45 protein-coding genes and 5 pseudogenes (1 of these 50 only partly in view) are annotated in these 57671 nt (G+C 40.6%); 37 read left to right on the forward strand and 13 right to left on the reverse strand.

Going from position 1 to position 57671, the window contains the following annotated elements:
• Positions 1-35 precede the first annotated feature (35 nt).
• Positions 36-794 (reverse strand): sulfite exporter TauE/SafE family protein, encoded by a 759-nt coding sequence (locus JEU79_RS07310; protein ID WP_198263572.1) that lies wholly within the window; start codon positions 792-794, stop codon positions 36-38.
• Positions 795-978: 184 nt separating this feature from the next.
• Here JEU79_RS07310 and JEU79_RS07315 point away from each other — a divergent pair, with 184 nt between their 5' ends.
• A complete protein-coding gene (locus JEU79_RS07315; RefSeq protein WP_198265903.1) occupies positions 979-1923 on the forward strand; it encodes a PDC sensor domain-containing protein in 945 nt (314 codons plus the stop codon).
• Positions 1924-1966: 43 nt separating this feature from the next.
• Positions 1967-2305, forward strand: a complete 339-nt coding sequence (locus JEU79_RS07320; protein WP_246540089.1) for a DUF4870 family protein — start codon at positions 1967-1969, stop codon at positions 2303-2305.
• A gap of 101 nt (positions 2306-2406) precedes the next feature.
• On the opposite strand, the gene JEU79_RS07325 is transcribed toward JEU79_RS07320, so the two are convergent.
• A complete protein-coding gene (locus tag JEU79_RS07325; protein WP_198263573.1) occupies positions 2407-3789 on the reverse strand; it encodes a HipA domain-containing protein in 1383 nt (460 codons plus the stop codon).
• Positions 3786-4031 (reverse strand): helix-turn-helix domain-containing protein, encoded by a 246-nt coding sequence (locus tag JEU79_RS07330; RefSeq protein WP_198263574.1) that lies wholly within the window; start codon positions 4029-4031, stop codon positions 3786-3788. The genes JEU79_RS07325 and JEU79_RS07330 overlap by 4 nt, the downstream gene beginning before the upstream one ends.
• A 277-nt stretch (positions 4032-4308) precedes the next feature.
• Between JEU79_RS07330 and JEU79_RS07335 the strand changes: the two genes are divergently transcribed.
• Together JEU79_RS07335 and JEU79_RS07340 are read left to right on the forward strand one after the other, a co-directional pair.
• A complete protein-coding gene (locus JEU79_RS07335; RefSeq protein WP_198263575.1) occupies positions 4309-5070 on the forward strand; it encodes a hypothetical protein in 762 nt (253 codons plus the stop codon).
• On the forward strand, positions 5058-5447 hold the full coding sequence (locus JEU79_RS07340; RefSeq protein ID WP_198263576.1) for a hypothetical protein: 390 nt from the start codon (positions 5058-5060) through the stop codon (positions 5445-5447). The genes JEU79_RS07335 and JEU79_RS07340 overlap by 13 nt, the downstream gene beginning before the upstream one ends.
• A gap of 17 nt (positions 5448-5464) precedes the next feature.
• Here JEU79_RS07340 and JEU79_RS07345 read toward each other — a convergent pair whose 3' ends face one another.
• Positions 5465-5695 (reverse strand): hypothetical protein, encoded by a 231-nt coding sequence (locus JEU79_RS07345; protein ID WP_198263577.1) that lies wholly within the window; start codon positions 5693-5695, stop codon positions 5465-5467.
• A 266-nt stretch (positions 5696-5961) separates the two neighbouring features.
• Between JEU79_RS07345 and JEU79_RS07350 the strand changes: the two genes are divergently transcribed.
• From JEU79_RS07350 to JEU79_RS26240, 4 genes are read left to right on the forward strand one after another with little or no spacing between them, the layout of a single operon-like run.
• Positions 5962-6138 carry a hypothetical protein gene (locus tag JEU79_RS07350; RefSeq protein WP_198263331.1) on the forward strand — a complete coding sequence of 59 codons (177 nt, stop codon included), beginning with the start codon at positions 5962-5964 and terminating at the stop codon, positions 6136-6138.
• An 11-nt stretch (positions 6139-6149) separates the two neighbouring features.
• Positions 6150-6620: a hypothetical protein gene (locus tag JEU79_RS26230; protein ID WP_246540091.1), complete on the forward strand. Its 471-nt coding sequence runs from the start codon at positions 6150-6152 to the stop codon at positions 6618-6620.
• On the forward strand, positions 6614-6988 hold the full coding sequence (locus JEU79_RS26235; RefSeq protein WP_246540093.1) for a hypothetical protein: 375 nt from the start codon (positions 6614-6616) through the stop codon (positions 6986-6988). The genes JEU79_RS26230 and JEU79_RS26235 overlap by 7 nt, the downstream gene beginning before the upstream one ends.
• A 32-nt stretch (positions 6989-7020) precedes the next feature.
• Positions 7021-7578 (forward strand): IS66 family transposase, encoded by a 558-nt coding sequence (locus JEU79_RS26240; RefSeq protein ID WP_198264499.1) that lies wholly within the window; start codon positions 7021-7023, stop codon positions 7576-7578.
• Here the strand turns inward: JEU79_RS26240 and JEU79_RS07360 are convergent.
• Positions 7575-7979 (reverse strand): hypothetical protein, encoded by a 405-nt coding sequence (locus JEU79_RS07360; protein WP_198263578.1) that lies wholly within the window; start codon positions 7977-7979, stop codon positions 7575-7577. The two genes, JEU79_RS26240 and JEU79_RS07360, sit on opposite strands and share 4 nt — an antisense overlap.
• Positions 7980-8059: 80 nt before the next feature.
• Complete coding sequence (locus tag JEU79_RS07365; RefSeq protein WP_198263579.1) at positions 8060-10393, reverse strand: methyl-accepting chemotaxis protein; 2334 nt, start codon at positions 10391-10393, stop codon at positions 8060-8062.
• A 224-nt stretch (positions 10394-10617) separates the two neighbouring features.
• Here JEU79_RS07365 and mutL point away from each other — a divergent pair, with 224 nt between their 5' ends.
• The 16 genes and pseudogenes from mutL to JEU79_RS07445 all read left to right on the forward strand — a co-directional run bounded on the left by mutL (position 10618) and on the right by JEU79_RS07445 (position 27780).
• Complete coding sequence (gene mutL, locus JEU79_RS07370) at positions 10618-12510, forward strand: DNA mismatch repair endonuclease MutL (protein ID WP_281401054.1); 1893 nt, start codon at positions 10618-10620, stop codon at positions 12508-12510.
• A 20-nt stretch (positions 12511-12530) separates the two neighbouring features.
• Entirely contained in the window at positions 12531-13466 is a 936-nt protein-coding gene (gene miaA, locus JEU79_RS07375) for a tRNA (adenosine(37)-N6)-dimethylallyltransferase MiaA (protein ID WP_198263581.1), read from the forward strand.
• 475 nt (positions 13467-13941) lie between these two features.
• Positions 13942-14190 carry an RNA chaperone Hfq gene (hfq, locus tag JEU79_RS07380; protein ID WP_198263582.1) on the forward strand — a complete coding sequence of 83 codons (249 nt, stop codon included), beginning with the start codon at positions 13942-13944 and terminating at the stop codon, positions 14188-14190.
• 163 nt (positions 14191-14353) lie between these two features.
• Positions 14354-15688 carry a ribosome rescue GTPase HflX gene (gene hflX / locus JEU79_RS07385; protein WP_246540095.1) on the forward strand — a complete coding sequence of 445 codons (1335 nt, stop codon included), beginning with the start codon at positions 14354-14356 and terminating at the stop codon, positions 15686-15688.
• A gap of 279 nt (positions 15689-15967) precedes the next feature.
• Entirely contained in the window at positions 15968-17209 is a 1242-nt protein-coding gene (hflK, locus tag JEU79_RS07390; RefSeq protein ID WP_198263583.1) for an FtsH protease activity modulator HflK, read from the forward strand.
• Complete coding sequence (gene hflC, locus JEU79_RS07395; RefSeq protein ID WP_198263584.1) at positions 17209-18072, forward strand: protease modulator HflC; 864 nt, start codon at positions 17209-17211, stop codon at positions 18070-18072. Before hflK ends, hflC begins: the two co-directional genes overlap by 1 nt.
• 94 nt (positions 18073-18166) lie before the next feature.
• Positions 18167-18355, forward strand: coding sequence for a DUF2065 domain-containing protein (locus tag JEU79_RS07400; protein ID WP_198263585.1), 189 nt, complete (start codon positions 18167-18169; stop codon positions 18353-18355).
• A gap of 82 nt (positions 18356-18437) precedes the next feature.
• On the forward strand, positions 18438-19631 hold the full coding sequence (locus JEU79_RS07405; protein WP_198263586.1) for an ATP phosphoribosyltransferase regulatory subunit: 1194 nt from the start codon (positions 18438-18440) through the stop codon (positions 19629-19631).
• Between the two features lie 130 nt (positions 19632-19761).
• Complete coding sequence (locus JEU79_RS07410) at positions 19762-21066, forward strand: adenylosuccinate synthase (RefSeq protein ID WP_198263587.1); 1305 nt, start codon at positions 19762-19764, stop codon at positions 21064-21066.
• Between the two features lie 54 nt (positions 21067-21120).
• Entirely contained in the window at positions 21121-23631 is a 2511-nt protein-coding gene (gene rnr, locus JEU79_RS07415; RefSeq protein ID WP_198263588.1) for a ribonuclease R, read from the forward strand.
• Complete coding sequence (gene rlmB / locus JEU79_RS07420) at positions 23619-24401, forward strand: 23S rRNA (guanosine(2251)-2'-O)-methyltransferase RlmB (protein ID WP_198263589.1); 783 nt, start codon at positions 23619-23621, stop codon at positions 24399-24401. Before rnr ends, rlmB begins: the two co-directional genes overlap by 13 nt.
• Positions 24402-24459: 58 nt before the next feature.
• Positions 24460-24789: a hypothetical protein gene (locus JEU79_RS07425; RefSeq protein ID WP_198263590.1), complete on the forward strand. Its 330-nt coding sequence runs from the start codon at positions 24460-24462 to the stop codon at positions 24787-24789.
• 168 nt (positions 24790-24957) lie between these two features.
• Positions 24958-25365, forward strand: a complete 408-nt coding sequence (gene rpsF, locus JEU79_RS07430) for a 30S ribosomal protein S6 (protein ID WP_198263591.1) — start codon at positions 24958-24960, stop codon at positions 25363-25365.
• Between the two features lie 101 nt (positions 25366-25466).
• Entirely contained in the window at positions 25467-25694 is a 228-nt protein-coding gene (gene rpsR / locus JEU79_RS07435) for a 30S ribosomal protein S18 (RefSeq protein ID WP_198263592.1), read from the forward strand.
• A gap of 36 nt (positions 25695-25730) precedes the next feature.
• Entirely contained in the window at positions 25731-26177 is a 447-nt protein-coding gene (gene rplI, locus JEU79_RS07440; protein ID WP_198263593.1) for a 50S ribosomal protein L9, read from the forward strand.
• 444 nt (positions 26178-26621) lie between these two features.
• Positions 26622-27780: pseudogene (locus JEU79_RS07445) on the forward strand (IS3 family transposase).
• 257 nt (positions 27781-28037) lie between these two features.
• Here the strand turns inward: JEU79_RS07445 and JEU79_RS07450 are convergent.
• The 4 genes and pseudogenes from JEU79_RS07450 to JEU79_RS07465 all read right to left on the reverse strand — a co-directional run bounded on the left by JEU79_RS07450 (position 28038) and on the right by JEU79_RS07465 (position 33272).
• Positions 28038-29519, reverse strand: a complete 1482-nt coding sequence (locus JEU79_RS07450) for a tetratricopeptide repeat-containing response regulator (protein WP_198263594.1) — start codon at positions 29517-29519, stop codon at positions 28038-28040.
• Between the two features lie 106 nt (positions 29520-29625).
• A complete protein-coding gene (locus tag JEU79_RS07455; RefSeq protein WP_198263595.1) occupies positions 29626-30057 on the reverse strand; it encodes a DUF6524 family protein in 432 nt (143 codons plus the stop codon).
• Between the two features lie 40 nt (positions 30058-30097).
• On the reverse strand, positions 30098-31837 hold the full coding sequence (locus JEU79_RS07460) for a bifunctional protein-serine/threonine kinase/phosphatase (RefSeq protein WP_198263596.1): 1740 nt from the start codon (positions 31835-31837) through the stop codon (positions 30098-30100).
• A gap of 280 nt (positions 31838-32117) precedes the next feature.
• Positions 32118-33272: pseudogene (locus JEU79_RS07465) on the reverse strand (IS3 family transposase).
• A 710-nt stretch (positions 33273-33982) separates the two neighbouring features.
• Between JEU79_RS07465 and JEU79_RS07470 the strand changes: the two are divergent.
• From JEU79_RS07470 to JEU79_RS07490, 5 genes and pseudogenes are all read left to right on the forward strand, one after another.
• Positions 33983-35350 carry a TolC family protein gene (locus JEU79_RS07470; protein ID WP_246540098.1) on the forward strand — a complete coding sequence of 456 codons (1368 nt, stop codon included), beginning with the start codon at positions 33983-33985 and terminating at the stop codon, positions 35348-35350.
• Complete coding sequence (locus tag JEU79_RS07475; protein WP_198263597.1) at positions 35343-36698, forward strand: efflux RND transporter periplasmic adaptor subunit; 1356 nt, start codon at positions 35343-35345, stop codon at positions 36696-36698. The genes JEU79_RS07470 and JEU79_RS07475 overlap by 8 nt, the downstream gene beginning before the upstream one ends.
• Entirely contained in the window at positions 36691-37479 is a 789-nt protein-coding gene (locus JEU79_RS07480; RefSeq protein ID WP_425511141.1) for an efflux RND transporter permease subunit, read from the forward strand. Before JEU79_RS07475 ends, JEU79_RS07480 begins: the two co-directional genes overlap by 8 nt.
• 82 nt (positions 37480-37561) lie before the next feature.
• Positions 37562-39051, forward strand: a pseudogene (locus JEU79_RS07485) (ISKra4 family transposase).
• Entirely contained in the window at positions 39044-41497 is a 2454-nt protein-coding gene (locus tag JEU79_RS07490; RefSeq protein ID WP_198263598.1) for an efflux RND transporter permease subunit, read from the forward strand. Before JEU79_RS07485 ends, JEU79_RS07490 begins: the two are co-directional and overlap by 8 nt.
• A gap of 62 nt (positions 41498-41559) precedes the next feature.
• On the opposite strand, the gene JEU79_RS07495 is transcribed toward JEU79_RS07490, so the two are convergent.
• Both JEU79_RS07495 and JEU79_RS07500 read right to left on the reverse strand, forming a co-directional pair.
• Entirely contained in the window at positions 41560-42855 is a 1296-nt protein-coding gene (locus tag JEU79_RS07495) for an APC family permease (RefSeq protein ID WP_198263599.1), read from the reverse strand.
• Between the two features lie 42 nt (positions 42856-42897).
• Positions 42898-44376 (reverse strand): NarK family nitrate/nitrite MFS transporter, encoded by a 1479-nt coding sequence (locus JEU79_RS07500; RefSeq protein ID WP_198263600.1) that lies wholly within the window; start codon positions 44374-44376, stop codon positions 42898-42900.
• A gap of 275 nt (positions 44377-44651) precedes the next feature.
• Between JEU79_RS07500 and JEU79_RS07505 the strand changes: the two genes are divergently transcribed.
• Complete coding sequence (locus JEU79_RS07505; RefSeq protein ID WP_198263601.1) at positions 44652-47405, forward strand: nitrate reductase; 2754 nt, start codon at positions 44652-44654, stop codon at positions 47403-47405.
• A 165-nt stretch (positions 47406-47570) separates the two neighbouring features.
• Here JEU79_RS07505 and JEU79_RS07510 read toward each other — a convergent pair whose 3' ends face one another.
• Entirely contained in the window at positions 47571-51053 is a 3483-nt protein-coding gene (locus JEU79_RS07510; RefSeq protein WP_198263602.1) for a PPi-type phosphoenolpyruvate carboxykinase family protein, read from the reverse strand.
• Positions 51054-51435: 382 nt separating this feature from the next.
• Between JEU79_RS07510 and pyk the strand changes: the two genes are divergently transcribed.
• From pyk to JEU79_RS07545, 7 genes and pseudogenes are all read left to right on the forward strand, one after another.
• Entirely contained in the window at positions 51436-52848 is a 1413-nt protein-coding gene (gene pyk, locus JEU79_RS07515) for a pyruvate kinase (protein WP_198263603.1), read from the forward strand.
• Positions 52849-53024: 176 nt separating this feature from the next.
• Positions 53025-53439 (forward strand): annotated as a pseudogene (locus JEU79_RS07520) (c-type cytochrome); the annotation flags it as partial.
• Between the two features lie 29 nt (positions 53440-53468).
• Positions 53469-54847, forward strand: a pseudogene (locus tag JEU79_RS07525) (cbb3-type cytochrome c oxidase subunit I).
• Between the two features lie 113 nt (positions 54848-54960).
• Positions 54961-55560, forward strand: a complete 600-nt coding sequence (locus JEU79_RS07530) for a cytochrome c oxidase subunit 3 family protein (protein ID WP_198263604.1) — start codon at positions 54961-54963, stop codon at positions 55558-55560.
• Positions 55561-55565: 5 nt separating this feature from the next.
• Positions 55566-55853, forward strand: a complete 288-nt coding sequence (locus JEU79_RS07535; protein ID WP_198263605.1) for a cytochrome C oxidase subunit IV family protein — start codon at positions 55566-55568, stop codon at positions 55851-55853.
• 61 nt (positions 55854-55914) lie between these two features.
• The gene (locus JEU79_RS07540; protein WP_198263606.1) at positions 55915-56715 is read left to right on the forward strand and encodes a CbbQ/NirQ/NorQ/GpvN family protein; all 801 of its coding nucleotides are present in this window, start codon (positions 55915-55917) and stop codon (positions 56713-56715) included.
• Between the two features lie 86 nt (positions 56716-56801).
• Positions 56802-57671: the beginning of a nitric oxide reductase activation protein NorD gene (locus JEU79_RS07545; protein ID WP_198263607.1), read on the forward strand. It continues 1014 nt past the right edge of the window; 870 of the gene's 1884 nt are visible here — the first part of the coding sequence; the start codon lies at positions 56802-56804; its stop codon lies off the right edge, out of view.

Below are 57671 nucleotides of genomic sequence, written 5' to 3' on the forward strand. Positions count from 1 at the left end.
CGAACGAAATAAAAAATCTGATAGATAGTTTCAGTTTAGCTAAAAAATAAGAGTTTAATAATAAAACCAGTCAGGGCAACATAGAGGACAATTTTAATCCACTTCTCGCCCTTGTTTATGGTGGTGTGCGCACCATACCAACCGCCGATTGAATTACCCAAGGCGAGTCCCAATCCTGTCCACCAGAGTAGTTGTAATTGTGAGGCATAGATAAATAAGGCCACGATGGTGTAGTTGAGGATGATGAAGACCTTGTACATATTCACCCGGACTAAATCAAAGCCCATGACGCGATGTAGAATCGGCATGAAAATAAAGCCTACACCAATTTGAATAAAGCCACCCCAGAAACCCGCCAGTATCATTAAGAAATGCCCAAGGGCTAAATTTTTTACTTTTAACGGGGTATTATTATCGGTTTGCTCAAGAGGCTTCTTTTTCTCAGTGGCCATGACGATCATGACTAAAATCATGACCATAGCCAACATACGATCAAACCAGACACCATCCAGACTTACACCAAACCAGGCGCCCCCGACAGCGCCTATGGAGGCAAAGGCTGATAGACTGAGGCTGAGTTTTATGTCAGAAAATCCCTTGCGAAAAAAGGTGTAAACAGCAGTGATATTTTGTGCCAGAATGGCAATACGATTAGTACCATTGGCAACGGGGGCAGGAATGTCCATTAAGAGCATGGTTGGAATGGTGAGTAATGAACCACCGCCAGCCATAACATTGAGCCAGCCAGCAAAAAGGCCGACGAAAAAAAGAATTAAAATTTGCCAGATTTCCATTAGACGATAGGTGCTCTATTCATTTAACTGATTATTTAAGGTTTTAAGTCATCGATTGAAATATTAATTGAATTGTGACTTGAATCATAACATTAAAATGAAATATTTCTTTGCTAAGCTTCACCGCATCACTATAATATTGTCATGTTTTTAAACCTTCCCCGGTAGAGGATGTTTTCACTTGATTGAGAGTAATTGGAAAAACAGTATTAGCAAACAACGGAAATTGCTAGCAAAATCACTGTCTATACCCTTGCATGCTATTGCTGAAAAATGTGCTGCAATAGAATTTGAACGTGATAAAATTAATGCTGTGCTGAGCTCTGAGTTTGCACAGATACCCAACTGTACTTACCTTTATCTAACGGATCTCAATGGTGTCCAGTTGAGTGACAACATGAGTAAGCAGGGCTTAATCACTAAGCATTTTGGCCGTGATCGTTCTGATCGTCCGTATATGAAAGAAGTCGTTCCTTCGGAAGGTTTTTTGTTGTCCGATGCCTATATTAGTATAAATCTCACGCGCCCCTCATTAACTGCTCTGCAAGTGATCAAAAAGAATAATGAAGCCGTCGGTTTTTTAGGTGCTGATTTCGATTTGCGGGATCTACCGGTGACGACAAAATTGTATCAGGAATCCAATGACTGGCGACAAATCAAAGGTGATCCGTCTATTCGTAGTTTGGTGTTTCAACAAAGTCGTGTAGAAAGTGTACTGGATCAAAATATTGATCAGATCTTTGCGATTCTGGAGGAGTTATTGACCCAGAGGGGCATGTTTCAGGGCGTCTTTCACTTTTCCAGCAGTCGAGCCACGGTTTGGGTCATGGATGATCCCTATCGCTATCGTATTTTAGATCAGGAAGCCTTGTTGGATACGGATATTTGTATGGCCTATCCAAAACGACCTTACCCTGAAGATGCATTAATACCCATGGATAAGATTAAGCCCATTTTTTCCACTATGAAAAATTTGCGTATTGCGGATGACACGATTTATTTGCGCTCAGCGTCGATTAATATTTTTAATGGTTTGATCAGTTTGACTTTTTCCTGTGATGGCAGTCATTATATGCCTTACCATGAATTTCTGGAAAAAAATGCTGCTTTTTGGGGCGCGGATGAATAGCTATTTAGCCTGTCATTGAAATTTTTATTAGGAAAGCTACCTTTTGAATTTGAATACCTTTACCAACCAAGATAATAAAACTATCGCTTATGTTGTGTATGCCTTACAGGCATTGGCAGTTTTTACTGCCTTGCCTTTGTTTGCAGCCATCATTCTTAACTATCTTAAAAAAGACAGTGTGCAGGGGACTTTAGCCGAATCTCATTTTCGCTGGCAAATTAGAACCTTTTGGTTCAGCCTATTGTGGGGAATTGTCGGCAGTGTTTTTGCTTTTTTAATTTTTGGCTATGGCATCTTGCTTATAAATTATCTTTGGTTTATTTACCGCATTCTTAAAGGTTGGCTCAGACTTAATGATGGCATGACCATGTATTCTGATTAAGTCTCTGCCAATTAAAGCTTAGTTAATTAAACATCTGATAATTAAACATCTGATAATTAAACATCTGATAATTAAACATCTGATAATTAAACATCTGATAATTAAATCTCTGCCAACTGATTTCTAATCTGTGTATGGATTTGAATTAAATTCGTTTTGTTTTCTGCGGGCAAGCGTTCAAGCGCTGTCACGCGCGCGCTGAAATCTTCTGTTATTGCTAATAGTTCTGCAATGAGTTTTACTAATGAATCCTGATCGAATCCCAGCGCCTGATTTAAACGTTTGACAGCGCTAGTGAAGTTGATTGCTTGTTCATGACCGTCAACAATGTCAACAACGTCACCATAATCACCAAAGGGCATAACACTTAATAAGTTATGAATACGATAGGCCCGCATCGGCACGGGATCATAGACGGGTGAAAAATCACTGATCCCCTCTCGGATTTGAATGCTTAAGTTTTCCAGATGTAGATCACCATTGCCACTTAAAAAAGATAATAGCAGACGTTTTAATAGGTGCTGTTTGGCTGCTTTACGATCGGCAATAATAGTGACACGTGGGTTATCAAACATACGGCCAATTTGATCATAAGTGGCATCATAATGATTCTGTAAGCCTTTATTACCTGAGGCAAGGATAGAAAATAAGCTTTCCTGAAATACGGGAATACACCGCTGGTCACGATCAAAGCGTTCGATGGCAATGGCATGGATACCATTAAATTGGCTCAGCCAATAACGCGGTGTTTCAAAACCGGCTTTTTTATGTAAATCCAAGCCGAGTGCTTCTAGTTCGGATATTCCCGGATAGGCAGTGTCTTTTTCCAGTTTTAAAATAATATCAGTAAACTGGGTATTGCCAAAACGTGTGGGCAAGCCGACCATGCCATTCCAGCCTGCTTTAGGGATGGATAATAATAGCTTGGGAATAGCACCGCCAACACTGGGTGTCGGCCCCATAAATTCCAGTAAATGACCACTTTCATCATCAAACCAGGTAAGCATATTTTTTAATGAAAACCCCAAAGTGGATTCTTTGCCCAATGCGGCTATTTGTGGCAAAGCAGGTGATGAATACCAAGTGATGGCTTTTTCATCTGAACTGAAGGTATCCAAATGGCCGATACCACCATGACCGCTCAGGGTTAGAATGTTCCAGTCATTGTCAAAGGCATTGCCCCTTTTTATGCCGGATGTTTCCAGATAGTTCATAATTAGATGGCGTTGAAAATTGTGTTCATCAGCGGGGGGAATTAAAGATTGTAGTGGCGGAGGAAAGTCAAAGCGCTCTGTTCGTGTCCATTTTATGGTGCTGTGAGAAAAAAACTCTGGTGATAAAATTATGCCCAAGCCCGGTAAGTTCATACTTAGGAAAGCATCATCATAAACAAAGCGGGATTCCAACTCAGTGGTATAGAGTTCGCCCATTTTAATTGGTACCCCTGAGAGTCTAGTCCAGACAACCGCATGACGATCTTTCATTGAAATAACTCACCATCATTAATCAAGTTTGATAAGGGAATATCGGCAATCGTAGTGATTTTCAGACCAACACTTTGTAATAATTTATCCAGTGTGGAAAAGCGAATATCACTTTGTTTACGTGCTCTTGATAGTGCAACTTCAGATACTCCGGCTTTTTGGCAAATTTGTTTTTGAGTATAGCCTAGGTGTTTACCTTCGGTAATAATGGCATCAAGGATTGATAGCAATGATTTACTCATAATTAGCCTTATTTGATAATTTAATTTATAATTGTGATTATAGTAGCAATTAGGGTTTAAATCAATTTATCGTAATTGATAATTTTATTTTTTAAATTGCCGATTGTTATCGAATTCGATAGCTTAATGTTATTTGTGCTAATAGTCAGTGATTAGTCTGTCTGATCTTTGATGCTATTCGCAGTTTATAGTCGTAAAAGCAGTTTAAAATGAATGAATTACTCGATTAAATAGGAATAAGTGGATGCAAGGTTTGATAAAACGATTAAGTATTGCTTTGATTCTGAGTCAATGGTTTTTAATCCATCCTGTTTTTGCCCTGCAATCTCAATATGCCAGTAATGCCAATAAGATTATTATTTTGTCCAAATCTGCTATGTCGTCAGCTGTGCCAGTTGATATTCCAGCCATTTTTAATACTCGCATAAGCCAAACGAGTGCGGAAGAGATTTTAACGATAACGGGGGAAGGCTTTAAGCAGGGGCCAACTGTTATCTTATATGATAATTTTTCTAATGGCAGTGACGGCGAGATTATTCCTTTGGACTCTCCGCATATAGGTCAATGGTCGTCTAATTTGGGTTCGACTCACTTTGAACAATATAATTCGAATGAAATGGGTTTGGCTGCCAATAATTTTAAAGATTGGAGTTCTCGGCCCACCCTTGTCACTATTTTTCCACAACGTACTGCAAATTTATTTTTATCCTATTCGGTTTATATGCCCCCGGGCGCTACTTTTTCCGGTGCATCGACACCGAATACTTTTCCCTCAATAAGCTCCTGGAAATTTACCTGGCTGACTGATGGTGAAAATGGTTATTATGATCGTGAGGGTAAAGCGGACTTATGTGTTCCCTCCCATGCTGGGAGAGGTTCTATGATTATTGGCGGTAATGATGGCACGCTAAGTTATGTTTCAGGAGGGCCTGTTTGGTGGGACTTTAAGCAGACCAACTTCATTTCGTTTTATACCAAAACGGATGCGGATGCACCGCAAACTGAAAATGGCACACTTTTTTTCAAGTGGCTAATGTAGATAAAGGCTTGTATCAGTTTCTAAAGACTGATAGACCCGCCGCACTCGCACCGCCAAAGACTTATGAATATGATCGTCTTAGAATTCCAGGCTGGTGGGGAAATGGTGATAGTAAAAACTTTCAGGCAATTTATGACAATGTGTATATGGCAATGGGTGATAATTATATTGCCCGCATAGAATTGACAGACAGCCAAGTTTATAGCGAATCAACTGAAATTTTTGTGATTCCGGCAGAGCAATGGCAAGATGACAAAATCACCATTAATTTACAAAAACTATCGTTGCCTGGCATTAAAAAGCGTTTTATTTATATTATTGATAGATTGGGTGTACGCAGTAAAAAAGGCTATGCTGTTTGTGAAAATTGCTTGTAATTTATGCAATGATGACGTTAATCTTCGTGGTTTTTATCCAGTTTAAAAATAACCGTTGTGACATTACTTTTTTTAATAGCGACGACTTTGTCCTTCATTACTAATACAAAATAATCACCGGGCACATCGAGGCCATAACCGTATACTGTTTTTATTGAGCTGTCGGCTTCTTTGTATTGAACCTTTAGTTTAGGCACTTCAAAATCTTCAACTGCTTTGTTTTTATAAATCAAAGCAATATCATTCATTTCTGTAACTTCTCAATAAGTCTGTGCAAAACTTGAAATAAAAACAAAAAAAGTCTTGACAGCATTTTAGAGGACAAAAATTGCATTTTCACTGCCCCATGTAATTTATCCCTATAAATGATCCTGTCGATCTGTCTCAGATCGAAATAGAATATTTTTGAATATTATCTTAACTGAGAGGGAGTTTGATCAACACAGGGCAAACTAAAGAGCCTTAAAAAGCCATGATACAATTGTTTTATTGAAAACAACCTGTATTGATTATAGTGAAAAAATTACCTCCAATTCCAGAGATACCTGAAGAAGAAAAGACACCGGTAGTCCGATTACTCCTTGCTTTCATGGAGCAACAACAGGAAATCATTCAAAACCAACAGGTTGAAATCGATGCCCTTAAAACAGAAGTTGCTAAGCTTAAAAGCTACCTCCAAAGCCTAAAATAAGAGCCAGTAAATTGCCAAAGGATGATGACAATGATAATCCGACAGGTCATTCAGGAAGCAAGAAAAACAACTCAGGAAATGGGACTAGTAAAAGTCGTAAACGAAAGAAGAAATTGGCTATTCATAAAACCACCGTTATCAAACCAGATAACCTGCCAGAACATTCACGTTTTTTAGGGTATCAGGATTATTTTGTTCAGGAGCTGCTGATTAAGCCTTTCAATACTCGTTATCGATTGGCTCGCTATAAAACACCCGATGGTGATACCTGTATAGGAAAATTGAGCTTTGATACACATATAGGACATTTTGGCCATACATTACAGAGTTATATCGTTTATCAATATTATCACCAGAGAGTGACTCAGCCATTGATAATACAACAATTAACAGAATTAGGTTTTGATATTTCAACGGGTCAGATCAATGAGATTTTAATCCATGACAAAGACCATTTTCATACTGAAAAAATACATTGCTAACTGCCGGTATCAACAATAGTACTTATATCCATGTTGATGATACGGGTAGTCGTCATGATGGAAAGAATGGTTATTGTACTCACGTTGGCAATGAAACCTTTGCCTGGTTTTCAAGTACTCGATATAAGAGCCGGATTAATTTTCTACAATTGTTACGAGGTGCTGCTGTTGATTATACGCTCAACGATGCAGCACTTGATTATATGAGAGCAGAAAAATTACCTCACAAGCCATTGAGCGTTATTGAACAAAGTCATCAGACTTGCTTTGATAATGAAGAAGCCTGGAAATACTATCTGCAGAACAATAGTATCATAACACAACGGCATGTTCGCATTGCCACAGAAGGCGCTTTACTGGGGCATTAATTAACAGTGGCTTTCCAAGTGATTTGGTGATTGTGAGTGATGATGCAGGACAATTTGATATTTTGTTGCACGCATTATGTTGGATACATGCAGACAGAGTGTTTCAGCGGATACTACCACTCAATGAGCGACATGATAAAGAACTGAACTGGGTACATACTCAGATTTGGGAACTATTTTATGATCTCAAACAATATAAACTTGAGCCAGATGATCCGTTGAAGTCAGCGATTGCTGAACATTTTGATGAATTGTGCCGGACTAAAACAAGCTTTGAAACGTTGAATCAGGCACTGAAACGATTGGCAAGAAATAAAACAGAATTACTGCTGGTATTGGAACGGCCTGATATTCCTCTTCATAATAATTTGAGTGAAAATGATATTCGAGAATATGTTATTAAGCGTAAAATTAGTGGTAGTACACGCTCAAAGGATGGGCAACTTTGCAGAGATACCTTTGTCAGTTTAAAGAAAACTTGTTTGAAACAAGGAATTTCATTCTGGGATTTTATTAATGACCGGATCAGCAAGAGAAATTTGATCCCATATCTGCCTGAGTTGCTGAAAGGTAAAGTTTGTGCTGTTTAAATGCACAGACTTATTGAGAAGTTACTCATTTCTTCTTTGGCCATTCCCTCTCCAGTGTCATAACTAGCACCTACCTGAAAACGAAAGAAAAACAGCATACCCGCAGAGATAACAATGGCGGGCACGTCGGAGGAATATTTTTTTAAAATCAGCGGGAGTAGTCCTAGCAACGAAAATAACCAAATTTGGGTGCTATAAAAAGGGGTGATCATTAATGCCAAAAAACCATAGAGGATGGCATCTCTAAACTCAACTTTAACAAAGTCATTACTTAAGCCATAGCCCGTCATGTTGGCCTCAATAAAAATGAGGCCAAAGAAATATAATAGGGCAGAGATCAGGGCAAAAAGTGAAGCCAGATCGAAAAAAATTCTCTCTGCAATTGTTTTTGATGGGAGCAATATAGTGTCCTTTTTAATTGAGCAATTCCGTTGAAACGCACCATCTGCTGATAAAAACCTAATAGGTTTAGACTGAATCCTTATGAGACTTTAAACTTATCCACGAGGCTTTGCAATTGCTTGGCTAATTGCGATAATTGATTACTGGCAATAGCGGATTCGTTGGAACTATGGCTAATATCTTCTGAGACAGTATTGATATTAGTGATATTATTATTAATGTCATTGGCAACAGTGGATTGTTGCTCAACAGAAGATGCGATATTGGATGCCATGGTATCGATTTCTGCAATCGCAGTTGATAAACTGGATAAGGTTTGACCGATATTTTCAATATGGGTCACGGTTTGATCCATATTCTCTTTGCTTTTGAGCATCACATTGGATGCTTTTGAGGCATTGCCCTGTAGTTCTTCAATGATATTCTGAATTTCCAGTGTGGATTCCTGGGTTTTTTGTGCCAGCATACGTACTTCATCTGCAACTACGGCAAAGCCACGACCTTGCTCGCCTGCCCGAGCGGCTTCAATGGCGGCATTGAGTGCCAATAGATTCGTTTGTTCTGCAATCCCTTTGATGACATCTAATACGGTACCAATGATTTGGCTATTGGACTCCAGAGACAGGATGACCTTTTCTGTATTTCCCACATCGCTTGAAAGATGCTCAATGGATGTGGTGGCTGTATTGACGTGGCTGACACATTCCTTCGCTTGTTGATCAGCATTCCGCGCAGCCTGGGCTGCAATTTTAGCACTCTCAGAAACGTCGAGTGCTTCTTGACTCATGTTATGCATGGAGTCTGCTGCTTGTGAAGTATTATTTTTTTGTTCTTCCAGTGCGAGTTTTGATTGTTCTGTTGAAGATGATAATTCTTCGGCTGATTTAGCTAATTTTAAGGAGCCATTGGAAATATTTTTTATCACGGTTTCAATTTTAATCACAAATAAATTAAAGCCAATTGCCAATCGTCCTAGTTCATCTTTACGTGTTTCATCAAGGCGTTGAGTTAAGTCGCCGTCGCCTTTAGCAATGTTTTCCATGGAGTCAGCAATTTTGTTGATAGGTGCTGTAATAGTGATGGAAAATAAGTAGCCGATGATAATGACACAAATAATGATAATCAGTGCGATGATCAGTGTTGAGCTTAGAATTTTTTTGACCAGTTGAGTGACTGGTCTAAAGGCTTCTTCCTTATCTATTTCACTCATAATCGCCCATTTTAAGCCAAGGATATTAATGGGGGCATAGGCAGATAAGACGGAAATGTCACGATAGTCTGGGAAAATTTTAAAATCGGTATTGCCTGCTAGGGCATCGTTAACACCCAATGTTTGCACTGGTTGTAGACCAATGGTGGTGTTTTTTGAAGCGATGGATTTTATTGTTTCAGAATCAAGATCTCCAGATTTAATGGCCGCCAGATAACCCTCTCTGTCATCAACCAAAAAACGCCCGACACTGCGCATTGTTTGATCGGCACCCACCAGATAGGTTTCACCCGATTCACCTAGTCCCACCTCTGCCCATTTTTTATCATGCGTCATGACGCCATTAATTGCATCAATGGGCATTTGAAAAATTAAAATACCTATTTTTTTACCCTGGTCAAAAATGGGTGTGGCAATAAAGGATGCTGGATCCTGATAAGATGGAAAATAAGGCGCAAAATCAGTTAATTTAGCGGTGTTAGGTGTGGTGATTTTATTGGCTTGGGCAAAAGCAATACCGATGCCTGTTTTCGCATAGGGGCCATCAATCAAAGAGGTAGAATAATCAAGCTCTTTAAACACAGAATAAACAATATCGCCGGTTTCATGATTGACTAAAAAAATATCATAGTAGCCAAATTCTTGTAAATAATGACGAATATGTGGGTGATATTTTTTGTGTAGCTTATCGTATTGCGAATTATCATCAATACTAATGAGCGTATCCTTACTACCTAAAGGATGCTTATTGGTCATAATAAACTTGTTTTGCAGGATTAAAGAATCATCATCCAATGATGAAATAATTGCTGAAATATCAGGTAATTGATTGGCATTACGTTTTTTGTATTCAGCTGAAAAAGGTTTTTGATAATAGCTAGCGACATTTGTCTTTATTTCTGCGGTGACCTGAGCGCCGGTTTCTTCACGATAATCGTGAAAGGCGGTGTTAAATAATCCCATAGCATCAATGATCATTTGATCATCTGAAAAAGTAATGACTTGCTTATTAATAATATCAAAATAATGTTCAATTTGACTTTTTTTGGTATCACGTATACTGGTCAGCTGGTTTTGAATTTGTTGCTTCAATGCCGTTTGACTGGAATCAACGCTCAGCCAGCCGACAACAGAACCGACTAATACGACAGGAATAATGGCTAGGGTAATGGCACCGATGAGCAGTTTATTTTTAATCAACATTATGAAAGTTCCTGATTTTTACAACAAGCTTGTCAATATAAACGACATGAAATCTGAGTATAGTACAGTTTCCGTTATTTTAACTATAGGCAAGAAATAACAAGACTTGAGGAATAAATAGCATGGATTAAAGTTGCCAATCTGTTTTCAGTAACATAAAATCTTAGTCTGTCTGCCGTTATTATTCGCCCTGAATTTTAGGAGTTGTTACCATTAGCTCTCGTATTAAATCCCTTAGCCTACAATTGGCAAATCAAATCGCAGCAGGTGAGGTTGTTGAACGACCAGCCTCAGTGGTCAAAGAATTGTTAGAGAATGCCATTGATGCCCATAGTCAACAAATCCATGTCGAGATTGAGCGTGGAGGAAGCGCCTTAGTGCGTGTCACTGATGATGGTTCCGGCATTAATAAAGATGATCTGTCGTTGGCTGTCACGCGTCATGCCACCAGTAAAATACACAGCCTTAAAGAATTAGAGCAGATTGTAAGCCTAGGCTTTCGTGGTGAAGCATTGGCGAGTATCAGTGCGGTGTCAAAATTAGTCATTAAAAGCAAACAAGCTGAGCAACAGGCATGGCAGATCGATACCGGCACTGATAGTGACTTTGCTAACTATAATGCTGAGCCTGAGCCTGTTGCACAGCCACAGGGTACGACAATTGAAGTTCGGGATTTATTTTTTAATACCCCAGCACGGCGCAAATTCATGCGCACCATCAAGACTGAATTTAAGCATATTGATGATATCGTAAAGCGTATTGCACTGAGCCAGTTTGATATTGCCTTTAAATTGACGCATAACAAAAAATTAGTGAGAAATTTGCCCGTTGCAGTCACTGAAAAAGCCATCATTCAACGCATTGGCAAATTATTCTCCCCTGACTTTATAGAACATGCCAATAAAGTGGACTTTAGTGCCGATCATTTTAGCAATATGGGCTCGCTACGTCTTTGGGGCTGGGTGAGTGCGCCACAATGGCATAAAAAACAGGCGGATTGGCAGTATTTTTATGTCAATGGTCGTTATATTAAAGATAAGCTGGTTAATCATGCCTTACGGCAGGCGTATCAGGAATTATTACCAGAAGATACTTTTTCCGCCTATATTCTCTATCTTGAAATTGATCCGCAACAGGTCGATGTTAATGTGCATCCCACTAAGCACGAAGTGCGTTTCAGGCAGTCACGATTAGTTCATGATTTTATTTATAGTGCTCTAAAACAGGCACTTTTTCCAGAACCGCTCAATCCACAAGCACAAACTGATCTGCTTATTACTAAATCACAGTCGGATACTGCACTTAAAAGCGTGCCTAGTAAAGATGTGAGCAGTGAATATGAACACGCTAAAGCGTATGTCAATCCTTATAGTCAGGGCGGCCAATACCAACAAAAACAATACCCAGCCAAGCAGTACCAGCCAAGTACTCAGTCGTCAATAAATGAACATCAAGTCGCTGAGCAATTAAGTGGTTTACAGCAATTATATCAACAGAATGATGTGGCGAATACTGGAAATAAAACACCACTGGACAGAGCAAAAAAAGCGAATTGCTTGGGTACTTCTTTGGGAGCCTTGATTGAAAATTACCTCTTGAGTCAGCATATAAACTCTGCCGGACAGGCAGAAATTTATATTGTGCATATTGGCAGAGCACAGCAGTATTTATGGCAACAATTGTTTACTGCAGAACAAGCTACACCCTTATTAATTCCTGAAACAATTACCCTAAAAAATACTGCTATAGAGGTATTGTTAGCACATCAAAAAGCACTGAAATACCTTGGCATTGAGCTTGGTCAATTGGCTGATGACACGCTGATGATCAGAAGCTTACCCGCTCTTTATGGGATTCCAGGCTGTCAGATCAATCTTGAATTATTGTTTCAAGCGTTACTGAAAGAAATTAAAAACAGCTCTAATAATGATGAAGAAAAATATCAAGACTGTCTGATTCAATCTTTAGAAGTGCAAGCATTGAGTCTGAATGAGCAGAATGACTTGTTGAAATTGCTTGCAGAGTACAGCAGTAAAAACGACGCTGAAAGAATATTGTTTAAGCAGCAAGCTATCTGGACAACATTGGATCAAACTAAACTGAAACACTTATTTTGAGATCCTCAACTGAGATTAAAATGACACAACGACCTGCTGCAGTATTTATTATGGGCCCAACAGCCTCTGGAAAAACTGACCTCGCTATCGAGTTGGTAAAAAAATACCCTTTTGAAATTATCAGTGTGGATTCAGCCTTAATTTATAAGGGCATGAACATTGGAACGGCGAAACCAACAGCAGAAGAGCTAGTCCTTGCTCCCCATCATCTCATTGACTTTTTAGATCCAGCGCAATCCTATTCAACGGCTAATTTTAGAAATGATGCTTTGGCGCTTATGTCTGACATTCATGCCCGGGATAAAATTCCCTTGTTGGTCGGTGGGACAATGCTCTATCATCGCAGTTTGTTGTATGGCCTGTCTGAATTGCCCCCAGCAAATGAGACTATTCGACAACAATTAGATGCTGAAACCGCACTCAAGGGGGGCGCGTTTATGCATGAAAAATTAGCAGCAATTGACCCCGTTGCGGCAAAGCGAATTCATCCCAATGATCCACAAAGAGTACAACGTGCTTTGGAAGTGTATGAGATTTCAGGCAAGTCAATGACTCAATTACAGCAGGAAAACCAGGCACAGGCATTGGATTGTGAGGCCTATAAAATAATCGTCGCACCAAAATCCAGAGAGCTCTTAAGAGAACGAATCGCTATTCGTTTTAATAAGATGCTTGAACAGGGCTTTATTGAAGAAGTGCAGCAACTTTATGCGCGGGATGATCTGGACTTGTCTTTGCCATCTATGAGAGCGGTAGGTTATCGACAGGTATGGGAGTATCTGGAAGGCAAAATGGACAAACAACAAATGATAGAGCGGGGGATAACCATTACTCGGCAATTTGCCAAACGTCAGATGACCTGGTTACGCCGCGAAGAAGATGCGCTATGGCTTGAGATAGAGAATAACAATAAGTTTGCTCAGGCTGTTCAAAACCTGGAAGCTATTTTAACTTGATCAATGAACGCTCACAGTATTTATTGTTTTCTGTATATATTAATATAGTTATATGTTAAAGTTTGGTAGAACCCTTAGTATTAGTTGGAAAGTTTTATGGAAAACCCTAGGGTTTTCCATTATAAAGTCGCATTATAAGTCTATGTTATTTTGTTATAAATCAATATAGAATATTTTTAATTACCTTTATTTTATGATTTTTTTTCATAGTGTTGCGATTTGTTAGGGGTATAAATTGCCTTTTTTATGGACTGACTTTACACTTTTTCAGTATCCAGGGTGATTTTAGGAGGAGAATGCTAGCCTTTGCCTTTCTATTGGAATTTACTTATATATTTAATATAACGATTACTATAGAATATTATTTTTGCAAAACTTAGGCTGTTGCAAAACTTAAGCTGCTGCAAAGAAATGATGCTTGAGGGGTGGTTGGCATGAAAATAAATACTAAAAATTATAATTAGGAGAAGTTAAAATGAGTAAAGGGCAAGCACTACAAGACCCTTATTTGAACGTTTTGAGAAAAGAGCGGGTTCCCGTCTCAATTTATCTCGTTAATGGTATCAAACTTCAGGGACAGGTTGAATCTTTTGACCAATTTGTAATTTTGTTAAAAAATGCTGTCAGCCAAATGGTTTACAAGCATGCTATTTCTACGATTGTGCCGTCAAGAAACATTAAATTAGTGACTGACGAAACACCATCCTCAGGTAATAACTCATAAGTAACTCTCTATCCGATCTAGACCTTTGCATGGCAAATGGCATTAGCTGTTTGCCAGCTAAATCCTTTGTTATCAATTGCTCGAAAAATCAATTTATGTTGCCTTTAGAAGAGTCTCTTTTAAAGAAGCTATTGTGTAATGTGTATTAAAAGGAATCCCGTCATTGTTTGATCGCCCTGTTGGAACTGGAGAACGTGCTTTACTGGTTCATATCGATTTTCCTACTGTTATGAATCACTATTCAGAAACGATGAATAGCGAAACCAGTCTACAAAAATCAGCAAGTTTGCGTGAAGAAGCGCAAAGTGAATTCTATGATCTGGCCTTGTCGGCTGGTGCTGAACCACTCGCCTTCATCAAAGGCAAACGGGTTAAACCGGAGCCTAAATATTTTATTGGTACCGGCAAGGCTCAGGAAGTCAAAGATGCAGTTGATTTACATCAGGCCGATCTGGTACTGGTCAATCATCAATTATCACCCGCTCAAGAACGTAACCTAGAAATTATGCTGCAATGCCGTGTTTTAGATAGAACCGGCCTAATTCTTGATATTTTTGCTCAAAGAGCACGCTCTCATGAAGGCAAATTGCAGGTAGAACTGGCTCAATTGAGCCACATGACGACGCGCCTTGTTCGAGGTTGGACGCATTTGGAACGCCAAAAAGGCGGTATCGGTTTACGTGGGCCAGGGGAAACTCAGCTAGAAACTGACCGTCGCTTATTGGGTATGCGCATCAAACAACTCAATAAGCGTCTAGGAAAAGTCCGTAAGCAACGGGAACAAAGCCGTCGCTCTCGTCAACGTGCTGAATTGCCGACGGTCTCCTTAGTGGGCTATACCAATGCTGGCAAGTCCTCGTTGTTTAATCAACTGACTGAATCCAGTGTTTATGTTGAAAACAAGCTCTTTGCGACCCTCGATCCTACCTTGCGAAGAGTGGAGTTACCAAAAAATTTATCCATGGTTTTGGCTGATACGGTTGGTTTTATCAGTAATCTCCCCCATGATCTAGTAGATGCCTTTCATGCAACCTTGTTAGAAACCCGTGAAGCCGATTTGTTATTGCATGTAATCGATGCTCATACGGACAATCGTGACATGCACATTGCTGAGGTTAACTCAGTTTTGAAGCAGGTGGGAGCGGAAAATACGCCACAAATATTAGTTTATAACAAAGTGGATTTGCTCAGTGAGCAACAAGCGCGTATTGAACGTGATAATTCCGGTAATGTATTACGGGTTTGGCTGTCTGCGGTGGAAAACACCGGCATGGATTTGTTACTGGAAAGTGTTGCTGAGTTTTTCAGTAAAGAAAGGGTGCAAAAACAACTGAAAGTGCCTGCTAAAGCAGGTCAGTGGCGCGCTATTTTGTATTCTTATGTGGATATTCTTGATGAGCAATACAATGAGCAGGGTGACTGGTTGGTGACAATTGAAACCACCTCAAGAGATTTTGATAATTTATTGAAAAAAGAAGGTTTCAGTGAGCTATTATAGTGAACGAAAAATGTACTACATAGTCTTATCTACCTGTAGTTAAACTTCATTGATGTCTGACACACTATAGATACAATGAAGTTTAACCATAGATAGTATTTATAATAAACTATAGACTCTTTGGAGCGGGTTAGATAAGATTCGAGTTTATTTCGCGTAAGACATCATTAGCTATTTTTTAAATATTTTTAAAAACAGTCGGCTAATGAGATCAAGTCTTGCAAAATATCAATAATGTTTATCCTGCTAGCAGGACTTTGAACGAAATTGGAGTATTAAATGGCCTGGAATGAACCTGGCGGCGGTCCTAATAATAATGATCCGTGGGGCAATAAAAAGAATAATGATCAGGGGCCACCTGATCTCGATGAAGTGATCAAAAACCTCAATGATAAAATCGGCAAGCTATTTGGCGGTAAGAAGGGGGGTAGTGGTTCAGGTGGGAATGGCTCTGGCAGTTCAGGTGAAAACCGCTTTGGCAACACCCCTCCGCCAACGTATCTCTTTGTCATCGTAGCAGTCATTGCTATCGGCGTTTGGGCTTTATCGGGTATTTATACTATCGATCAAGGTAAAAAGGCTGTCGTATTGCAATTCGGTGAAGCCTATAAAACCGTTGATGCAGGTATTCAATGGTATGCACCAGGCATACAGGATTACCAGCTTGTCGATGTCAGTGCTTCACGAAGCCTGAACATTGGTAGCAACCAACATGAAGCACACATGCTGACCAAAGATGAAAACATTGTTGAAGTCAAAGTAGCGGTGCAATACAAGGTGAGCGATGCAGAAGAGTTTCTCTTCAATGTCCGTGACCCGGGTTTGGTGTTGAGACAGGTTTCCGAAAGCTCGGTACGTGAAATTGTCGGTAAAAACGACATGGACTTCATTCTAACTGAAGGTCGTAGCCAAATTGCTTCTAGAATTGGTGTTCTCGCTCAGGAAATTCTTGATCGTTATAAAGCCGGTGTTATTATTACTCGATTTACTCTACAGAGTGCGAAAGCACCGGCACAAGTGCAGGATGCTTTTGAAGATGTCAACGCGGCACGTGAAGATAGAGAACGTTATATCAATGAAGCTCAGGCTTATAGTAATGACGTGATTCCAAAGGCACGTGGTAGTGCTGCCCGTCAAGTGGCTGGTGCACAAGCCTATAATGGTCGTGTGATTGCAGAAGCAGAGGGTGAAACCGCTCGTTTCTTAAGTGTCCTGGGTGAATATGAAAAAGCACCTGAAGTCACCCGTGACAGACTTTATCTGGATGCCATGGAAAAAGTCTATAGTAAAACCAGCAAGGTGATGATTGATACCAAGGGTAGCAACAATCTACTGTACTTACCCTTAGATAAAATGATGCGAGGCACAAATATGTCATCAGGCAGTAATGCGACGAGTTTAGTCGGCGAAGATGGTAATTACCAAAAAGGTAATCAACAGTCTGACTATCGTTCTTCCAAGTTCCGTAATACTAATAGTGATAATTCACGGGCTCGACCATCTATCAGGGAGAAACGTTAATGAAATTATTAGTTGCGATAGCAGTATTGATACTGGGTATCATTGGTTCAGCATCCATGTTTACCGTGCAGGAAACCGAAGCGGCCATCTTATTCAAATGGGGTAAAATTGAGCGCTCGGATTATCAGCCTGGCCTACATTTTAAATTGCCTTTTGTGAATAATGTGCGTAAGTTCGATAAACGTATTCAGACCTTTGATGCCAAACCTGAAGATTACTTGACCGAGGAAAAGAAAATTCTGGTGGTTGATTCCTTTATTCAGTGGCAAATCAATGATGTGAAAAAGTTCTATGTTTCCATGCGTGGTGATATGGATATTGCACAAGAACGGATTGCGACCATCGTAAAAGAAGGTTTGCGTAATGAATTCGGTCGTCGAAATATGTACGAAGTCATTTCCGGTGAGCGTCATGTGATTATGGATGACATTAATAAGTCAGCCAATAAAGATGTGACCGCTTTTGGTGTAAGAATTGTGGATGTACGTATTAAGCGTATTGAATTCCCGCCTAAGGTCAGTAATAAAATTTTCCGTCGTATGGAAACTGAACGTACGCGTATTGCTAAAGAGCTTAGGGCTCAGGGTAATGAAAGTGCGGCTAAAATTACTGCAGAAGCTGATCGTCAAGTGACTATTTTAAAAGCGGATGCCTTTAAAGAAGCCGAACAGGTACGTGGTAAAGGTGATGCGAAAGCTTCTGAGATTTACGCGACAGCCTATGGTAAAAATAAGGAATTCTTTACTTTTTATCGTAGTTTGAATGCCTATCAGAACACTTTTGGCAGCGCCTCTGATGTGATGGTAATGGAGCCTGATTCAGACTTCTTTAACTATTTTAAGAATAATAAGGGTAAGCAGTAATCGCTTATCCCCTGATTTACTCATAAAATAGTACAATCTACAGGTAAAATAGTATAAAATCCGGATTTGGTAAAAATCCGGATTTTTTTCGTTTATGTGGCATGAAATTCTCATTGCAGGTGCGTTGATGTTGGTATTGGAAGGTTTATTGCCAATATTGAACCCTAAAATGTTTAAACAAATGATGCTCAGTGCTGCGCAAATGAGTGATCAACAGCTACGTTGGAGTGGGATCATCAGTATGGTGATCGGTGCAGCGGCGATTTATCTGCTCAAGCATTAATCTGTATTTATTATTACCCAAACACTATTTTTTTACACAGCTCTTATATCCTTAGAGTTGAAATGAGATACAACAGTATAATATGTTAACTAAAGATCGTTGGTTATTACCTGAAGGTATTCAGGAAGTTTTATCACCACAAGCCCTAACAATTGAATCACAACGTCGTAGCCTGCTCGATTTATATCAAACATGGGGTTATGACTTAGTCGAGCCCCCCATGATTGATTTTCTGGACTCTTTATTGACTGGGACTGGACATGACTTACAGTTAATGACGTTTACTTTGACGGATCAAATTTCCGGCAAACTACTGGGTGTACGTGCCGATATGACACCACAGATAGCACGAATTGATGCGCATCATATAAAAACTGATCAGCCATCACGCTTCTGTTATATCGGTCAGGTATTAAAAACTCGCCTTGAAGGATTTAATCAATCGCGTAGTCCGCTACAGGTTGGCATTGAACTCTATGGACATAGTGGTCCGCAGAGTGATATTGAAGTTTTGCTACTCATGGTGGAAACCCTAAAATCAGTGGGCTTAGATGGCTTTCATATTGATTTAGGTCATGTCGGTATTTTTCGTAGTTTGGCGAAACAAGCCAAATTGAGTAAAATAGAAGAAGATACTTTGTTTGATGCCTTACAGCGTAAAGCTGTGACGGAATTGACTGAATATTGTGCTGGCTTGCCTATTCGCGAAGAGTATAAGGCGCAATTTTTAGCATTAGTTGACTTGAATGGTGATATTTCCGTCATAGAAAAAGCACGGCAACTATTAACGGGCGATGAAGTCCATACTGAACTGGATAATCTTGAAGCCATTGCCAAGGGTTTACTTGCGAGGATTCCAGAACAGAAACTGTATTTTGATTTAGCTGAATTACGCGGTTATAACTATCATACTGGCGTGGTTTTTGCCGCTTATTTACCGGGATATGGTCAGGATATTGCTCAGGGTGGTCGTTATGACGGCATCGGTGAAACCTTTGGTCGTTCCAGAGCCGCCACTGGGTTTAGCTCAGATTTAACGCACTTAGTTTCGATTCGTGAAGAAGTATCTGTCAGTCAAGTGGATGAAGTGATTTTTGCACCAGCAAGCACTGATCCAGAATTAATGACTAGGGTGGCTGAACTACGCGAACAAGGTAAACGGGTTATTTGTGAGTTGGTTGATGCCAGCGATGCTTCAAATGCCAATGCACAAACAATGGGCTGTACTCATTGTTTGAGTCAAGATTCAGGCACATGGCAATTAGTTGCCATTTAATTATAACGATTCAGCATATTACAAAGTAACTGCATGTAATTGTATGTAACTACAGCGCATCAGCTTGATACGCAAATATGACTGAATTGATTAGCTTTTATTTATACAGAAATTTATTGAGGATTTACACATGGGTAAAAATGTCATCATCATCGGCTCACAATGGGGTGATGAAGGTAAGGGCAAAGTCGTTGACCTGCTGACAGATAAAGCAGTTGCTGTGTCCCGCTTTCAAGGTGGTCATAATGCCGGTCATACACTGGTTATTGACGGTAAAACGACTGTATTGCACCTGATTCCATCGGGTATCCTCAGAGATAATGTGAAGTGCTTGATTGGTAATGGCGTTGTGTTAGCAATGGATGCCTTAGTCAAAGAACTGAAAGAACTAGAAGAGCAAGGCATAAATGCCAAAGAAAGAATGCTGATCAGTGAAGCCTGTCCTTTAATTATGCCTTATCACGTAGCATTGGATCAGGCGCGTGAAATTGCTCGTGGCAAAAAAGCCATTGGTACCACCGGTCGTGGCATTGGCCCCGCCTATGAAGATAAAGTCTCTCGCCGTGGTTTGCGCGTGGGTGATTTACTCAATGCAGAATTATTTGCCAGCAAATTAAAAGAAGTCATGGAATACCATAACTTTGCGCTGGAACATTACTACAAAGCTGATACGGTTGATTATCAAACAACCTTAGACGAAGCCTTAGCCTATGCGGATGAAATTCGTCCCATGATTGCTGATGTGACGGATGTATTGCACAAATACCGTGAAAATGGCGATAGTATCTTATTTGAAGGCGCTCAGGGTGCACTTCTGGATATTGACCATGGCACATATCCTTATGTTACCTCGTCAAACACCACAGCAGGTGGTGCCGCCAGTGGCACGGGTGTTGGCCCACAATATTTTGATTATATTTTAGGCATCACCAAGGCCTATACCACCCGTGTGGGTTCAGGCCCTTTCCCGACAGAATTATTTGATGATGTTGGTCAATACCTGGGTGAGAAAGGCCATGAGTTTGGTGCCACAACCGGTCGTGAACGCCGTTGTGGTTGGCTCGATATCGTGTCACTGAATCGTTCTAACCAAATCAATAGTGTCACCGGTATGTGTATTACTAAGCTGGATGTATTGGACGGCATGGAAACCCTGAAAATCTGCACTGCCTATGCGCTTAAAGATGGGAAGGATGGTGAACAAATTACCACACCACCGATTGGTGCTGACCTGTACGAAAAGTGTATACCTATTTATGAAGAAATGCCGGGTTGGTCAGAATCAACCGTCGGTGCTGAATCTTATGATGTGCTACCCGATAATGCCAAGGCTTATTTGAAGCGCATCGAAGAACTAACAAAAACCCCGATTGATATTATTTCAACCGGCCCTGATCGTGATGAAACGATTATATTAAAACACCCATTTGAATAAATGGTTTGGTGCTAATAAGCTGATAGCGATTAGCACCAAAATGCAAGGACAAATATGAGTCAAAACTCTAGCAATAACCGCAATAAAAATACCCGTAAAAAGAGCGGAAAACCAAATCAGGTTTCCGATCCCTACGCTAAACGCGAAGCAAAGAATTACGATAATCCTATCCCGAGTCGAGAATTTATTCTTGATCTGCTGACTGAACAGCCGGAACCGATTAATCGTTTTCAAGTCGAAAAACTGCTGAAATTAGATGATCCCGATCAAAAAGAAGGCTTACGCCGTCGTCTGCGTGCAATGGAACGAGATGGTCAGGTATTTTTTAATCGCCGTAAATGCTATGAGTTAATTTCTGAATCCGAAGTATTAGAAGGTATTGTCTCCGCACATCCCGATGGTTTTGGTTTTGTGCTTGCCGAAGATGGTGGCGGTGATCTGTTTATGGGTATGCGTGATATGCGCATCTTGTTTCATGGTGATCGCGTACAGGTACGTGTTTCTGGTACGGATAGAAAAGGGCGCCGTGAAGGTGCTTTAGTTAAAATCCTGGAACATAATACTAATACCGTTGTTGGTCAGTTGGAAAATCGTGATGGTATTTTGATGGTTGTACCTGATCACAAACGTATCAATCATGACGTTATCATTGCAGAAGAACATACCTATGGCGCAGAAGTCGGTCAGATGGTGATGGTCGAAATTCAACAATTTCCTACCCGCTTTCAACGCGCCAAGGGGCGTGTGATTCAAAATCTAGGCGGCCACATGGAGCCGGGGCAGGAAATTGACGTAGCGATTCGTAGCTACAAAATCCCTCATGAATGGCCTATTATGCTCGAAGCAGAAATTGCTGATTTAGAAGCATTCGTGCCAGAGTCCAGTAAAGTGGGTCGGGAAGATTTCCGTAATCATTTATTGCTCACCATCGATGGTGCAGATGCCAAAGATTTTGATGATGCAGTTTGTTGCGAACGCATTACATCAGGTAAAAACAAAGACGGTTGGCGTCTTTGGGTGGCTATTGCTGACGTGTCATCTTATGTTGAACGTGGCACAGCCTTAGATGCCGAAGCAAAACGCCGTGGTACTTCAGTATACTTCCCCGGTCGTGTGGTACCCATGTTGCCGGAAATTTTATCCAACGGCCTTTGTTCATTGAATCCTGATGTGGATCGTTTGAGCATGGTCTGTGAGATGGAAATCTCTGCCTCGGGTGAAGTGGTTAGTCATCGTTTCAGTGAAGGACTTATGCGTTCTCATGCACGTCTGACTTATAACCAAGTGGCAGCGATGGTCATAGATGGTGATGTTGAACTATGTGAGCAATATGCTAATTTATTGCCGCATTTACATGAATTGTATCAATTGTATAAAGTATTGGCTGAAAAGCGTTCGCAACGAGGTGCCATTGATTTTGAAACCGTTGAGACACAAATTGTTTTCGGTGAAGACAGAAAAATTGAAAAACTCGCGCCTATTACCCGCAATGATGCTCATCGTGTGATTGAAGAATGTATGTTAGCGGCCAATGTCAGTGCTGCTAATTTTTTATTGAAAAACAAAATAGCGGCTTTGTACCGCAATCACAAAGGGCCAACTGACGAAAAACTCAAAGGCTTAAAAGAATTTATTTCACCCTTAGGTTTAAGTTTAGGCGGTGGTGATGAACCCACAGCCAAAGATTATTCTAAGCTATTGAATGAAATTAAAGAACGTCCAGATTTTGAAGTCTTGCAGATAGTGATGTTACGCAGTTTGTCTCAGGCCGTCTATGAAGCAGAAAATGTTGGTCACTTTGGCCTGTCATTTGAAGCCTATGCTCACTTTACCTCACCGATTCGACGTTATCCTGATTTATTGGTGCATCGTGCAATTAAACACATTGTTCGTGGCAACAAAGCCAGCACTTATAACTATACCCTAGAGCAAATGAATGAACTGGGTCAGCATTGTTCTATCACAGAACGTCGTGCTGATGATGCCACCCGTGATGCAACGGACTGGCTGAAATGTGAGTATATGCTGGATAAAGTTGGTGAAGAATTTGAAGGTCGTATCAGCACCGTGACAGGTTTTGGTTTGTTTGTGGTGTTGGATGAAATTCATGTTGAAGGTCTGATTCATATTACTGCGCTTAAAGATGATTATTATCATTTTGATAAAATGAGTCATAAGATGAAAGGCGAACATACGGGTAAAGTGTTCCAGTTAGGCGATAAGATCAGGATCAAAGTCGCTGCAGTGAACCTAGACGAACGTAAAATTGATTTTGTGGCTCTGAATGCGGGGCCTGATTTAAAGCGTAAAAAAGATCGTCCTGGCTTTAAGAAGAAAAAGAAGTTTAATAAAGGGGGCAAATCATCTGCACCTCAACATACTTCTCAAGAGAATGCTCCACAAGAGAATGTTCCACAGGATAAGGCTCCACAAAACAGTGCTTCACAAGAGAATGCGCCACAAGCTAAGCCTTCAGAAGCTAAGGCTCAGCCGCAAGATAGTCAAAATGAAACATCTGCCAAACCAAAAAAGAAGCGCAATAGAAGACGTCGATGGATGAACTGATTTTTGGCATTCATGCCGTCAAATCAGCATTGAACTATTGTCATGATGGCAAGGGTCATGATGGCAATGGTGATGACACAAAAGAGCTGGCTTCTGAGCAGATAACGGCTTTATATGTTGATCGTGGTCGTAAAGACAACCGCATTAGTGCCATTGTTGAACTGGCGAAGAAAAAATCGGTTAAGGTCACCTTAGTACAGCGAAAAAAACTGGACGAGCTTACTTCCGGCAACCATCAAGGCGTTGTCGCACAAAGCAAGGCGCCCAAAGTAAAATCCGAGAGTTTTTTAGATGATTTATTACAAACCCTGGATGTGCCGCCGTTCTTATTAATTCTCGATGGTGTGCAAGATCCCCATAATTTAGGTGCTTGTCTGCGTACTGCTGATGCTGCAGGTGTGCACGCAATCATTGTTCCCAAAGATCGTTCAGTCTCCCTAACCCCTACAGTACGAAAAGTTGCCTGTGGTGCCGATCAAAGTGTGCCTCTCATTCAAGTGACAAATTTAGCGCGTACGCTAAAACTACTAAAAAGCTATCAAATTTGGATTGTTGGCACTGCCGATGAAACTAATGATACAATCTATAGCAGTGATCTGACCGGACCTTTGGCTTTAGTCATGGGTACTGAAGGCAAGGGCATGCGTCGTTTAACACGTGAGAATTGTGATGCTCTGGTTAAAATTCCCATGCTGGGTCAGGTTGAAAGCCTCAATGTCTCCGTTGCTACGGGTATTGGATTGTTTGAAGCCCTGCGACAACGTAGCTAAACAACGTAGCTAATTGTAAGCTCATTGATTTGCCAAACTCTCACAATAGGAAAGGCTCATGCTGAAAATACGAATAGCCGGAACAGAAAGTGAATTACGTCAAATTGCTCATAAAGCGGGCAGTACTAAGATCCGACGTTTTAAACGTGATAATGGTAAAACAACATTTGCTATTGACGTGCAGATTTCAGTGAATGACTTTCTGGAGAATCTTGATTTAAACTCTGACTCTAAAAATCAGGGTGACACTCATATTGAAAACAAGATTGAAACTCAGAGCGAAAATCAGCAATTTAATATTGCTGACATAGATAAAAACAATAATTGCGACCCGCGCATTATTCAGGCTGAGTTAGAAGAACTATTAGATGAGATCTCAGATAAATAATTGTATTGAACTCTCACTGGAAAAATCATATAATACCGCACTTTGACGAACCATGGGTTCGTCATTCCTTGCTTTTTGTGAGTAATTTCTCGTATAACGATATGAAATTTATCCATAGGAAGCTGATTAACCACTCTTAAAGGCTAATTACCCGTAAGGATTGTCTAAATGAGACATTATGAAATAATATTTCTTGTCCACCCAGATCAGAGTGAACAAGTACCTGCAATGATCGAACGCTATCGCGCTACTATTGAATCTAATAGTGGCAGTATCCATCGTCTGGAAGATTGGGGGCGCCGTCAGTTGGCTTATCCAATTAACAAAATCCACAAAGCACATTATGTGTTAATGAATGTTGAGTGTGAGCCAGCAATCATTGATGAATTAACGCATGCTTTCCGATTCAACGATGCCGTTATTCGTAACCTGATTATCTCTATGAAAGGTCCGTATACTGATGCTTCTCCTCTAGTAAAAGAGAAAGAAGAACCAGCATCCGAAAAACCTGCGAGTGCACCAGAAAAAACTGAGACTGCACCTGTTGCTGAAGCTAAAACTGAAGCCGCTGAATAAGGCAATAGTTTAAGCTTAAACATTCGATCAAAGCCGATTAAAATAAATTAAGCGGATTTGATGTATCCAATAGAGATTTAATAAAGAAAAGGTGAAGAAAAATGTCACGCTATTTCCGTCGTAGAAAATACTGTCGTTTTACTGCTGAGGGTATTACTGAGATCGATTATAAAGATCTTGCTACTCTTAAGAACTATGTCATGGAAAACGGTAAAATCGTACCAAGCCGTATCACTGGTACCAGTGCTAAGTATCAGCGTCAATTGTCAACAGCAATTAAACGCGCTCGTTACCTGGCTTTACTTCCATATACTGATAGCCACGATTAATAGTCACGATTAACAGTAAATTTAGAGAGAGTTCACATGAACATTATTCTATTAGAAAAAATCAATAAGCTGGGTCAACTAGGCGATCAGGTTTCTGTTAAGTCAGGTTTCGGTCGTAATTATTTGATTCCACAGGGTAAAGCATTACCTGCCACTGAAACAAACGTGAAAATGTTTGAAGGACGTCGCGCCGAGCTTGAAGCGGCTGCTGCTGAGTCTTTAGGCGCTGCTACTGCACGTGCTGAAACACTTAACGACAAAGAAGTGGTTATCGTTCGTAAAGCCGGTGATGAAGGCCGTATGTTCGGTTCTGTTTCCAATGGTGATATTGCAGAAGCATTAGTTGCTGCTGGCGCTGACGTTGAAAAACGTGAAGTACGTATGCCAGAAGGTGCAATTCGTGAGTTAGGTGAATATGAAATTGATATTCATTTACATAGCGATGTAAATGCCACAGTGAAGATTATTGTTGAAGCTGAATAAGTTTTAATATTTCCAAGCTATATCAAGAAAAAAGCGTTTTCCTGTCATTAGGAAAGCGCTTTTTTTTGTCCATTGATATGAGTTGTAAAGCATTTTTTTCAGTGGATACTCACTGTCAATTTGATATTAATAATTTCTAATGCCATTTGGCTTCGCACCCTTCCAATAATTAATAGCGGTGCGCTTCGTTCCTCAGCAGCACCCTACGATTATTTATATAAAAAACCTATTTACGGATGAGCACTAACTAAACAATACCGCTAATTATTATCCAGAACTCAGCTTAACTTAACTTAACTATACTTTAAACATATTAATAATTTGTTGCAGGTTATGAGCTGTTTTATCCAGTTCCTTACTCGATGCTTCGGTATGATCTAATGTGGCTATACTTAACCGGACACACAACTTAAAATAACTAAAAGATAAAAAGTGTGACCTAAAATGAATGATCAAACAAAAAAACCGAATAAAAGCTATACATCAGAATTTAAAGAATCAGCTGTCAAATTAGCTAATGAGACGGATCAACCCGTTTCTCAGACTGCCAGGGAGCTAGGTGTTAATGTAAATACTCTACATACCTGGATCAGTAAATATTCCAAACCGGTGAAGACGGTAGCCAATAGAAGTGATGAACACATTTATGATGAAGTAAAACGTCTGAAAAAGAATTGGCAAAAGTGATTCAGGAGCGTGATTTATTAAAAGGCCACAGCGTACTTTGCAAGGGAAACTTTGTGAAGTACGCATGGATAACTGATCAGGCTAAAGATTACCCGGTAACGATTCTGTGCCGTTTTATGGATGTTTCCCGTAGTTGCTATTATGATTGGGTTAGCTCTCCTAAAACGGATAGAGAGAAAGAAAATGAAGCGCTTACTGAGCAGCTAAAAAACTGTTTGAAGACAGTCGCAAGACTTATGGAACCCGTCGTCTTAAAAGAAAACTGGCTGAAAAAGGCGTTCATATAAGCCGCCGGAGAATTGGTCGATTAATGAAAAAAGCCGGTTTGTTTTGTAAAACGAAGAGACGCTTTAAAGCGACGACTAATTCCAAGCATAATAAGCGTATATCTCCAAATTTACTGGAAAGAGAGTTTACTGTCTCTCAACCTGATCGCTACTATGTGGGTGATATTACCTATATTGCCACCAAGGAAGGCTGGTTATATTTAGCGGTTGTCATTGACTTATTCTCTAGGCAAATTGTTGGCTGGTCGATGGATGAGCGAATGAAAGCCAAGCTAGTCAATGATGCTTTACTGATGGCCATATGGAAGCGTAAACCAATGGATGGATTGCTTTGGCATACTGACCGAGGTAGCCAATATGCCTCTGATAGTCATAGAAAAATATTGTCGGATCATAACATAATTCAGTCTATGAGCCGCAAAGGAAATTGCTGGGACAATGCTGTATCAGAGAGCTTCTTTCATAGTTTGAAAACTGAATTGACGCACCATTGTCGATTCAAAACCAGAGTAGAAGCAAAGCAGGCAACATTTGAATATATTGAGGTATTTTATAATCGGGAGCGACTTCATTCGGCTAATGATTATTTGTCACCAGTCGATTATGAAATACAGCAGGAAATAGCTTAAATCGATTGATTGAAGAGGGGTAAAAGGCGACATAAATGCCGCCCATTACCGTTGACGGCCATCGGCTCCTCAGCCTGTGCCGTGAAGATATTGTAACAGGATCATTACCGTTGTGAAAATACCTTGGGTGAATGGAACGGCTCTATCGTTCCAGAGGGCAAAGCCCTTTCTCTTCATCTGTTTAAAGTTAACATGAGAAACTAAAATGATAGGAAATACAAAATGACAAAAATCACTTGAAACAGCCAAAAAAATATTTAGAAAACTGTCCGGAAAAGTGTTGACACATCAGGATTTTTTCCTGATGCCTTCATATAAAATAATAGTGCTTGGGCGGCATTCATATTAATTGATATGCGTTCGGGTAGATTATCTGCGGCATCCTGGAATATTTCTAAGGACTCAAGTAGACGATTTTTATTATAAAGACGCATGCCTTTGCCATTTTGTAATAAATAATGGTACTTCTGTGTCATTGCTTCAATGGTTGATGAATTGGCATCAAAGACACTATTAATATCATCTTGTAGTGCTTCTGCTAATTCTGTTTCACCTAAATCTTCAGTGGTTTTGATGAGGTCGGATTTGAGTGCTTCAGGCAGTTCAGAGAGAGGGCCAGATAAGTTCTCAATGGCTTTTTGAAATAATTCCCTGGCATTGTCTTCGTTGCCCAATTTTTTTTGAGTCATGCTTTCAACAATTTGCGTATGTAAAATAGCCTGTTTATCTTTACGGTAAATTTTTTGCGCGGATGTTATGGTTTGCACGGCTTGTTTAGCTTTACCATTATCAACATAGAGTTTGGCGAGATTCATATTATCGCCCACACTGCCAAAACAGGAGTTTTTACCTTGTGATACGGCGGTCTTTAATGATTTTTCTGCGGTATCAAAGTCGTCATTTTTTATGGCTACTTGAGCAAGATGTTGTTGTCTGGCAATGGCATAGGGTGATATTTTAGTAGCATTGCTTAAGATGTTTTGTACTTCTTCTGGCTTGTCTTGCTCTTCAAGAACTTGAGCGAGCAGATCATAGGCTTCGATATAATTTTTGTTTTCCTTAATCACTTCTTCCAATAGGGGTTGGGCTTGCTGAAACTCATTGCGAGCCATGAATGTCTTTGCCTTGCCCACTTTTGCCCATTGAAAATCTCTAACGGAGAGGGCTTTATCATACACTGCCTGAGCAATGTCCAGTTCATTGGCGGCCAGGGCAATTTCCCCCTTTAGCTTGCCGATTTCTAATGCCTGTTTACTATGTACTGCCATTTTTTTATCAGCAATCTTAAGTGCTTGGCTATAGTCTTTTTTATTGTAGGCAACATAAATGTCTTTCATGATGGCTTTTTTTTCCATCAATATTTCAAGACGTTTGAGTAAGAGATCTTTAGGAAAGGGTTTGTTGAGGTAGCCATCAGGACGGTATTCGACGGCGGCCATGACCATGCTTTGGGTGTTTTCAGCGGTGATCATAATGTAGATGGTGCCATAAGGGATTAAATGGCGGTGCATGATTTCTTCAAGTAATTGTTGGCCGTTTTGACCTTCACCCAGATTATAGTCACATAAAATCACATCAAATTTATTATAAGTAACTTTTTTCAGAGCTTCTTTGGCATCCTTAGCATCCTGTATTTCTTTGGCACCGCAACTGACTAGAATTGAGCGTAGCATAGAGCGGTAATTGCCGAAATCATCGACAATCAAAAAACGTATTTTTTCAAGATCTAAACGAGCCATAGATAACTTAGAATGTGATTAAAGACCTCTTAAGAATAGCAAATAATGGCTCAATAACAAGTTCCGATGGATGTTTCTAGTTTTTAGTCCTGTTTGGGATAAATGCCTAATGCAGGTCATCTTCTGTGCCATTGACATCTACTTGTCCTGACATGCGGCGACGAATATGCGACCAGGACATGCCGATGGCCAGTACCATGGAAAGTAAGGTCAGGATAATATAAGTAATGGTTTGGATATTATCAGCAGGAACTATTTCCCAATCGATCACCATCCATAAGAGCGTGCCGAAGAACGCAAAGGCTAAAATCAGGCCGATTAAACCCAATGAACTAATAGTGGCGCGAATATAAACCACCCAGCCAATGATAAGGATGATTCCAGCAAATGCCATCAGTGGTTCAAAACCGGACTCCAGGCCAGTGAGCGCCCAGTCAAAAAAGGAATAGCCACTGGGGTTATAGGTCGCAAAAACTAAAATAAGAGCAAAAAACAGTCGAACTAAAAAACTTTCCAGACTAAATCCGTGACGAGCCATAGGGTGAACCTTTTATTATATAGGGTATGAACAGAGCCGCTTATTTTACTAAAAAATACACCAGAATCAAATTTATCAGCAATGATGCAATACTGATGCTGCGCCAGACTAGAAGCGGATTACGCTCAATCAAAGGAACTGCGGTGTTATTAAGAAAATGCGGATTGGGATGTTGTAAGTCATGCAAAAATTCAAATACATCCTCATGACGCATTTTAATATCTAAGGATAAGGCTTTTTTTATCGCCCCGTCCATCCAATTAGGTACCATGGTATTGGCATGGATACTATCGACATACTGTAGTTGCGAGAGTTGTCGGTAATTTGCTTTCTCAGGCATGTCTTTGCCGAAGGGAAGTTTATTGTTTAATAATTCGTAGGTGATGACTGCCAACGAATAAAGATCGCTACGCTCTCCCCCAGAATGCCCCAAGTAAAATTCTGGGGCGCTATAATTAATTGTACCGAGCAAAACATCCTCGTCAGAATTTTTTTTCATTTCATTAATACCGGCAATTTTGATCGAGCCAAAATCAATTATTTTAACTTTTCCTTCAGGGCTGATAATGATGTTTTCCGGTTTTAAATCCTGATGCAGCATTTCCAAACGATGAAAGGCACGTAAACCACGGGCAATTTGTTCAACTATGGGCAATACCAGTTCAATCGAAGGCAGTGGGTTTTGTTTCATCCATTCTCGTAGGCTGACACCTTCGAGATATTCGGTGACATAGTAGAGTGCACGTGCCTTTTGTTTGGGACTAATAACCTCTAAAACATAGGGTGACTTTATCCGTTTGCCAGCCCATTCTTCATGTAAAAACTGTTCGATAAAATGCTCGTCATCTTCATAATTAATAGACGGTGCTTTAAGAATAACGTGGCTATCTGTTTTTACATGTAAGGCAGTGTAAACATGAGTTCGCTTGCTAGCATGGATTTCTTTGAGGATCTTGTAGCCATCGAATATCATGCCCTTCTCCAATGGCGGAGGGAAGGGCAGTTCATGGGCTTTTTGCAACATTTCCTCTTCTTCAGGAAGCGGTAAATTGGTGATTTTCAGTAATTGTAAACTGAGATTGTCATCACATTGATTGTCACTGGCTAATTGGGCAATTTCAGCGCATTTTTGTTGTAATAAATCATTGTCATAGCTGCTATTATCGGAACTTGTGAGGATTTCCCGTAACTTTTTTGTGGTAATAAAGTCATGGATGCCATCAGTGGAAAGCAGAAATATATCGTCTTTTTCCAAGGGCACTTTGCGGTAATCAATATCCAAATGCAGATCTATACCCATCGCCCGATTAAGATAATTTTTTTCGTCGGACACCCACACCCGATGATCGCGGGTTAATTGTTCCAATTCACCATCACGCAGGCGGTAAACGCGCGAGTCACCGATATGAAAAATATGTGCGGTGGCAGACTTTAAAATCACAATCGTCAGAGTCGTGACCATACCCTTAGTGCTTTGATAATCAGTATGACCACGACTATAAAGCCAGTTATTCAATGCGGAGATAATTTTTTGCGAGGAATTTTGTACAGTCCAGGAATCGGGGGTACTATAATAATCGGTAATAAAACCATTCACACAAGCATGGCTCGCTTCTTTGCCTGCCTCACTGGAGCTCATGCCATCAGCAATGGCAATGACTATACCTTTGTTTTTTAATGCGTGGCCTTCAGGCACCAGAGAAGAAAGACAATCATCATTATCGGCCTTGACTCCTTTATCACTAAAAGAACCAATATTAATTTCAAGTTTAGGGGTCATAAATAGCTGCCGGATAATGGTTTTGAGGAACTTTGGAAGATCACAGTTTACAGGAAAATAGTGAACTAAAAAAGAGGGTGCATACAGTGGACCCCATTGTCAAGACAGCTTTCTCAAATATTAAGATATAATTCTGTTGGTTATTTATAGTATTAGTCTTATCCACATATCCACAGGTCTGCCAGTAGTCCAGAGACGCTTGCGATATATCTCAGGGCTACTGGCTTGGCCTGTGGATATGTGGACAAGGCGGTTGCCAGTAAAGTTGATTATCCTCTCATCATGCTGCCCGTTTTAAGTCTGGAACAACTTCTTTCATCACGCCATAGATCTCTGCAGGCGTTTTTCCACCGTGTGTACTGTGTGGTCGTTCATGGTTGTAAAACTCAAAATATTCCTTTAATGAGCTCTTTAGCTCATCAATACTTTGGTAATCCTTGAGGTAAATTTCCTCATATTTTACACTTCGCCAGAGTCGTTCAATCATAATGTTATCCATTGCTCTGCCTTTGCCGTCCATGCTGATTTTTATATCATTGGCCTTTAGAACACCTGTAAATGCTCTGCTAGTATATTGAGCACCTTGATCCGTATTGAAGATTTCTGGCTTTCCATATCGTCGCAGTGCTGTTTCCAGACTACTGATACAAAAGCTTTCTTCCATGCTGGTTGACACTTCCCAGGACAGCACAAAACGGCTACTCCAGTCCATAACAGCACTTAGGTAGACAAATCCATGTGGCATCCGTAAATACGTGATATCTGTGCACCAAACCTGGTTATTCCTATTAATATCAATTCCTTTGAGCAAATATGGATAGAGGTTATTTACTTTGCAAGGCTTGCTGGTATTGGGTTTTGGTGCCACTGAAACCAATCCCATGATCCGCATAAGCCGTTGAACTTTTTACGATTAATTTTATAACATTTCAATCTTAATGCATTACGAATTTGACGACTGCCATAGAATGGATGTTTTATGTACAACTCATCAATCAAATTCATTAATGTTAAATCTTTATTTTGCAGAGGCTTTTTAGGTTGATAGTAATAGCTTGAACGGTTCAGGCCGATAAGCTCACATTGTTTTTTGATGCTCAACTGAGGGTGCTCTTTTCTATGCAACACCGCTTTTCTGCTCTACTCAGTTGAACATCTTCAACTTTTTTTGACAGCCAGTCAGCCTCTACTTTTAGTTGACCTATTTGGCTGTACAGGTGTTCTTTTCCTTTTCATGTTCAGCATCTTTATTCTCTAATTTTTTTGAAAAAGTATCGGCTGCACCATCAAGCATCTGCTTTTTCCAGCTATTGACCTGGGTGGTGTGCACTTCAAATTCTGACGCAATTTCTGCGACTGTTTTTTGACCTTTCAAAGCCTCAATGGCTACTTTTGCTTTAAATTTGTTGTTGAATGTTTTTCTTTTTGTGCTCATTTTTTTGTTCCCCGTTAGGTTAGCTCTTATATCTTAACCTATTGTCCAGTTTTCGGGGTCCACTATAGCAATCAACCTGCTTTGCACTTCAAATGTAGGATGTGGTGAGGAACGAACCGCATCAAAGGCTTTAAACAAACGTTTTTGATGCGGTTCGCTGTACTCCCCACATCCTACAAGTGTAATGATAAATGGGCTGTTTTATCTGCTCCAAAAAAGATAATGCTTGGCCAAGCTGTAAAGTCAAACAGTCTTGAATTCAGGCGCTACTTCTTGCTTCATTGATATAGAAATAACTTTTTTTTCTTAATAAAATTATTTCCAACATTAAAAAATTTTAATGTTGGTGTAAGGCTACTGAAACATTGCTAGGCGTATAGTAATTCCCAAAGCTTTAGAGATTCACTGACATGATTTCTTGGTTGAGTTAATAAACTCCTTATAAATTAACTTTTGTAAGGAGTTATTGATCCCTAATACAAAAAAAATGATTAAGATAAGCCTTTTGTCAGATGTTCTGACTTAATTCTGCCACGCCTAATTTTATTGCTTCCTGAATTCAGCCTTGCTGTCCTAAATTGAATTTGATAATAACACGGTGATAAACGTTCTGTTTTTCTTTTGAAAATGCTTTTCTCCAAAATGTAATTTTATCCAAAACGAGACTTGAATCTAAAAAATAATTTGAATCACACCTAAAAGGTATACGCATGAAGGCTATTATTCCAAGTAACAGGATGCCCCGTTGTGAATTATTGTTTGTTCGCACCAGTATGGTCATTAGCGATAGTAAAAGATTACTGCTCTATCTATTATTGACCAGCCTACTCAGTGTCAATATAGCGATTGCAAGTCCTAAGGTTCTCAGCTTGGAAATGTCAGTATCACAGGCTATTCGTGACAACCCCAGTTTAGCAGAAATAACGGCTCGTTATGAAGCTCTCTCAGCCATTCCATCTCAGGTTGGCAGCTTGCCAGACCCGACACTTAGTTTTAATGCGCTTAACCTACCTACAGATACCTTTAATCTTGATCAGGAACCGATGACGCAATTGCAAGTTGGTTTAACCCAGGTGATCCCATTCCCCGGTAAACTTGCGCTGAATGAAGAAATCAGTCAATTTGAAGCAGATGCTGCCAAGGATAATATTGCTGAGGCACAATTACGTTTGGTTAGCCAAGTCAAAATAAGCTGGTGGAGTTTGTTTTATATGGATCGAGCGTTGGAAATTGTAAGTAATAATCAACGTCTATTACGTCAATTTGTAAAAATTGCTGAAACCAAATATGAAGTAGGCAATGGACTGCAACAAGATGTTTTATTGGCTCAACTCGAATTGTCAAAACTACTGGATCAAAAAATAAAGCTAGAAGGACGCAGACGCAGTCAGGCAGCCTTACTCAATAAACTATTAGATGACCCCGCAAATACCCCCATATTATTGCCTAAGAATGAGAGCCTTACGCAGAAGCTACCAGAAATAATCCCAGAAACAGCGCTTTATCAACAAGCCGAAAATAAACGCCCAATACTCATGCAATACTCTAAAGGTGTCCAGGCCGCTCAGTCTCGAGTTGCACGTGCCGAAAAAGATTATTATCCGGATTTTATGCTGGGTGGATTTTATGGTGCGCGTCAAGGCGATAACCCAGCCAATATCGGTGGCAGACGTAGTGATCTTGTCAGCATTAAACTTTCCATGAGCTTACCAATATTTACTGAACGTAAACAAGCAAAAGCGGTTGATCAACGTAATAGCGAACTGCTCAAACAACGTTATTCATTGCAGGACATGAACAATCATGTGCAAACACAAATCTCACAAGCAACTGCTGACTTTCAACAGGCAAAGCAACAGGTGGTGTTATTTAATACTGGCATTATTCCACAGGCGAGCCAGACGGTGGCATCAATGTTAGCAGGTTATCAAGTCAGTGAAGTTGATTTTCTTAATCTTGTTCGCAGTCAAATTACTTTGTTTAACTATGAAACACGCTATTGGAAAGCATTCACTGAGGCCAATCAGGCCTTGGCAAAATTAATCGCAGCGGTTGGAGAGGACAATATTTATGAATAAGCAAATAATTTTAACAGCATTAATCATGTCGGGCATTGGTGTTGGTGTTGGTTATTGGTTTGCGCCATCACAATCAGTAGCAGTGACAAGTGGCAATACTCAAGCTCAGCCAGAAAAGCGTAAACCCTTATTTTATCGTAATGCGATGAACCCTAGCGTGACCTCACCCATTCCCTCTAAAGATGCCATGGGCATGGATTACGTTCCTGTCTATGCTGATAGTGCTGCCGACAGCAAAGTCCCCGGACTGGTTAAAATTGATCCGGTTATTGTACAAAACATGGGGGTTCGCACCAGCATTGCAAAATTGAGCACCCTCAGTCATACCATTCGAACCGTAGGTCGAGTTGATTATGATGAACAGCGTATGGCACGCTTGCATCCTAAAACAGAAGGTTGGATTGAAGAATTATACATTGATACTACCGGGGAACGTGTTGAGAAAGGCAGTATTTTATTAAGTGTTTATTCGCCTAAGTTGGTCTCTACGGAACAAGAATATTTACTCGCATTAAGCAGTTATCATACCCTTAAAAACAGTCCCATCGATGATATCAGGCGCGGAGCAAAAAGTTTATTAAAAAGCTCTCGAGAGCGTTTAACTTTATTGGATGTACCCGATCATCAAATTCGTGAACTGGAGAAAACACGTAAGATAAAACGCAATCTGCATATCCATACTAGCGTTTCTGGTACGGTGATAAAAATTGGTGCCCGTAAGGGGCAGTATGTTACCCCCCAAACTGAACTTTATATGATTGCTGATTTAGAAAAAGTATGGGTTTATGCCAATATTTATGAATATGAATTACCCTGGGTAAAAGAAGGTGATGAGGTCTCAATGACGTTGACTGGCATTCCCGGCAAAACCTTTCGCGGTAAGGTCAGTTATATTTATCCTTATGCTGAAGCAAAAACTCGAACCATTCAAGTAAGAGCGCAGTTTGATAATTCTGAGCGTTTATTAAAACCTGAAATGTATGCCGATATTACCATTAAATCAAGTCAATCGGTTGAAGCTATTATTGTGCCATCTGAAGCCATTATCCGTTCAGGTAATAATGCTCAAGTGTTTGTTGTCCATGGTTCAGGCAAGTTTGAACCGCATAATGTTACTTTGGGCATCGAATCAAATGGACAAGTTGCCATACTTGATGGTATTAAAGCCAATGATCGCGTTGTTACCTCAGGACAATTTTTAATAGACTCCGAATCAAAATTACGTGAAGCCACCGCTAAGATGATCAGCGCGTCCAAAACTAAGCCCATGGATATGGAGATGCCCAAAAAGTCAGCTCCCAGCAAAGCAAATAATACTGAAGTGAACAAGGGGATGAATCGTGATTAATTCGATTATTGCCAGCTCATTACGGGATCGTTTTATGGTTTTAATGGTAACAGTCATTATTACTGTTGTGGGTGTTTGGGCCTATAAAACAATTCCCCTAGATGCCATTCCAGACTTGTCAGATGTACAAGTTATTATTTTTACCAAATACCCCGGTCAGGCGCCCCAAGTTGTTGAAGATCAAGTCACCTATCCACTGACCACCGCTATGCTAGCGGTACCCAACACAAAAGTAGTTCGAGGCTATTCTTTTTTTGGCCTATCCTTTGTTTACATTATATTTGAAGACCATACAGATATGTATTGGGCGCGCTCCAGAGTGTTGGAATCACTCAATTACGTGAGTGGTCGTTTGCCTCAGGGGATTTCTCCCACGCTAGGCCCGGATGCCACTGGTGTTGGTTGGGTGTATGAATATGCCCTGGTGGATAGAACCGGCAAACATGATCTCGCCCAATTACGTTCTATTCAAGACTGGTATTTACGTTATCCGTTACAAACAGTAGAAGGCGTATCGGAGGTGGCTTCGGTGGGTGGTTTTGTTAAACAATATCAGATTGAAGTCGATCCCAATGCGCTGATTAACTATAACATTCCATTAAGTAAGGTCAAACATGCGATACAACGTTCCAATAGTGATGTCGGCGGCCGTTTAATCGAATTGGCTGAAACCGAATATATGGTGCGTGGCCTAGGCTATATCCGTTCTCTGGATGACCTCAATAAAATTGGGTGCAGATCTTCTAAAACGATGAAAATAAACAATAAATTCAATAGTTAATGCTTGAAAAATGAAAAGAGAAAGATCAAAATATTGTTTTATAAGCTTCTTAGTTTCATAACCCAATAAAAAGACCTCTCTCATGAACATAGCATACCTAAATTCAAACGATTATTCATTCTTTTTTGGTGCTCAGGATCAACTTGAACAGTTGATTAAACAATTACAAACAGATAAACATAAAAATTGTGAACATGGTGACATAGAAGATTTTATTAACAAGGAAGGTCAGGAAATTTTAAGACGACTACTGCAGGGCTGGCTAGATTTAAAAGCCGCCAACGAGGAAAAAAGAAGCTGTGTTAACACCGTTTCAGGAGACAAGCTGAATTATGTCCGTACAAACACCCATCGTTCGCTGAATAGTTTGTTTGGTCAGGTCACTGCCACCAGAAATGGTTATAGTCAAAGAAATAAAGACAGTTTATTTCCTATTGATGCTGAACTGAATTTATCAACTAACAGTTACAGTGATGGTATTTATTTCAGAGTGTCTAAAGAAGCCATTCGAGGTTCATTCGATGATGTCGTTGAAAGTATTGATAGTACAACTGCTGGTCATGTGCCCAAAAGACAGTGCCTCAATATAGTGAGAGATGTTGCTCAGGATTTTGAAGGTTTTTATAAGAAAAACGATTTATTGAACCCGAAAAACATCAGATTTTCTGGTCTTAACCTTTGATGGAAAAGGGATAGTTATGCGACCTGAAGGTTTAAGAGAATGCACAAAGAAAAATGCCCAGAAGAATAAGAAGCTCAAAAGTCGTCTGAGTCAGGGAGAGAAAAAAGACCGAAAACGTATGGCACAAGTGGCTGCCGTTTATACCGTACAATCTCATATTCGTGCTGCTGAATCTATTATGAAAGTAGCAGAAGATGATAATGTCGTTCCTTTTCGAACCCCCATTAGAAATAAGCGGGTTTGGGCGAGTGTTGAGCGAGAGGCAGAAACTGTTATTGAGGAAGCATTTCAGGAAGCACTACAAAGAGATCCAAAACAAAAGAGGGAATGGGTTATTTTAATTGATGGTTTACCTCACCAGATCAAACTCATCAAAAAGTGATGAAGAAACTGAGCATCAAAGCAACTATTGTAATGGACTTTATCCATGTCTTGGAATATCTCTGAAAGCAGCTTGGTGCTTCTTTGATAAAGGTGACGAAGCGGTTGAGGAATGGATAGCTGAAAGAGCAGTCAAAATACTTAATGGCCATTGTTCACAAGTAGCCAAAGGGATCAGACTCAGTGCCACAAGACGGAAAATAGAAAGTAGAGAAAATATTGATAAATGTGCTGATTATTTACTAAAAAATAAAGAGCAGTTGCAGTATGGCATCGCATTAAAAGCGGGTTATCCTATTGCCAGTGGCGTTATTGAAGGTGCATGCCGTCACCTCATTAATGACCGACTTGATATAACCGGTGCTCGTTGGAGTCTGCAGGGAGCAGAAGCAGTATTGAAATTACGCTCACTAAAATCCAGTGGTGACTTTGAAATGTATTGGAAGTTTTATAAGAAAATGTCAAAAAAAAGAAATTATGATTTTTTAGAGGTTAACAACTTTGGGTAATGAATTTTGTCGTTTTAAAGGAACTACACCCAATAAAATTGCTATTGGCGTGGATGATAAAGGAACGCCAATTCGTTTACAAGATGTTGCACAGGTTCACTATGGCCCAGAGTTACGCCGTGGCGTTGTTGATCTAAATGGTCAAGAAGAAGTGGCGGGAGGCATTATCATCATGCGCTTTGGTGAAAATGCTTTAAAAACCATACAAGGTGTAAGAGCCAAACTGGAAGAGCTGAAACAAGGCTTGCCTGAAGGCGTAGAAATTGTTCCCGTTTATGATCGGGGCGATTTGATTGAGCGGGCTGTGAAAAGTTTAAATGACTCATTAATACAGGAAATTATTCTGGTCAGTATTGTGGTGGTGTTGTTTTTGTTGCATTTACGTTCCGCACTCGTCGTTATTATCACCTTGCCTTTGGGTATTTTAATTGCCTTTATCATTATGAAGTGGCAGGGTTTAAATGCCAACATTATGTCTCTAGGAGGCATTGCAATTACTATTGGTACCATGGTTGATGGCGCTATTGTCATGGTCGAAAATACCCATAAACGTCTCGCTCTGGCGAATAAGGAGAAAGGGGATAAATTAAATACGGCAGAACATTGGGAGGTTGTTGGTAAGAGTGCCAAGGAAGTAGGCCCTGCATTATTTTTCTCACTATTAGTTATTACGGTTTCGTTTTTACCTATTTTTACCATGCAGGCACAAGAAGGACGATTATTTAGTCCGTTAGCTTTGACGGCTGCTTATGCTATGGCTGCTTCGGCTATCTTAGCTATTACTCTAGTTCCAGTCATGATGGGCTTTTTAATTCGCGGGAAAATCATTGACGAAGATAAAAATCCCTTTAATCGTATATTGCATGGCTTACATTCACCGGCTTTAAATTTTGCCATGCGCTGGCGTACACTAACGGTTATTGTCGCACTGCTGATATTAGCGGTAACCTATTATCCTTTTTCTAAACTCGGTAGTGAATTTATGCCTCCCTTAGATGAAGGTGACATTTTATATATGCCAACCACTTTTCCAGGAATTTCCATCACTAAAGCCAAAGAACTATTACAGCAAACAGACAAAATACTGGCTACTTTCCCGGAAGTACATCATGTGTTTGGTAAAATCGGTAGGGCAGAATCAGCAACAGATGCTGCCGCTCTGTCAATGATGGAAACCACTATACGTTTGAAACCTAAATCAGAATGGCCTGATCCGGATAAGACTACCAAGGAACTGACCAATGAAATGGACAAGGCGATCCAGTTCCCTGGTGTTGCTAATGCTTGGACCATGCCAATTAAAACGCGTATAGACATGCTTTCAACGGGTATTAAAACCCCTATTGGCATCAAAATATCAGGTCCTAATTTGGTCAAGTTGCAAGAGCTTTCTGAAGCGGTAGAGCAAGCGATGAAAACGCTACCAGAAACATTATCCGCTTTTGGTGATCGCACTGTGGGTGGCTATTTTATGGATTTTGATATCGATCGAGAAAAAATTGCCCGTTATGGTCTAACCATCGGTGATGTTCAGGATGTTATTCAAAGTGCTATTGGAGGTATGAATATTGGTGAAACCGTTGAAGGCTTAGAACGTTATCCCATTAACTTACGTTACCCTCGTGAATTACGTGATAATGTAGAAAGCATGAAAAGAGTACTCATTCCAACACCAACGGGCGCTCAAATCCCTTTGACAGAGCTGGCAGAGTTTACTTATCGACGTGGCCCACCGGTCATTAAAAGTGAAGATGCCCGACCAAATGCTTGGATTTACGTTGATATTACAAGCTCTGATATTGGTGGCTTCGTTGCTAAAGCCAAAGAAGTGTTGGCTAGCCAAGTGACTATTCCTGCTGGGTATACTGTGACCTGGTCAGGGCAGTTTGAATACATGGAACGTGCAGCCAAAAGACTGCAAGTTATCGTGCCGATTACATTATTGATTATTTTTATCTTGCTTTACGTCAGTTTTCGCAATATTACTGAGCCGGTTATCGTCATGCTATCCATTCCTTTTGGGCTTATTGGCGGCATTTGGACCGTTTATGCGCTTGATTATAATATGTCTGTCGCAGTCGCCGTTGGTTTTATTGCGCTGGCGGGAATGGCTGCTGAAATTGGTGTTTTAGTGTTAAGCTTTATTGATGCGGAAATAGCCAAACTTCGAGTCGGACGGACAGAACCCTTATCAGCAAAAGAGATCCGTCTGGCGGCTCAATCAGCCACCGCAATGCGAGTACGGCCTGTCGCTATGACGGCTATTTCAACCATGGTTGGTCTAGTACCCATCATGTTGAGCACGAGTACAGGTTCTGATGTCACACATCGTATCGCCTCTCCCATGTTAGGTGGTATGTTAACAGTCATGATTCTTAACTTACTGGTATTGCCTGTTATCTACAGCCTTGTGCTTCAAATGCAGGAGAAAAAACGCTCGCAGTAGGCGTTATTTGTAGCTGTTATTAATGGCTGTTAATGACTGTTAATGACTGTTAATGACTATTGTTAATAGGGGCGGGAAAAAATATGTTTGCGAATGATCTTTCCATAGCTTAGCTCAAATAAAAAGGAGATAGCAATAAAAGATAAAAAGATAACAATTGCTCGTGGTGTATTTGAATAAGTATGAATAAGCAATGTCATTAAAGCCATAAAACTGACCAAGCTTGCCAGCACTGTTATTTTTTTACTGGCATTGATTGCTTTGTGGAGTTTATAAGCAGCTACATTGACGATAAAAAAGATCAATAAAAAGCTGGCGCTGCCAATAATGGCTATTTCGCTTAGGTCAATTGAATTGGCCATGATCAAGCTTAGAGCGGCAGTCAGAATAACGCCTAAAGTGGGTATGTTACGTTTTTCATTAGCCAGCGACTCAGGTAGTTCGCCTTCTTTTGCCAGCATATAACTCAGGCGAGCATTGCCATAGATCGTGGCATTTATCGCTGAAAATGTTGCCAATAGAGCGGCAACCGCAACAATAGTGAAACCCACTTGACCAAGAGCCGGTTTTGCCGCGACCGCTAAGGCATAATCTTTTGCCATCACGAGTTGGCTTTCGGGTACGGTGCCAACGGTAATGATGGCAATGAGAACATAAAGTAAAATAACCAGCAAGACTGAACCATAAAAAGCCCTGGGTAAATTCGTGTCGGGATTTTTAATGTCTTCTGCTGCATTGGAAATCAATTCAAAGCCTTCATAGGCAACAAAAATTATCATGCCTGAAACGACGATAGAAAAAGAGCTTCCCCATTTCATGGGTGATAGTCGTTCAATATCAACATAGGATGCACTGGCGGCAATAATAAATACCAACAAGATAATCTTAATGATCACAATCAGTGTTTCAGATTTGCTGACAAAAGATGCGCTGATTAAATTAATTGCAACAGGCAGTAAAATAGCCAGGCTAATTAATAAATGTTTTAACCAAGCTGTTTCATTATTGGGAAAGAAGGTTTGTCCATAGGAGGCAAAGGCCACAGCATACAATGAAATGGTGACTAAATAACTTAGCCAAAGCATTAGATTGACGCTACCGGCTAATAAGTTGTGATTAAATGCTTTATCAATGAATAAAACCGTTCCTCCCCGACTTTTGTAAGTGACGGAAAGTTTGGCATAAGAATAAGAGGTGAGTAATGCGACAATTCCGGCAACAAGAAAGGCAATTGCAGTCGCACCATGAGCCAGTGAAACGGCCTCACCGAGTACCGCAAAAATGCCCCCTCCAACCATACCGCCTATGCCAATTGAAATAGCCCCCAATAATCCAATCGTGCCGTTTTTTTTATTCATATACCCTTATTCATTACAAGTCTCAATATACCCATGATACTACTAGTCTACCTCAATCATTTCCACAGTACCATCAGGTAGTACTTCAGCCATGTGGCCTTTGGGTTCTTCAATAAATTGAATCGCCACTAGCACAAAGAGGGCAGAACCAGCGATGGTTAAGAAAAATATCTGTGGTGAGACGAAAGATAATACAGTCAGGAATAATACTGCACCTACATTACCATAAGCACCGACCATTCCAGCTATTTGTCCAGTCATGCGACGTTTAATTAAGGGGACCATAGCAAACACTGCACCTTCACCGGCTTGTACAAAGAATGAACATAACATCGTCACAGCAACGGCTAGGAATAATGACCAACTGGATTCAATTTGACTCATAATATAATAACCGATGACCAAACCGATTAAGAAAATGGTCAGGGATTTTTTACGGCCATATTTATCACTAATAAGACCACCACCGGGACGTGCAATTAAATTCATAAAAGCAAAACCTGCAGCTAACATACCAGCCATAATGGCAGTGATGCCATGACTTTCATGAAAGGTTTCATAAAAGAATAGGGGAAGCATAGAAACAACCGCTAGTTCAGAGCCAAACGTCACCATGTAAGCCAAATCAAGGATGGCCACTTGTTTAAATTTGTAGCGATGAATCTTAGGAATTTCTTCTTTTAAATGCTCATTGTTGATGTGAAATATTTTATAAATATTGTAGGCAAATAACGCAGTAATGCCGAAGTAAATTATTGTGGCAGTATTGGCTTCAAGTAAGCTAACGCCTGAGGGTGATAACTTCCAGGTAAGCAGTGCTAAAGTGGCATACATCGGAATTGACATTAAGATGTAAAAATACAAATCACCTTTTGATGTGACTTCCATTGCACCCATGCGCTTGGGCTTGAAATAAGTAGAACCCTTGGGCGTATCGCTGACACTGAAAAAATAGATTACTGCATAAACAAGTGCAATGACACCAGTGAGTGCTACAGCATAACGCCAGCCTTCATCACCACCGAATAATAAAGCAATCGTCGGTAAACTCATCGCCGCTGCCGCAGAACCAAAGTTACCCCAACCGCCATAAATACCTTCAGCAACGCCAACTTGTTTGGCTGGGAACCATTCGCCCATCATGCGAATGCCAATCACAAAACCGGCGCCAACAAAGCCCAGTAAAAAACGAGATAAGGCAAGTTGTTCGAAGGTGTCTGCAAAGGCAAACATAAAACAAGGAATACTACCGATAGATAAGAGGGTGGCAAAGGTGCGTTTAGGGCCAAATCGATCAACCAGCATACCAATGATGATGCGTGCAGGAATGGTCAAGGCGACATTGAGAATGAGCAGGGTTTTAATTTGCTCACTTGTGAGTTCCATGGTTTCTTTGATGACAATTAATAAAGGTGCATGGTTGAACCAGACCATGAAGCTGATAAAAAAGGCTAACCAGGTTAAATGAAGAATTTTGGTTTTTCCAGTAAAGGAAAATAAATTCAGTCTACTATCACTCATAAGATTGCTCTCTAAATTAATTAAATAATTCTATTCTGATAATCTATGAAAGCATTTGTTAGGCCAACAAATATAAGTGTTTGTTAATTAATTAAAAAACAACTGTTTTCGTCATTATGAAAAATTCACTATGCACCATTTTGGAGCAGTGTTCTAAGGATGTTTTTTGTTCAATAGTAATAATTGGTGCAATTAACAAGCTAATGTTACTTTGCTCACAGAGCTAGCAAAAAAATTGCTATAATCTTGAGGTCAATTTTTTATTCGGAATCCTTATGGCCAGTTCACAGTCGAAAGTACAATTAAATATTACTCCAGAATACAATGCCCAATATAATAGGCTGTCGAATAAAGACGGCTTGCAAAAAACTACTTGCCCTTATTGTGGCGTGGGCTGTGGGGTTATTACACAGGTTGACCAAAATGGTGTGGTGACCGTCAAGGGTGATCCGGATCATCCTGCTAATCAAGGGCGCTTATGTTCTAAGGGGATTGCCTTGGGTGAAACCGTGGCTTTAAATGAACGCCTCTTATACCCTGAAGTAGAAGGTGAACAGGTCAGTTGGGAACATGCCTTGCCCATGGCGGCAGGACTGTTTAAAGACACAATTGAAGAATTTGGTGCAGATTCGGTGGCATTTTATGTCTCAGGGCAATTGTTAACCGAAGATTATTATGTGGCCAATAAGCTCATGAAGGGCTTTATTGGCTCGGCTAATATTGATACCAATTCCCGCCTTTGTATGTCATCAGCAGTGGCGGCTTATAAACGAGCCTTTGGTGAAGACATTGTTCCCTGCAGTTATGAAGATTTGGAACGTGCTAAATTAATTGTTTTGACTGGGAGTAATACTGCCTGGTGTCACCCTGTTATTTACCAGCGTATTGCTAAAGCTAAACAGCTTAATCCCGATTTACAGGTGATCAATATTGATCCCCGTATGACACAAACTTCCAGTATTGCCGATTTACATCTGGCATTAAAGCCCGGTAGCGATAGTGTTTTATTCAATGGTTTATTGGTTTGGTTGGAGCAAAGTGGTGAAAGCAATCCATTATATCTGGATAACTTCACTTCTGGTTTTGCTGCCGCCTTAGCTTCAGCAAAGGCCAGTGCGCCAACGCTTGAGTCAGTTGCCGAACAATGTGAGTTGCCCATTGCTGATGTTGAGCGTTTTTACCGCCTATTTGCGCGTACGGAGCGTACCATTACGGCATTTTCTCAGGGTATTAATCAGTCCAGTAGTGGCACAGATAAGGGTAATGCTATTATCAATTGTCACTTATTAACGGGCAGAATTGGTCGCCCGGGCATGGGACCTTTTTCACTGACGGGGCAGCCTAATGCGATGGGGGGACGTGAAGTCGGGGGACTCGCCAATCAATTAGCGACCCACATGGATATTGCTTCAGCAGAACATCGCCAAATTGTACAAGAGTTCTGGCACAGTCCAGTGATTGCTGATAGTGAAGGTCTTAAGGCGGTTGATCTATTTGATGCCGTCCATGATGGCAAAATAAAAGCCATCTGGATCATGGCAACCAATCCGGTGGTGAGTCTGCCCAATGCGGATAAGGTGAAACAGGCATTAATGAACTGTCCTTTGGTGATTGTTTCTGACTGTGTTGAACAAACGGATACCAGTAAGCTAGCACATATTAATTTTCCGGCACTTACTTGGGGTGAGCGTGATGGCACTGTTACCAACTCAGAGCGGTGTATTTCCCGGCAGCGACCTTTTTTACAAACACCGGGACTTGCAAAACCGGATTGGTGGATTATTACTGAATTTGCCAAACAAATGGGCTTTGAAAAGGCCTTTAATTATCATTGTCCGGCTGATATTTTTCGCGAACACGCAGGTTTATCAGGGCATAAGAATAATAATGAACGCTTGTTTAATATTTCCGCCTTGGCAAATATCACTAATCAAGAATACGATGACTTGTCACCTATGCAATGGCCCATCGTCACTCAAAGAGAAGAGAGTGCGATAAGAGTACTGGAAAATGGACAGTTTTATACAGCCGATAAAAAAGCACACTTTATTGCCATTACACCGGCAGCACCCAAACATTCAGTCAATACAGCTTATCCCTTTGTACTGAATACCGGACGAGTGCGCGATCATTGGCATACGATGACTCGTACCGGAATGTCACCACGTTTGTCATCTCATACCATTGAATCCTATGTTGAAATCCATCCACAAGATGCGATGAATGTTGGTGTATCGGATGCTGAACTTGTGAAAGTGAATAGCCCTGATCCCAATGATGCACAATTACCCGACAAAGAAATCATGGTACGGGTGCGGATCAGTGATAAGCAGCGACAGGGTAGCCTATTTGTACCCATGCATTGGAACGGACAATTCAGTAGTCAGTCACGTGTAGGGACATTGCTTGCGCCCGTGGTCGATCCCATTTCAGGCCAACCAGAATCAAAACAGGGCATCGCCAACATTAAAACCTGTCAGGCGAATTGGTATGCGTTTATGATCACTCGCAGAACACCGGAGTTACAATTTTCTAATTATTGGTCACGCTCCCGTGGCAAAGGTTATTGGCGTTATGAACTAGCAGGCTTACAGGCTCCCAAAGACTGGTCAGAACATGCGCATAATCTATTAGGACATAATGTTGATAATGAAAACTGGCTGGAGTTCTATGATAAAACTCGCAATCATTATCGTGCAGTGAAAATGTCAGGCAAGCGTTTAGATAGCTGTTTATTTATCTATCCTGATATTAATTTGCCACCAAGAGACTGGCTGATTAGCTTATTTCACAAAGATGAAATCACCCAGGAAGAACGTAATAACTTGTTACGCGGTGAAGCACTCAATGCCCATGAAGATACGGGCAAGATAATTTGTGCTTGTTTTAATGTCGGGGAGAAAACCATTAATGACTGTATCAAGAAGCAAGGCTTAAAGACTGTTGATGCCATTGGTGAACAATTAAAAGCGGGTACTAATTGTGGATCGTGTAAGCCGGAATTAGCCGAGTTGTTGAAAAACGCTTAAGCTGCTGTTAATAGCTTAAGGTAATAGCAAGCTTAATATTGATGCGTTTCTTGCCTTAGCAACACCCTATCAGAACAGTAGGATGCTGCTGCTGAGGTACGAAGCGCATCATCAAGCGTATGAACTGAATAATAACGTTAATTATTAATCAGAACTCAGATTATTTTACATTGGATCTGCACCCAACGTTCCCACTAACTCATCTAAGTAAGCCTGACTGGAAACCTGAGTCAGTTTATCTTGAGCTTTACTGAGTTGTTTGGATATTTTCAAACGACTGGCTTCTTCAGCATGGCTATCACGTTCCAGGAAGTTGCTTAAGTAATCGATATGACGCTGCCATAAAGCAATGTCACGTTCTTGCTTCACTTCTAAACGGCGTTTATACCAATCAGAAGACAGAAGGGCTTCTTTAGTGAACATGGCGCGAATTTCAGGGTGATGGGCATCCTTACCTTCGTATTCACCATGCGCCATAATATAAATTAAGGCTTTTAGTGGTGGACAGGCCTGTTCGATTGAACCATCATCAATATATTCCAGTGCCACTTTTTGCTGTGCTTCAACGATATTATTAATGCCATCGACAAAATCATCCATACTCTGGGTTTCAGGGCAAAGAATCTTTTCATCAAATACCGCAGAGGGATTATCAAAGATCTTGCCGAAAAATCCATGCACAAATAGATTGGTGATGCGATAGCCTAAACGACTAGCCAATACTTTCTTACCATTATGTTCAAAATCTTCCAGTTTTTCTAATTGTCCCTTGTTGATCAGGTAATCAGGCCGTCTCTTTTCGGGTTTTAATAGCGCCCAAATTTCCGGGATAATTAAACTGATGTCATGATTGACCTTTGTATGTGGGCCGACATAGCCAGCAGCACTACTAAAGCCTGAATAATCAGTCAGAATATAAGATACCAGGGCATTGTTTACATCGGCAGTAGGCAAGAGTGCATTAAATGGCCCCTTGGTTAATGCGCCTTCAGAGCCTGCTCCGGTTGTTGAAGGTGATTTACCGGTAAGACTGCAAATGAAGTCCATAAACAGTTCAGGTAATTCCTGATAATGAATAGGATTGTAAACAGCCAAAGAACGAATGCCGGCTGCTGGCTCAGGCGGGTTGTTGCGACGTCCGGTTAGGACTGCATCTACAGGAAAGCAAATGGCTTCTTCTAATGAAGCGCGACGATGAAAACGAGCACTCATTTTCGCTAAGTATAATTTAATGGGATGAGCAATATCAGAACGCAGTTGTAAATAGCGTGGGTTTTTACTCGGTGCACCATTTACCATCAAAGGGTGTGCTGAAGAAACGGCCATTTTACCTTGTGCAAGGCTATCTAATAACAAATCACGCATGGGGGCTGTATACTGATCAAATTCAACCTGATCTTCACTGAGTTCTTTTAACATATCAGGTGTTAAAGGTTGATAGTTGGCAACGAAGTTGCCTTTCATTGCCATTTCTAATTCAGTTTGTTTATCAAAACCTTTGATAATCGCATCATCAGGACGTTGGAATAAACGATACTCACAGTTCTTAACCAGTTTGACACATTCATGGTTATTTTTTTCTGGCATATTGATTAGACGTTTTGCTGGGACAACAACAGAAGCACTGATGTCATCCTCCATTTGCAATTTATCAGCAACAATATAATCCTGACGCATTTTATAGATACGCCATGCACCATCTTGATCGAAGCCCACACGTAAATAGGACATGATTAACTGACGGCATTGGTATTTTAGCTCGTGGCCTTGCACACCGTCGATAAGATCAACTGTAAAGTGTTTCTTCCAGTTGTCACCCCATTCTTCACGATAAAAACGCTTAATAATAAAGGCCAGTGCTTTGCTTGACTCAGGAATTTTTTCTAACCAGGCATTATATTCAGGGGTGAATTTTCTTTCTGATTGAGTCAGCATTTTAATCATTGAACCCAAACTACGTTCCATACTTAAGGGTGAACGTGGTGGGTGATCATTATAATCAGGAGTGAACTCAGGCAAATAGCGTTTGGAATAATCGTAGTTGAAGATCTCATCCATACGTTCCATGGCTTCATCAAGCTTATTGACAAATAAAGGGCCATAAATTACGGCATCATCAATGGCCTTGGATATTTCTGATTTGCCACCACCAGAAACGGTGGAAGGTTTGTGACAGAAAGTGCCTTCCGCATCCGTACCGACAATGCGCCAGGAGGGTGCTTTAGGGTGCTTTTCCATGGCAATTTTATAGCCACTGGGATGCATATAAATTAGCCCGGGCTTGAGCTTGATAGTCTGGGTTTTGCCATTGCTAGTCCAGGAAACCGTTTGCTGATTGAGATCCATTTGTAAATTGGTTTCAGGTACATATAAAATTTGTGGGAATTGCTTATCAATGGCATAACCTTCTTCCTGAAGATCCATAATGTCGCCATATTTTTCCACAATATCAGAAAAATGATATTCAGTGTTTTTGGTACGGCAGTCCTTTCCAAATTCTTCGCCATGGTTATAACGAGGAAAGGCTAAAGCACCACCGGAGTGTTCTTCTTCGGCTAAACCAAACAAGTTGGTAGAATAGCTGATTTGAGTTTTGACTTCTTTTTTACAATAGCCGAAATAATTGTCTGCTAAAATGGTGACAATGACACCGCGCTTATCACGGGCAGTAATTTTAAAGGGTTGGCCATTATTATAAAGCTCGTCTTCACTGCTCCAGCACATACCATCTTTTATATGTCTTTCAGTGGCATCATCAATGTGTGGCAGGCCAAGGTCTTTTTTCTTCATGCGCACGAGGTGTGGTGCAAGAATGACACAGCCGGTATGTCCTACCCAGTGTTCAATGTCTAAACCGGCATCATTTTCAGCCAAACTGGGATTGCCGGCATTACCAAAAATACTCTCAACAAAATCCAGATTGCTGGCTAATGTACCCGGTGCGAAAAAGCGAATTTCCATGCTTTTTTCAGCTTCTGACTGACTGGGATCATGTGTTGGAATTTCAGGACATACAATGGGGCGCAATAAAATAGAGAGAAAACTTTCTGCCTGCTCTTCCTGAGTTGAAGTAAAGGGTAGGGTCATTAACTCTTTGGGTGGATTTAATGCTTCATGTAATAGACTGGCATAAGCAATTTTAGGAACCGCTTTCTTATCACCGGGAACCGGCAAGCCGCCTTCGGCAATATGAAATGAACCGGCAGTGGTGCGACGGTCGCGAGAGGTGTTATGTAATACCCCTTGGCTGACGCGGAAGCTTTTTACAAATTCTGATTCAAAATAATCGCCATCAGCGGGTAAGGATAATTCACGAGCCACGCCATGGCGGTCAAGAATTAACGTGTTAGAGGGTAATACTGTGCTTTTATCACAACCACTATCTTGTAGATAATCATCCAAAAAGTCTTGAATACGCTGATCAGCAGGACAAAGATATTGTGATAACAAGCGTGATTTTTCACGATAACTTTCTAAGAGGTCGTCTGCAATAGAGAAAAAATCATTATCACAATCCTGAGCTTTGCAGGCGGGGAGTCCGGAAGAATGTAGCTTGAGATTAATATAAAGCTGAATACGTTTTTTTTCTTCGGCAGCTTCGAGAGTGTCGCTACAACTATTTACGCCTAATGATTTTGCTAAATCCATATTATATAGTACCTTTTTACATCATTTGTACAATCAAGTAGTTTGGGGCATCGCAATTATGGGAATTGTTACTAAAGCTATCCCCATTCAGATATCCTTATCAGCTATTGCTTTTGCCTAGCTATCCACGGATGATGGAATCGTATCTCCAAGTGTCACGGATATACGAGCGGTAATTTAGCAGATTTGAGATTGTTTTTAAATGTATGGAAGAAAATAAGGATATTCTAAATCTTTGTTTTTCAATGAAGATAATAAATATTTTTTAAGCTTTTCATACAGATAATAATATTATTTGCTAAAATGATTGAGTTAGATTTTTTTTACTCCCAATGTTTTCCTTCGTTTCATCGATACAAAAAGAGGTTTTTAAGGCAATTTTATGAAATATCCAATCAACAAAACCAAAATTGTTTGTACTATTGGTCCTGCTACGGATTCCATAATAAAGATGGAAGCATTATTACATGCTGGAATGAACGTCGCTCGTCTAAATTTTTCCCATGGTGATTTTACCAGTCATGGCGAAATAATTAAAAAGCTCAGAGAGGCATCGGCAAATACCGGTAAACGTCTGGCTATTATGGCTGATTTACCAGGGCCAAAAATGCGTATTGGCCAGCTTAAAGAAGAGCCCATTGAGTTAGAAAAAGGCGATGCTTTTATTCTGACCACAGAAGACATAATCGGCGATCGACAGCGTGTCTCTATCAGCTTTGAGGCTTTGCCAAAAATCGTTAAAGCGGGTGATACGTTGTACCTTAATGATGGTATTATTTCTCTGCTGGTCACTGAAATCATTGGTAATGATGTTTGTTGTGAAGTGCATGCCGGTGGTGAACTGCGTTCTAGAAAGGGCTTGAATCTACCGGGAATAGAATTGGGCTTTAGTGCCTTTACCCCACATGATAGAGATTGCCTGGAATTTGCTTTAGAGCAGGGGGTCGATGCGGTGAGTCAATCCTTTGTTGCCAATAAAGATGATATTCTGGACTTAAGAAAAGCTGCGACAGACCTAGGCTTTAAGCCCTTTGTCATTGCCAAAATTGAACGCTCAGGTGCTTTGGATAATCTGGATGAAATTTTAGCCGTAAGCGATGGCATTATGGTGGCACGGGGCGATTTAGGAGTAGAAATTCCCATTGCTTCAATTGCCATTACACAAAAACAAATTACGAAACTGGCCAGTCAATATTGCCGGCCAGTGATCACCGCCACCCAGATGTTAGAGTCCATGACTGAACATCGTCGTCCTACTCGTGCAGAAGCAACTGATGTGGCCAATGCCATTCTTGATGGCACTGATGCAGTGATGTTGTCGGGAGAATCTGCTATGGGACAGTATCCGATTGAAGCTACCGCGATGCTGGCAGAAATCGCCTGTGTTACCGAACCGCATCGAAAATTAGATAGGGGTCTGGAGCGCCTAGGTGAAAAGAAAAAAATGGAAGAATTGATCGCCCATAACCTACAATTATCTGTGAGAAATATGCAGCCTGCTGCAGTTATCACGCCTACTCGTTCAGGTAGTATGCCACGAAATGTCACTCGTTATTGTTTACCGGTATGGATCACAGCCTTTAGTGCGGATGAAAAAACCTGTCAATCTTTGCAGTTTTCCTATGGTGTTTACCCCATTAAAGCCGATGAGGATATGGCAGAATGGACGCCATTTTTACGTCGTTGGTATCAAGAACAGGGAATTTATGAGGGCATAGTCTTATTGGCTCAAGGGCCATCACCCGAATACCCTTGCAGTAATCATCGCTTGGAATTTATTGACCTAGGCTTGTAATAGCAGGGCTATAGTAAGTGCAAATTCTATAGAATGTTCGATTCATGTCTATAAAATGTGCTGAATGACAACAAAGTCGTGAACTAGTTCCATGAAAGCAGACCTACTTGACATATATCAATGAGACAATTAGAGCTTTAATGGATACTAATCCAACATAAAAATAGGAGTTAGCCATGAGTGAAGTGTTCACAAAAAACATGGCCAGAAATATCTTTTATGGAGGCAGTGTATTCTTCTTCCTACTACTTCTGGCCCTTACCTTCGACACGCAAGGCGTTCTCGCCGAGCGTGACCATCGAAAAATATCACCCCGGAAGTTGTTCTGGGTAAAAAGTCTGGGAAGACAACAACTGTGTTGGTTGTCATACCATTTTAGGCGAAGGCGCTTACTTTGCACCGGAGCTGGGCAATGTTTACACCCGTTTTGGTAATAGTAAAGAAGCCATTATTGGTTTCATTAAAAGCCGTCCTAAAAATGGTATTCCTGGTCGCCGCAGCATGCCTCAGTTTAACCTGAGTGATGAAGAGCTGAATGGCATCGCTGAGTTCCTTAAATGGACCTCAGAAGTCAATACGGCTAACTGGCCCCAAACATTCAAGGTTAAGGGAGCGAGACTATGCAATATCAATCACAATCCGTTGCGAAGCTGTATTTTATCGCGGCCATTGCCCTGTTTGTCGGGCAAATACTCTTTGGTGTCGTCTTAGGCGCCCAATATATCTGGGGAGACTTCTTATTCCCAGCTATTCCATTTAATGTTGCCCGTATGGTGCATACTAACTTACTCATCGTCTGGTTATTGTTTGGCTTTATGGGCGCTGCGTACTACCTCATCCCCGAAGAATCTGAAACCGAGCTATTCAGCCCTATGTTGGCCATGCCCTGTTCTGGATATTTCTCGCGGCGGGTGTTGCGACTATCCTAGGTTACTTACTCGTCCCTTATGCCACCTTGGCAGAGATGACCATGAATGACCTCTTGCCCACCATGGGACGAGAATTCCTCGAACAACCCACGATAACCAAAATTGGTATTGTGATTGTGGCTCTGGGTTTCTTATTCAATGTTGGCATGACCATGCTTAAGGGTCGTAAAACCGTCATTAGTATGATTATGTTTATTGGTCTGACCGGTTTAGCCGTATTCTTCTTGTTCTCCTTTGTTAATCCAGCCAACCTGATTTTAGACAAATTCTGGTGGTGGTGGGTTGTTCACATGTGGGTTGAAGGTGTTTGGGAATTAATCATGGGCGCAATGCTGGCCTTTGTACTGATTAAAACCACCGGTGTGGATAGAGAAATCATTGAAAAATGGTTGTATGTCGTTATCGCTATGAGCCTTATTACGGGCTTAATCGGTATGGGACATCACTACTACTGGATTGGTACTCCTGAGTACTGGCAGTGGTGGGGTTCTATCTTCTCAGCCATGGAGCCTATTCCTTTCTTTATGATGGTTTTATATGCCTTTAATATGGTCAACCAACGTCGTCGTGAGCACCCTAATAAGGTGGCTGTTTTATGGGCGCAGGGTACGGCTGTGATGGCATTCTTAGGCGCTGGCGTCTGGGGTTTCATTCATACTTTAGCCCCTGTGAACTATTACACCCACGGTACGCAAATCACCGCAGCTCATGGTCACATGGCTTTCTATGGTGCGTATGTGATGATTAACCTGACCATTATTTCCTATGCTATGCCACTGCTTCGCGGTCGTGCAGCAGCGAATAGTAATCGTGCGCAGGTGGTTGAAATGTGGGCTTTCTGGTTAATGACAGTGGCGATGGTATTCATTACCTTGTTCCTGACGGCAGCCGGTGTACTACAGGTTTGGTTACAGCGTTATACTGAAAATCCTATGAGCTTTATGGCCGTGCAGGAAAAACTGGAAATCTTCTATCTTCTACGTGAGCTAGCCGGTCTGGTATTCTTAATCGGTCTGGGGGTTTATGTGTATAGTTTCTTTGTCGGTGGTGAGGAGGAAGCGACTGCATAGAAAGCCTTAAGTTCTAAGCGTTAAAAATAGAGGCGGGGCTTAATCACCCCGCCTTTTTTATGTGTGGTATTTAATTTTTTAAAGTTCTAATTTTTAAAATAATGGTATATATAATGTCTATAGGTTCTATTAAAGCGGATAATAAAATTTTGCTAAAAAAAGATCCCTTACCGGGTGACTTAGCAATTTGGTTTTTTATTATGGCGGAATTACTTGTATTTGGACTGTTTTTTATGGTTTATGTCTATGTACGTAACAACAATGTGGAGTTGTTTAATACCTACCAACTAGAATTACATCGTATTGCAGGGGTGATCAATACGATTGCTCTGATCACCAGTAGTTATTTTGTTGCCCTGAGTGTGCATGCGATAAAACAAGATCAAGTTAAACGCAGTGGTCATTTAATCTTACTTGCTTTAGCAATGGGTGCTGTTTTTGTGGTGGTAAAACTATGGGAATACTCCCATGTATTTGGTGCAGGTATCCATTTAAGTACCAATACCTTTTATACCTTTTATATTTCTCTGACCTTTTTTCATTTTATGCATGTCTTAATGGGCATGGTTATCCTTGGCGCTGTATATCGCTTTATCCGGCAGGGAAAATACTCAGCCAGTGAACACCTGGGCATAGAAACCGGTGCGTCCTATTGGCACATGGTCGATTTAGTCTGGATTATTTTATTTCCTCTTGTTTATGTGATTAGGTAAGCTTTATGTCATCAACTAGATTTACATCAAGTACAAAATTAACCGTAATATGGATAATACTCATACTTCTGACGTTAAGTTCGTCCTTGGTTGCTTATTTTGAATTGTCAGGTCTTTATATTGTTGCTTTTGTATTACTAACGGTAAGCATCAAAGGTCAATTAATTATTGATTACTATATGGGAATGAAGAATGTTCGAGGATTTTGGCGATTTGCCTTACTAGGATTTATTATCGTCATACCGCTGGTTGCAATGACGGGCTATTACTTAAGCTTAATGACAGTAGATTGAAAGAAAAAATTAACTGTAAATGAACTATAAATGAACTATAAAAGATGAGAAGCGAATAAAAATGAGCACTGACACACAAGCCACTGATATCCCTTTTTATTCACCACAAGGGAATGAACAAGCCCTATTTGAACATGCCTATGGTAATCAATTGCCGGTCTTGTTAAAAGGCCCAACGGGTAGCGGTAAAACCCGCTTTATTGCTCACATGGCAGCAAAACTCAATGTGCCTTTATACACTGTCTCATGTCACGATGATTTAACGGCTTCTGATTTAGTAGGACGTTATTTAATCGGTGATAGTCAAACTATCTGGAATGACGGGCCACTGACCCGTGCTGTTCGTGAAGGTGGTATTTGCTATCTGGATGAAGTGGTAGAAGCACGAAAAGATACCACGGTGGTTATTCATCCGCTAACAGATGATCGTCGTATCCTGCCCATTGACCGTACTGGCGAAACCTTGCATGCCCCGAATAATTTTATGTTAGTTGTATCTTATAACCCAGGTTATCAAAGTATGATGAAAGGCTTAAAACCGAGTACTCGACAGCGCTTTATTTCCATGAGTTTCAATTATCTTAAACCCGCTCAGGAACAGGCAGTGGTTGAAGCGGAAACGGGTATTGAAGCACACATGGCGAAAAAATTAGTGGCCATGGCCAATGCATTGAGACAACTAAAAGATCATGATTTAGAAGAAGGTGCAAGTACCCGTTTATTGGTTTATACGGCAAGATTAATCAAGTCTGGCTTTGATCCTGTGGAAGCTTGTCTGGCAGGTTTAATCGAACCCTTAAGTGATGAACAGGATGTGGTTGAAGCATTGATGGAAGTAGTTTATGCCTCATTTGGTAAGTAGCTTTGCTTAAGTGACCTTTCTTAAATACCATTAGGACAGTCGTTTTATAAGTCACAATTAACGAACAAAAATAAAGAGCAAGAATAGTGGAAGAACAAGTCGGTCAAATCTGGAATAACTTTGTTACTAACTTATCCGATAAGAGCTTTAAAGAATCAACGGTTAGTTTACAGACAGTAAGCAAGCCGCTAGGGATTTTTTTTCGTGCCTTGGGTGGTAACAATGCTTTGAGAATTGTTGAGTCTACAGCAACGCAACATTTTGCCAAACGTAATTGGAAACATCGTGTTGCGGGGACGGGAAAATATGTTGAACTGAGTTGGCAGGATGATGATACCCTACATTTACCCAAGCAAATTAATGTCTTTCCAAGCACAGAACTGAATAAAGATTTGTATTATTGGCTTGCCGCAATCAATGCCCACACATTGGAAAATCCGTCAGCTAAAGCCAGAGGCTTGCAAGGCTGGTTTGTTTATAGTCAAACCATTACGGTAGAGGTCATAGAACGTTTTCCTGGCTTACATTCACGTTATCTACGTTTGGTTGATGCCTATATACAATTACGTCATCTGGATGAGAAGTTCAATGAACAGGAACTCGCTCAGGAAGAAGCAATTGCTCGCGCTTTAATTGAACCGGGTTGTATGGATAAGATCCCTACCAGTCAATATGCTCCGAAGCCAGTATTACTTTGGCCTCACCCCAATCCACCGGAAGTAATCGATTTAAGTAGCCGACGTTCACAGCCTGATAAAGATGTTGAAGGTGAATCAAAACCTTCAAAGCCTGAGCAAACAAAAAAAGAAAATAAACGTCGTAATGCTGAACGGGTTGATATGCCTGATGGCAAAGATGGTTTTATTTTACATCACTTTGAAAGTATTTTTGGTTTCAGTGAATTTTTGAATATAAACCGTAGCACCGACGACGACGATGAAGCCGATCAGGATAAG

This window comes from sulfur-oxidizing endosymbiont of Gigantopelta aegis, assembly GCF_016097415.1.
Lineage (GTDB): Bacteria > Pseudomonadota > Gammaproteobacteria > GRL18 > GRL18 > GRL18.

What these genes read in the sequence shown, in the direction of transcription:
- JEU79_RS07470 (WP_246540098.1), top strand. Translation starts at nt 33,983, where the DNA reads ATGAAGGCTATTATTCCAAGTAACAGGATGCCCCGTTGTGAATTATTG.
- JEU79_RS07530 (WP_198263604.1), top strand. Translation starts at nt 54,961, where the DNA reads ATGTCTATAGGTTCTATTAAAGCGGATAATAAAATTTTGCTAAAAAAA.
- pyk (WP_198263603.1), top strand. Translation starts at nt 51,436, where the DNA reads ATGAAATATCCAATCAACAAAACCAAAATTGTTTGTACTATTGGTCCT.
- JEU79_RS07450 (WP_198263594.1), bottom strand. Translation starts at nt 29,519, where the DNA reads ATGGCTCGTTTAGATCTTGAAAAAATACGTTTTTTGATTGTCGATGAT.
- JEU79_RS07345 (WP_198263577.1), bottom strand. Translation starts at nt 5,695, where the DNA reads ATGAATGATATTGCTTTGATTTATAAAAACAAAGCAGTTGAAGATTTT.
- hflC (WP_198263584.1), top strand. Translation starts at nt 17,209, where the DNA reads ATGAAATTATTAGTTGCGATAGCAGTATTGATACTGGGTATCATTGGT.
- JEU79_RS07510 (WP_198263602.1), bottom strand. Translation starts at nt 51,053, where the DNA reads ATGGATTTAGCAAAATCATTAGGCGTAAATAGTTGTAGCGACACTCTC.
- hfq (WP_198263582.1), top strand. Translation starts at nt 13,942, where the DNA reads ATGAGTAAAGGGCAAGCACTACAAGACCCTTATTTGAACGTTTTGAGA.
- JEU79_RS07500 (WP_198263600.1), bottom strand. Translation starts at nt 44,376, where the DNA reads ATGAGTGATAGTAGACTGAATTTATTTTCCTTTACTGGAAAAACCAAA.
- rpsR (WP_198263592.1), top strand. Translation starts at nt 25,467, where the DNA reads ATGTCACGCTATTTCCGTCGTAGAAAATACTGTCGTTTTACTGCTGAG.
- JEU79_RS07400 (WP_198263585.1), top strand. Translation starts at nt 18,167, where the DNA reads ATGTGGCATGAAATTCTCATTGCAGGTGCGTTGATGTTGGTATTGGAA.
- hflK (WP_198263583.1), top strand. Translation starts at nt 15,968, where the DNA reads ATGGCCTGGAATGAACCTGGCGGCGGTCCTAATAATAATGATCCGTGG.
- JEU79_RS07410 (WP_198263587.1), top strand. Translation starts at nt 19,762, where the DNA reads ATGGGTAAAAATGTCATCATCATCGGCTCACAATGGGGTGATGAAGGT.
- JEU79_RS07535 (WP_198263605.1), top strand. Translation starts at nt 55,566, where the DNA reads ATGTCATCAACTAGATTTACATCAAGTACAAAATTAACCGTAATATGG.
- rnr (WP_198263588.1), top strand. Translation starts at nt 21,121, where the DNA reads ATGAGTCAAAACTCTAGCAATAACCGCAATAAAAATACCCGTAAAAAG.
- JEU79_RS07540 (WP_198263606.1), top strand. Translation starts at nt 55,915, where the DNA reads ATGAGCACTGACACACAAGCCACTGATATCCCTTTTTATTCACCACAA.
- JEU79_RS07495 (WP_198263599.1), bottom strand. Translation starts at nt 42,855, where the DNA reads ATGAATAAAAAAAACGGCACGATTGGATTATTGGGGGCTATTTCAATT.
- miaA (WP_198263581.1), top strand. Translation starts at nt 12,531, where the DNA reads ATGACACAACGACCTGCTGCAGTATTTATTATGGGCCCAACAGCCTCT.
- JEU79_RS07405 (WP_198263586.1), top strand. Translation starts at nt 18,438, where the DNA reads ATGTTAACTAAAGATCGTTGGTTATTACCTGAAGGTATTCAGGAAGTT.
- JEU79_RS07505 (WP_198263601.1), top strand. Translation starts at nt 44,652, where the DNA reads ATGGCCAGTTCACAGTCGAAAGTACAATTAAATATTACTCCAGAATAC.
- JEU79_RS07330 (WP_198263574.1), bottom strand. Translation starts at nt 4,031, where the DNA reads ATGAGTAAATCATTGCTATCAATCCTTGATGCCATTATTACCGAAGGT.
- JEU79_RS07455 (WP_198263595.1), bottom strand. Translation starts at nt 30,057, where the DNA reads ATGGCTCGTCACGGATTTAGTCTGGAAAGTTTTTTAGTTCGACTGTTT.
- JEU79_RS07310 (WP_198263572.1), bottom strand. Translation starts at nt 794, where the DNA reads ATGGAAATCTGGCAAATTTTAATTCTTTTTTTCGTCGGCCTTTTTGCT.
- JEU79_RS07365 (WP_198263579.1), bottom strand. Translation starts at nt 10,393, where the DNA reads ATGTTGATTAAAAATAAACTGCTCATCGGTGCCATTACCCTAGCCATT.
- JEU79_RS07325 (WP_198263573.1), bottom strand. Translation starts at nt 3,789, where the DNA reads ATGAAAGATCGTCATGCGGTTGTCTGGACTAGACTCTCAGGGGTACCA.
- rpsF (WP_198263591.1), top strand. Translation starts at nt 24,958, where the DNA reads ATGAGACATTATGAAATAATATTTCTTGTCCACCCAGATCAGAGTGAA.
- rlmB (WP_198263589.1), top strand. Translation starts at nt 23,619, where the DNA reads ATGGATGAACTGATTTTTGGCATTCATGCCGTCAAATCAGCATTGAAC.
- rplI (WP_198263593.1), top strand. Translation starts at nt 25,731, where the DNA reads ATGAACATTATTCTATTAGAAAAAATCAATAAGCTGGGTCAACTAGGC.
- JEU79_RS07425 (WP_198263590.1), top strand. Translation starts at nt 24,460, where the DNA reads ATGCTGAAAATACGAATAGCCGGAACAGAAAGTGAATTACGTCAAATT.
- JEU79_RS07475 (WP_198263597.1), top strand. Translation starts at nt 35,343, where the DNA reads ATGAATAAGCAAATAATTTTAACAGCATTAATCATGTCGGGCATTGGT.
- JEU79_RS07460 (WP_198263596.1), bottom strand. Translation starts at nt 31,837, where the DNA reads ATGACCCCTAAACTTGAAATTAATATTGGTTCTTTTAGTGATAAAGGA.